This is a genomic window from Achromobacter sp., from assembly GCF_032102605.1.
Lineage (GTDB): Bacteria > Pseudomonadota > Gammaproteobacteria > Burkholderiales > Burkholderiaceae_B > Achromobacter.
Window position 1 is genome coordinate 1 of sequence record NZ_DAMDGT010000022.1, and the last position, 55,362, is coordinate 55,362.

The 55,362-nt window shown below is 64.5% G+C and carries 55 protein-coding genes and 1 pseudogene (1 of these 56 only partly in view); 22 read left to right on the forward strand and 34 right to left on the reverse strand.

Features of this window, described 5'->3' with window-relative positions; genetic code table 11:
• Nucleotides 1-309: 309 nt before the first annotated feature.
• Nucleotides 310-612: a hypothetical protein gene (locus RT614_RS27695; protein WP_313625637.1), complete on the reverse strand. Its 303-nt coding sequence runs from the start codon at nucleotides 610-612 to the stop codon at nucleotides 310-312.
• 124 nt (nucleotides 613-736) lie between these two features.
• On the opposite strand from RT614_RS27695, the gene RT614_RS27700 reads away from it, so the two are divergent.
• Entirely contained in the window at nucleotides 737-1,651 is a 915-nt protein-coding gene (locus RT614_RS27700; RefSeq protein WP_313625639.1) for a LysR substrate-binding domain-containing protein, read from the forward strand.
• A gap of 147 nt (nucleotides 1,652-1,798) precedes the next feature.
• Here RT614_RS27700 and RT614_RS27705 read toward each other — a convergent pair whose 3' ends face one another.
• Nucleotides 1,799-3,316: an acetyl-CoA hydrolase/transferase family protein gene (locus RT614_RS27705; RefSeq protein WP_313625640.1), complete on the reverse strand. Its 1,518-nt coding sequence runs from the start codon at nucleotides 3,314-3,316 to the stop codon at nucleotides 1,799-1,801.
• 241 nt (nucleotides 3,317-3,557) lie between these two features.
• On the opposite strand from RT614_RS27705, the gene RT614_RS27710 reads away from it, so the two are divergent.
• A complete protein-coding gene (locus RT614_RS27710; RefSeq protein ID WP_313625641.1) occupies nucleotides 3,558-4,484 on the forward strand; it encodes a LysR family transcriptional regulator in 927 nt (308 codons plus the stop codon).
• A 187-nt stretch (nucleotides 4,485-4,671) separates the two neighbouring features.
• Entirely contained in the window at nucleotides 4,672-7,122 is a 2,451-nt protein-coding gene (locus RT614_RS27715) for a DUF3772 domain-containing protein (RefSeq protein ID WP_409558529.1), read from the forward strand.
• A gap of 17 nt (nucleotides 7,123-7,139) precedes the next feature.
• Here RT614_RS27715 and RT614_RS27720 read toward each other — a convergent pair whose 3' ends face one another.
• The 3 genes from RT614_RS27720 to RT614_RS27730 form a co-directional block, all read right to left on the reverse strand.
• Nucleotides 7,140-7,829 (reverse strand): hypothetical protein, encoded by a 690-nt coding sequence (locus RT614_RS27720; RefSeq protein WP_313625643.1) that lies wholly within the window; start codon nucleotides 7,827-7,829, stop codon nucleotides 7,140-7,142.
• 44 nt (nucleotides 7,830-7,873) lie between these two features.
• Nucleotides 7,874-8,551: a hypothetical protein gene (locus RT614_RS27725; protein WP_313625644.1), complete on the reverse strand. Its 678-nt coding sequence runs from the start codon at nucleotides 8,549-8,551 to the stop codon at nucleotides 7,874-7,876.
• A gap of 195 nt (nucleotides 8,552-8,746) precedes the next feature.
• Nucleotides 8,747-9,139, reverse strand: coding sequence for a hypothetical protein (locus tag RT614_RS27730; RefSeq protein WP_313625646.1), 393 nt, complete (start codon nucleotides 9,137-9,139; stop codon nucleotides 8,747-8,749).
• Nucleotides 9,140-9,255: 116 nt separating this feature from the next.
• Here RT614_RS27730 and RT614_RS27735 point away from each other — a divergent pair, with 116 nt between their 5' ends.
• Nucleotides 9,256-9,546: an antibiotic biosynthesis monooxygenase family protein gene (locus RT614_RS27735; protein WP_313625647.1), complete on the forward strand. Its 291-nt coding sequence runs from the start codon at nucleotides 9,256-9,258 to the stop codon at nucleotides 9,544-9,546.
• 36 nt (nucleotides 9,547-9,582) lie between these two features.
• Here RT614_RS27735 and RT614_RS27740 read toward each other — a convergent pair whose 3' ends face one another.
• The 9 genes from RT614_RS27740 to RT614_RS27780 form a co-directional block, all read right to left on the reverse strand.
• Nucleotides 9,583-9,939 (reverse strand): nucleotide pyrophosphohydrolase, encoded by a 357-nt coding sequence (locus RT614_RS27740; protein WP_313625648.1) that lies wholly within the window; start codon nucleotides 9,937-9,939, stop codon nucleotides 9,583-9,585.
• Nucleotides 9,940-9,973: 34 nt separating this feature from the next.
• Nucleotides 9,974-10,585 carry a PolC-type DNA polymerase III gene (locus tag RT614_RS27745; RefSeq protein WP_409558530.1) on the reverse strand — a complete coding sequence of 204 codons (612 nt, stop codon included), beginning with the start codon at nucleotides 10,583-10,585 and terminating at the stop codon, nucleotides 9,974-9,976.
• 4 nt (nucleotides 10,586-10,589) lie between these two features.
• The gene (locus RT614_RS27750; RefSeq protein WP_313625650.1) at nucleotides 10,590-10,814 is read right to left on the reverse strand and encodes a DUF1653 domain-containing protein; all 225 of its coding nucleotides are present in this window, start codon (nucleotides 10,812-10,814) and stop codon (nucleotides 10,590-10,592) included.
• A gap of 113 nt (nucleotides 10,815-10,927) precedes the next feature.
• Complete coding sequence (locus RT614_RS27755) at nucleotides 10,928-12,271, reverse strand: methyl-accepting chemotaxis protein (RefSeq protein WP_313625651.1); 1,344 nt, start codon at nucleotides 12,269-12,271, stop codon at nucleotides 10,928-10,930.
• Nucleotides 12,272-12,430: 159 nt separating this feature from the next.
• The gene (locus RT614_RS27760; RefSeq protein ID WP_313625653.1) at nucleotides 12,431-13,141 is read right to left on the reverse strand and encodes a glutathione S-transferase; all 711 of its coding nucleotides are present in this window, start codon (nucleotides 13,139-13,141) and stop codon (nucleotides 12,431-12,433) included.
• Between the two features lie 146 nt (nucleotides 13,142-13,287).
• The gene (locus RT614_RS27765; protein WP_313625655.1) at nucleotides 13,288-14,886 is read right to left on the reverse strand and encodes a GMC family oxidoreductase N-terminal domain-containing protein; all 1,599 of its coding nucleotides are present in this window, start codon (nucleotides 14,884-14,886) and stop codon (nucleotides 13,288-13,290) included.
• A gap of 36 nt (nucleotides 14,887-14,922) precedes the next feature.
• The gene (locus tag RT614_RS27770) at nucleotides 14,923-15,726 is read right to left on the reverse strand and encodes a shikimate dehydrogenase (RefSeq protein WP_313625656.1); all 804 of its coding nucleotides are present in this window, start codon (nucleotides 15,724-15,726) and stop codon (nucleotides 14,923-14,925) included.
• 14 nt (nucleotides 15,727-15,740) lie between these two features.
• Nucleotides 15,741-16,727 (reverse strand): transketolase C-terminal domain-containing protein, encoded by a 987-nt coding sequence (locus RT614_RS27775; protein ID WP_313625658.1) that lies wholly within the window; start codon nucleotides 16,725-16,727, stop codon nucleotides 15,741-15,743.
• The gene (locus RT614_RS27780; protein WP_313625659.1) at nucleotides 16,728-17,585 is read right to left on the reverse strand and encodes a transketolase; all 858 of its coding nucleotides are present in this window, start codon (nucleotides 17,583-17,585) and stop codon (nucleotides 16,728-16,730) included.
• A gap of 125 nt (nucleotides 17,586-17,710) precedes the next feature.
• Between RT614_RS27780 and RT614_RS27785 the strand changes: the two genes are divergently transcribed.
• Both RT614_RS27785 and RT614_RS27790 read left to right on the forward strand, forming a co-directional pair.
• A complete protein-coding gene (locus tag RT614_RS27785) occupies nucleotides 17,711-18,415 on the forward strand; it encodes a GntR family transcriptional regulator (protein WP_313625661.1) in 705 nt (234 codons plus the stop codon).
• A 9-nt stretch (nucleotides 18,416-18,424) separates the two neighbouring features.
• Nucleotides 18,425-19,495 carry a glycerol dehydrogenase gene (locus tag RT614_RS27790; RefSeq protein ID WP_313625663.1) on the forward strand — a complete coding sequence of 357 codons (1,071 nt, stop codon included), beginning with the start codon at nucleotides 18,425-18,427 and terminating at the stop codon, nucleotides 19,493-19,495.
• Between the two features lie 38 nt (nucleotides 19,496-19,533).
• On the opposite strand, the gene RT614_RS27795 is transcribed toward RT614_RS27790, so the two are convergent.
• The 3 genes from RT614_RS27795 to RT614_RS27805 are packed head-to-tail and all read right to left on the reverse strand — an operon-like array spanning nucleotide 19,534 to nucleotide 22,200.
• Nucleotides 19,534-20,469 (reverse strand): 3-keto-5-aminohexanoate cleavage protein, encoded by a 936-nt coding sequence (locus RT614_RS27795; RefSeq protein WP_313625664.1) that lies wholly within the window; start codon nucleotides 20,467-20,469, stop codon nucleotides 19,534-19,536.
• Nucleotides 20,462-21,418, reverse strand: a complete 957-nt coding sequence (locus RT614_RS27800; RefSeq protein ID WP_313625666.1) for a 3-hydroxyacyl-CoA dehydrogenase — start codon at nucleotides 21,416-21,418, stop codon at nucleotides 20,462-20,464. Before RT614_RS27800 ends, RT614_RS27795 begins: the two co-directional genes overlap by 8 nt.
• The gene (locus tag RT614_RS27805) at nucleotides 21,418-22,200 is read right to left on the reverse strand and encodes an SDR family oxidoreductase (protein ID WP_313625667.1); all 783 of its coding nucleotides are present in this window, start codon (nucleotides 22,198-22,200) and stop codon (nucleotides 21,418-21,420) included. The genes RT614_RS27800 and RT614_RS27805 overlap by 1 nt, the downstream gene beginning before the upstream one ends.
• A 331-nt stretch (nucleotides 22,201-22,531) precedes the next feature.
• On the opposite strand from RT614_RS27805, the gene RT614_RS27810 reads away from it, so the two are divergent.
• The 6 genes from RT614_RS27810 to RT614_RS27835 all read left to right on the forward strand — a co-directional run bounded on the left by RT614_RS27810 (nucleotide 22,532) and on the right by RT614_RS27835 (nucleotide 29,010).
• A complete protein-coding gene (locus tag RT614_RS27810) occupies nucleotides 22,532-23,731 on the forward strand; it encodes an ABC transporter substrate-binding protein (protein WP_313625668.1) in 1,200 nt (399 codons plus the stop codon).
• Nucleotides 23,732-23,863: 132 nt separating this feature from the next.
• A complete protein-coding gene (locus RT614_RS27815) occupies nucleotides 23,864-24,730 on the forward strand; it encodes a branched-chain amino acid ABC transporter permease (RefSeq protein ID WP_313625669.1) in 867 nt (288 codons plus the stop codon).
• A 22-nt stretch (nucleotides 24,731-24,752) separates the two neighbouring features.
• Nucleotides 24,753-26,534 carry a branched-chain amino acid ABC transporter ATP-binding protein/permease gene (locus RT614_RS27820; RefSeq protein ID WP_313625670.1) on the forward strand — a complete coding sequence of 594 codons (1,782 nt, stop codon included), beginning with the start codon at nucleotides 24,753-24,755 and terminating at the stop codon, nucleotides 26,532-26,534.
• Nucleotides 26,527-27,231 (forward strand): ABC transporter ATP-binding protein, encoded by a 705-nt coding sequence (locus RT614_RS27825; RefSeq protein WP_313625672.1) that lies wholly within the window; start codon nucleotides 26,527-26,529, stop codon nucleotides 27,229-27,231. The genes RT614_RS27820 and RT614_RS27825 overlap by 8 nt, the downstream gene beginning before the upstream one ends.
• Nucleotides 27,232-27,250: 19 nt before the next feature.
• Nucleotides 27,251-28,246: an NAD(P)H-quinone oxidoreductase gene (locus tag RT614_RS27830; RefSeq protein ID WP_313625673.1), complete on the forward strand. Its 996-nt coding sequence runs from the start codon at nucleotides 27,251-27,253 to the stop codon at nucleotides 28,244-28,246.
• Entirely contained in the window at nucleotides 28,243-29,010 is a 768-nt protein-coding gene (locus RT614_RS27835; RefSeq protein WP_313625674.1) for an SDR family NAD(P)-dependent oxidoreductase, read from the forward strand. The genes RT614_RS27830 and RT614_RS27835 overlap by 4 nt, the downstream gene beginning before the upstream one ends.
• A gap of 52 nt (nucleotides 29,011-29,062) precedes the next feature.
• Here the strand turns inward: RT614_RS27835 and RT614_RS27840 are convergent, their stop codons facing one another.
• Complete coding sequence (locus tag RT614_RS27840) at nucleotides 29,063-29,722, reverse strand: thiopurine S-methyltransferase (RefSeq protein WP_313625675.1); 660 nt, start codon at nucleotides 29,720-29,722, stop codon at nucleotides 29,063-29,065.
• 338 nt (nucleotides 29,723-30,060) lie between these two features.
• Between RT614_RS27840 and RT614_RS27845 the strand changes: the two genes are divergently transcribed.
• On the forward strand, nucleotides 30,061-30,843 hold the full coding sequence (locus tag RT614_RS27845; protein WP_313625676.1) for a hypothetical protein: 783 nt from the start codon (nucleotides 30,061-30,063) through the stop codon (nucleotides 30,841-30,843).
• A 97-nt stretch (nucleotides 30,844-30,940) separates the two neighbouring features.
• On the opposite strand, the pseudogene RT614_RS27850 reads toward RT614_RS27845, so the two are convergent.
• The 3 genes and pseudogenes from RT614_RS27850 to RT614_RS27860 all read right to left on the reverse strand — a co-directional run.
• Nucleotides 30,941-31,693 (reverse strand): annotated as a pseudogene (locus tag RT614_RS27850) (YoaK family protein); the annotation flags it as partial.
• A 73-nt stretch (nucleotides 31,694-31,766) separates the two neighbouring features.
• Entirely contained in the window at nucleotides 31,767-32,450 is a 684-nt protein-coding gene (locus RT614_RS27855) for a hypothetical protein (RefSeq protein ID WP_313625677.1), read from the reverse strand.
• Nucleotides 32,447-33,676, reverse strand: coding sequence for an SMI1/KNR4 family protein (locus RT614_RS27860; protein ID WP_313625679.1), 1,230 nt, complete (start codon nucleotides 33,674-33,676; stop codon nucleotides 32,447-32,449). The genes RT614_RS27855 and RT614_RS27860 overlap by 4 nt, the downstream gene beginning before the upstream one ends.
• A 100-nt stretch (nucleotides 33,677-33,776) precedes the next feature.
• Between RT614_RS27860 and RT614_RS27865 the strand changes: the two genes are divergently transcribed.
• Nucleotides 33,777-34,427, forward strand: a complete 651-nt coding sequence (locus RT614_RS27865) for a hypothetical protein (protein ID WP_313625681.1) — start codon at nucleotides 33,777-33,779, stop codon at nucleotides 34,425-34,427.
• An 18-nt stretch (nucleotides 34,428-34,445) separates the two neighbouring features.
• Here RT614_RS27865 and RT614_RS27870 read toward each other — a convergent pair whose 3' ends face one another.
• A complete protein-coding gene (locus RT614_RS27870; protein ID WP_313625683.1) occupies nucleotides 34,446-35,492 on the reverse strand; it encodes an aldo/keto reductase in 1,047 nt (348 codons plus the stop codon).
• 316 nt (nucleotides 35,493-35,808) lie between these two features.
• Between RT614_RS27870 and RT614_RS27875 the strand changes: the two genes are divergently transcribed.
• The 3 genes from RT614_RS27875 to ycaC all read left to right on the forward strand — a co-directional run bounded on the left by RT614_RS27875 (nucleotide 35,809) and on the right by ycaC (nucleotide 38,677).
• A complete protein-coding gene (locus RT614_RS27875) occupies nucleotides 35,809-36,768 on the forward strand; it encodes an AraC family transcriptional regulator (RefSeq protein WP_313625684.1) in 960 nt (319 codons plus the stop codon).
• Between the two features lie 178 nt (nucleotides 36,769-36,946).
• On the forward strand, nucleotides 36,947-37,918 hold the full coding sequence (locus RT614_RS27880) for a LysR substrate-binding domain-containing protein (protein ID WP_313625686.1): 972 nt from the start codon (nucleotides 36,947-36,949) through the stop codon (nucleotides 37,916-37,918).
• Between the two features lie 132 nt (nucleotides 37,919-38,050).
• Entirely contained in the window at nucleotides 38,051-38,677 is a 627-nt protein-coding gene (gene ycaC / locus RT614_RS27885) for an isochorismate family cysteine hydrolase YcaC (RefSeq protein ID WP_313625687.1), read from the forward strand.
• Nucleotides 38,678-38,757: 80 nt separating this feature from the next.
• Here the strand turns inward: ycaC and RT614_RS27890 are convergent, their stop codons facing one another.
• Entirely contained in the window at nucleotides 38,758-39,906 is a 1,149-nt protein-coding gene (locus RT614_RS27890; protein WP_313625688.1) for a sterol desaturase family protein, read from the reverse strand.
• A 250-nt stretch (nucleotides 39,907-40,156) separates the two neighbouring features.
• Between RT614_RS27890 and RT614_RS27895 the strand changes: the two genes are divergently transcribed.
• On the forward strand, nucleotides 40,157-40,399 hold the full coding sequence (locus RT614_RS27895; protein ID WP_313625690.1) for a YdcH family protein: 243 nt from the start codon (nucleotides 40,157-40,159) through the stop codon (nucleotides 40,397-40,399).
• Between the two features lie 16 nt (nucleotides 40,400-40,415).
• Here the strand turns inward: RT614_RS27895 and RT614_RS27900 are convergent, their stop codons facing one another.
• The 3 genes from RT614_RS27900 to RT614_RS27910 form a co-directional block, all read right to left on the reverse strand.
• Nucleotides 40,416-41,408, reverse strand: coding sequence for a tripartite tricarboxylate transporter substrate binding protein (locus tag RT614_RS27900; protein ID WP_313625692.1), 993 nt, complete (start codon nucleotides 41,406-41,408; stop codon nucleotides 40,416-40,418).
• Between the two features lie 114 nt (nucleotides 41,409-41,522).
• Nucleotides 41,523-42,746 (reverse strand): CaiB/BaiF CoA-transferase family protein, encoded by a 1,224-nt coding sequence (locus RT614_RS27905; protein WP_313625694.1) that lies wholly within the window; start codon nucleotides 42,744-42,746, stop codon nucleotides 41,523-41,525.
• A 33-nt stretch (nucleotides 42,747-42,779) separates the two neighbouring features.
• A complete protein-coding gene (locus RT614_RS27910; protein WP_313625696.1) occupies nucleotides 42,780-43,736 on the reverse strand; it encodes a hydroxymethylglutaryl-CoA lyase in 957 nt (318 codons plus the stop codon).
• Between the two features lie 114 nt (nucleotides 43,737-43,850).
• Here RT614_RS27910 and RT614_RS27915 point away from each other — a divergent pair, with 114 nt between their 5' ends.
• The 3 genes from RT614_RS27915 to RT614_RS27925 all read left to right on the forward strand — a co-directional run bounded on the left by RT614_RS27915 (nucleotide 43,851) and on the right by RT614_RS27925 (nucleotide 45,892).
• A complete protein-coding gene (locus tag RT614_RS27915; RefSeq protein WP_313625698.1) occupies nucleotides 43,851-44,783 on the forward strand; it encodes a LysR family transcriptional regulator in 933 nt (310 codons plus the stop codon).
• Nucleotides 44,784-44,869: 86 nt separating this feature from the next.
• Nucleotides 44,870-45,472, forward strand: coding sequence for a LysE/ArgO family amino acid transporter (locus tag RT614_RS27920; RefSeq protein ID WP_313625700.1), 603 nt, complete (start codon nucleotides 44,870-44,872; stop codon nucleotides 45,470-45,472).
• A gap of 81 nt (nucleotides 45,473-45,553) precedes the next feature.
• Nucleotides 45,554-45,892 (forward strand): hypothetical protein, encoded by a 339-nt coding sequence (locus RT614_RS27925; RefSeq protein ID WP_313625702.1) that lies wholly within the window; start codon nucleotides 45,554-45,556, stop codon nucleotides 45,890-45,892.
• Between the two features lie 31 nt (nucleotides 45,893-45,923).
• On the opposite strand, the gene RT614_RS27930 is transcribed toward RT614_RS27925, so the two are convergent.
• Nucleotides 45,924-46,250, reverse strand: coding sequence for a hypothetical protein (locus RT614_RS27930; protein WP_313625704.1), 327 nt, complete (start codon nucleotides 46,248-46,250; stop codon nucleotides 45,924-45,926).
• Between the two features lie 204 nt (nucleotides 46,251-46,454).
• On the opposite strand from RT614_RS27930, the gene RT614_RS27935 reads away from it, so the two are divergent.
• Nucleotides 46,455-47,366 (forward strand): DNA/RNA non-specific endonuclease, encoded by a 912-nt coding sequence (locus RT614_RS27935; protein ID WP_313625706.1) that lies wholly within the window; start codon nucleotides 46,455-46,457, stop codon nucleotides 47,364-47,366.
• Between the two features lie 25 nt (nucleotides 47,367-47,391).
• Here the strand turns inward: RT614_RS27935 and RT614_RS27940 are convergent, their stop codons facing one another.
• From RT614_RS27940 to RT614_RS27970, 7 genes are all read right to left on the reverse strand, one after another.
• Nucleotides 47,392-48,474 carry a flavodoxin family protein gene (locus RT614_RS27940; RefSeq protein WP_313625708.1) on the reverse strand — a complete coding sequence of 361 codons (1,083 nt, stop codon included), beginning with the start codon at nucleotides 48,472-48,474 and terminating at the stop codon, nucleotides 47,392-47,394.
• 57 nt (nucleotides 48,475-48,531) lie between these two features.
• Entirely contained in the window at nucleotides 48,532-49,752 is a 1,221-nt protein-coding gene (locus RT614_RS27945; protein WP_313625710.1) for a beta-ketoacyl-[acyl-carrier-protein] synthase family protein, read from the reverse strand.
• A gap of 13 nt (nucleotides 49,753-49,765) precedes the next feature.
• Entirely contained in the window at nucleotides 49,766-50,242 is a 477-nt protein-coding gene (locus tag RT614_RS27950; protein WP_313625711.1) for an acyl carrier protein, read from the reverse strand.
• Between the two features lie 282 nt (nucleotides 50,243-50,524).
• Nucleotides 50,525-51,688, reverse strand: a complete 1,164-nt coding sequence (locus RT614_RS27955; protein WP_313625713.1) for a fimbrial protein — start codon at nucleotides 51,686-51,688, stop codon at nucleotides 50,525-50,527.
• Complete coding sequence (locus tag RT614_RS27960; protein WP_313625715.1) at nucleotides 51,679-54,183, reverse strand: fimbria/pilus outer membrane usher protein; 2,505 nt, start codon at nucleotides 54,181-54,183, stop codon at nucleotides 51,679-51,681. Before RT614_RS27960 ends, RT614_RS27955 begins: the two co-directional genes overlap by 10 nt.
• Nucleotides 54,180-55,001 carry a molecular chaperone gene (locus RT614_RS27965; RefSeq protein WP_313625716.1) on the reverse strand — a complete coding sequence of 274 codons (822 nt, stop codon included), beginning with the start codon at nucleotides 54,999-55,001 and terminating at the stop codon, nucleotides 54,180-54,182. The genes RT614_RS27960 and RT614_RS27965 overlap by 4 nt, the downstream gene beginning before the upstream one ends.
• A gap of 18 nt (nucleotides 55,002-55,019) precedes the next feature.
• On the reverse strand, nucleotides 55,020-55,362 hold the 3' portion of the coding sequence (locus RT614_RS27970) for a fimbrial protein (RefSeq protein WP_313625717.1). Its footprint extends 200 nt past the window's final position; 343 of the gene's 543 nt are visible here — the last part of the coding sequence; the start codon falls outside the window, past its right edge — the gene reads right to left on this strand; its stop codon occupies nucleotides 55,020-55,022.

Consider the following 55,362-nt stretch of genomic DNA (forward strand, 5'->3'; position numbering starts at 1 on the left):
ACTGCTTGAGCGGCGAAGGAGCGAGACTATAGCACAGAATTTTGGCTTGTCACGCCAGCGTCGCATATTTGTTGTTCACGGCGGCGCTCCGGGGCGACAAGGCGGGCGCTCCCCTCTCCAATTGGCGCTCTCTGCTCCGCCCCCTCCTATATATAGAACTCCATACAAGAGAGAGAACACCGCGCCCCGCCTCTCAAGGCGCGGATTGCGCTCCGCGGCCAGGTAGCAGGCTCGCCCCCTTCAGCGCACGGCCGAAGCGCCCCCTATCTATATATATAAAGGGCGCTGGCTCCAGGCGGCGCGCATGGCCTACCACCGGATGTAATCGACGTTGCGCAGTCGCTCAAGATCGCGCTGGACAGTGATTTCGTTCACCAGCCATTGTGGAGCCCCCACGTCGTCAAGCATGTGGGGCTCCATTTCCGCAGCCAGATTGCGCATCCGTGCCGCATTGCGATGCCGGCAGTAGGCACGCCAGATCCGCGCGAGCAAACTATCGTCCGGCGCTTGCGCAGCTTCCAGGGCGGCGATGGTCCGACCGGTCCGGGGGCTTAACAGCGAATTGCGAGGGGAGACTACTGGGGAATGCGGTGAGAACGGTTGAGCGGACATGACGGGCTCCTTGGTCTATTCCGTTCCGGTAAGAGTATTCGCCCAATACGCTCAAGAAAATCGATTTGTTTCGGCCGTTTCGGTAAGCTACGATGACCAATCCATCATCGTCGCCCGCCTTGCCATGCGCCTCCCCCTCAATACCCTCCCCGCCTTTCGCGTCGTCGCTGAACTGCAAAACCTGCGCGCGGCGGCTGAGCGACTGCATCTGACGCACAGCGCGGTCAGCCAACAGATCAAGGTGCTTGAAGAACAGTTGGGATTTCCGCTGTTCGAGCGCAGCGGCCGCGGCATCGTCCTCAATTCCGCAGGCGCCGCCCTGCTATGCAGCGTTCAGGGCGCCATGGCGATGCTTGACGAGGGGTTGCTGGCCGCTAGCGCGGCGGCGTCGGGCAGCGAGCAGCGGCTGCGGGTGTCGGTGTTGCCGTCGTTTGCGCAGCGGTGGCTGCTGCCCCGCATGTCACGCTGGCGTGCGCGGCATCCCGATCTGGCGTTGGAGATCGAGACGTCCCAGCAGGTCGTGGATCTGTTGCGCGATGGCTTCCATGCCGCGCTGCGGTTCGGGCGCGGCCCCTGGGCCGGCGTGGAGTCGGAACCTCTTTTTGACATGCCGCTGCCGCTTATCGTTCTTGCATCGCCCGAGACCGTCGCCGCCCTGCCCGACCACTCGCCGGAAACGCTTGCGCGGCAACCCTTGTTGGGCGAACGCGAACTCTGGCAGCACTGGTTCAACGCAGCCGGATTGCGCACGCCAATAACGCCGGTCGCGTCGTTCAACGATGCCGGCATGATGCTGCAGGCCGCCGAACAAGGGCTGGGCATTACCCTGGGGCGCCAACTACTGGCCGCAGATGCGCTTTGCGCCGGCCGACTGGTCCAGGTGTCGCCCGTGACCGTGCACTATGAACAGGCGCAGACCTACCATCTCGTCTATCGCCCCAGCTTGCGCGACTGGGGCCCCCTGGCCGCATTCAAGCAATGGCTGCGAGACGAACTTGAAATGTCCCGCCAGGAATTGGTGACGCCCGAGGACAAATAGGCGAAAAAAAAGGTAAAGCAGCACGTGGCGGCTTTACCTTTACCAAAGCGCGGCACCCGGCAGAAACATGATCTGCGGACCGGGCTTCGCTTCGCTCGATTGGCCCGGCGGGCGCCGCGGCGGCGGCAGTAATCCTTCAGGCCTGCATCATGCGGCCTTGCGCGCGGACGTCGCGGCAGGTTGCATGGAATCCGTCTCGTTGAAACGCTGATGCCAGGCAAAGGCCTCTTCAAGCAGATGAGGCGTCTGGCCGCCACGCTCGCACGCGCGGTCGAAATAGTCTTGCAGGGCATCGCGATACGACGGATGCACGCAGTTCTGGATGATTGCCCGCGCGCGTTCCCGCGGCGCCAGGCCGCGCAGGTCGGCCAGTCCGCATTCGGTAACCAGCACGTCGACGTCGTGTTCCGTGTGATCGACGTGGGACACCATGGGCACGACGCTGGAAATGTCGCCGTTCTTCGCCATGGATTTGGTCACGAAGATCGCAAGGTGCGCATTGCGGGCGAAGTCGCCCGAGCCGCCGATTCCGTTCATCATGTGCGTGCCGCCCACATGCGTGGAGTTCACGTTGCCGTAGATATCGAATTCCAGGGCGGTGTTGATGGCGATGATGCCCAACCGGCGAACGATCTCGGGCGCGTTGCTGATTTCCTGAGGACGCAGCACGATCCGCTGGCGGTAGTGGTCCATGTTGGCCAGGATCTTGTCGTACACGGGCTTGGACACCGTGATGGAAGATGCCGAAGCGAACGCCAGCTTGCCTTGGTCCAGGAGCTCGATGGCGCTGTCCTGCAAGACCTCGGAGTACATCGTCAGGTTCTCAAAATCCGAGGATTCGAAACCGTGCAGCACCGCATTTGCGATGGTTCCTATGCCCGCCTGCAACGGCAAGAGCGAATTGGTCAGCCGGCCTGCATCCACCTCGTGGCGCAGGAAGCTGTTGATATGTCCGGCAATGGCGTTGGTCTCCGCATCCGGCGGGAGCGCATTGGACGGGCTGTCGGGCTCGTGCGTGATCACAATGGCGGCGATCTTGGCGGGATCGACCTCGATGAACGGCTGGCCGATGCGCTGATCCGCCGACATCAGGCCGATCGGCTGGCGTGCCGGGCGCGCGCCCGGCACGTAGATGTCGTGCAGGCCTTCGATAGCCTCGGGCACGCTCATATTGAGTTCGACGATGATCTTGTCGGCCTGTTGGGCAAACGAGGCCGAGTTGCCCACCGACATGGTCGGGACGATGGCGCCCGTTTCGGTGATGGCGGCGGCCTCGATGATGGCCACGTTGATCGGCCCGATATGGCCGGCGCGCAATTGCTCCACCGTTTCGGACAGATGCTGGTCGATGAATGCGATTTCGCCCTGATTGATCTTGCGCCGCAGGGTGGTGTCGACCTGGAAGGGCATGCGCCGCGCCAGGGCGCCGGCTTGTGCCAGAAGTTTGTCGGTATCGTGGCCCAGCGAAGCGCCGGTGATCAGCGTGATGGACAGCGGTTCGCGTTCAGCGCGGGCGGCCAGCGCCTGTGGCACGGACTTACAGTCTCCGGCCCGCGTGAAACCGCTCATTCCGACGGTCATTCCGTCCTGAACCAGCAATGCCGCTTGTTCGGCGGACGTGATCCTGGCGTGCAGTTCAGGGTTGCGGATACGGTCGAGATGCATGGTGTCTCCAAATTCAAAGGCTGCCGCTTGCGGCCGGGCGAGGCGCAGTCGCCATCAATCCGGACACCGTCTGCCGCGGCGTTTCCCGAGGTCCCATTGCCGGCAAATGCCTGCTCCGGGACGATTTTTGGGCAGTATAGGAAGGCGGGTCGAAATCTCGTAATGACTTAAAATCATTCGATCCAGTCGTTTTTTTCATCATTTGGATTTTCGGGCGCAATGCGCCAAGGGTTGGCCACACATGGACGTCCGCGCATTGCGCTATTTCGTGGAAACCGTCAGGCACGCCAGCTTTACCCAGGCGGCCCGGGCGCTGTTCGTCACGCAGTCCACCGTCAGCAAGATGATCCGGCAGCTTGAAGAGGAAGCAGGCACCCCGCTGCTGATCCGCGACGGCCACACCGCCCGTCCGACCGACACCGGCCGCGTCATGTATCAGCGCGGCCTGCAGGTGCTTGAAACCATGCGGCAGCTTTCCGAAGAGTTGCGCGAGACTGCCGAACTGGGCCGCGGCGCCCTGGAAGTCGGTATCCCGCCCATGATCAATCTGCTGTTCACGCCCGTAGTGAAGCGGTTCCGCGAAATGCATCCCGGCATCCACCTGACCCTGCGCGAAGGCACGGGACAGGCGGTGGAGAACCTGGTCGCCAACGGCGAACTGGAAGTAGGCGCCACCATCCTGCCCGTCGCACCCGACGGCGGGCTGGCCACGCAGGCGTTCGGCAGCTATCCCATCTGGGTGATCGGGCCGCCCGACGCGGCCTGGGCGGGAAAGACATCCCTGCCCCTTGCCGCGTTGCGCGACGCGCGCCTCTTGATACCTACGGACGATTTCGCCATCACGCGGCGTCTGCGCCAGGCGTTCGCCGACGCAGGATTCCAGCCCGGCATCGCCGCTCAAAGCGCGCATTGGGACTTCCTGGTGGCCATGGCGTCCGCCGGACTGGGCGTGGCCCTGCTACCGGAACCGCTGATGCAACGCATCAAGACCCGGGGCCTCAGTACCGCAAAGCTGGCCAAATCCGGCATGCAGTGGGAAGTGGGCCATATATGGTTGCGGTCCGGATACCTGTCCTACGCTGCACGGGCCTGGCTGGATGTGTGCGACGCCGTGTTGGGCCGGCCGCGCATCCGTGTGCCACGCGGCTCCGGGCTTGCGCCGAGTTGAATCCAAACGTTGGCCTCGTAAACTTGGATTGCGAAGGCGCCCCACCCTGCGGCCCATCCAGCATCGAACCAGTAATCCGACCCCGTTTAATCGCCTGTGGGGGATGCATCTGCACCGGGAAAACGGCGCCATAAATACAGGGACGCAGCGGCAGTTTTTGTTGCAACGGATCGGGCGGCGGCTTGTTATGCTGCCGCCTCGACGCGAGCCATTCGCCCTGGAACATCACACCTTGATCACCCACTCATTGCCTTCGCGCGCCCGCCGCGTTCGCGCCCCCAACCTGGCGGCGCTGCTGGCGGCAGTGCTACTGGTTTTCTGTTTCCTGCCCGCCTTCGCCGCGCCACCCGCGGCGCCGGTGGACACCGAGGCCGTGCTGGCCGCCGCGCGCAAGCAGATCGACGACATCCGCAAGCGGGTCGCCGACGAAACCGATGACGGCATCCTGCTCAAGCAGCGGGGCGAGGCGCTGGACATCCAGTCCAAGGCCGACGCCGCGGCCGAGGCGCTTGCCCCGCAACTGACCAGCGTGGCGGCCCGGCTGACCGAATTGGGCACGCCGCCCGATGGCGCGAAGGAAGCGCCCGACGTAGCGGCGCAGCGGGCGCAGCTGGACAAGAACAGCCGCGCGCTGGACGCGCAGATCAAATTGGCCAGGTTGCTGTCGGTCGACGCCGGTCAGACGGCGGAACAGATATCGGCGCAGCGGCGCAAGCAATTCCAGGCGCGCCTGGGCGAACGGCGCGATTCGTTCCTCTCCGGCCAGTTCTGGACAGAATTCCGCCAGGAATTTCCGCGCGACCTGGAACGGCTGCAAAACCTGCGCGACGACCTGACCACTGCGGTGGGGCAGACACCCAAATGGGGATGGCTGCTATTGGCCGCGGCGGCAGCCCTGGCCATCGCACTGCGTTTCTGGGTAGGCCGGTACATCCTGCAATTGACGGCGACCCGCGTCCCGCCGGGCCGCTTGCGCCGATCGTTCCTGGCAGTAGCGCTCGTGGTCCTGTCCGTGGCCACGCCCGGCGTGATCGCGCTGCTGATCCAGGCCGGGCTGGACTGGAAGTCCCAGTTGTCGGACAGCACGTCTTCCCTGCTGACCAACCTGGTGGCGACCGTGTGTTTCGGCGGCTACGTGTCCGGCCTGGGCTACGCGCTGCTTTCCACGAACCGGCCTTCCTGGCGCCTGCCGCCGGTCAGCGACATCGTCGCCAATCGGTTGCGCTGGCTGCCCGGCACGTTGGGCGCGCTGGTGGTCATGATCTGGCTGGCCGAACGGCTGCCGGTGCTGCTTGACGCCAGCCTCACGACCACGATCACGCTGACCGGCATCGTAGGGGTGCTGAGCATGGCGATGCTGGGCGCCGTCCTGGCCATCAGCCGCCGGCTGCGGCGGCAGTTCATGCAGGACAGCGAAGCCACGACACCGCTTTGGGTCTCGCTGTTCCTGGCCGCCGTCTGGACCGTGGTGATCGTGAGCCTTGCAAGCCTGCTCGCGGGCTATGTGGCTTTCGGCAGCTTCCTGGTCAAGCAGGTGCTCTGGGTATTGATCGTCCTGGCGTCCGCCTACCTGGCGTCCACCCTGGTCGAGGACGGGTTCAGCACGTTGCTCGGAACCTCGCACCGCGACAACGGCGAGGGAGAAGGCCCCAGCATGCGCGACCAGGCCGCGGTGCTGCTGTCCGGATTGGGACGCGTCGCGATCGCGCTGCTTGCCATCATCCTGGTGCTGGCGCCTTTCGGCGAGGCGCCGATGGACCTGGTGCAGCGCTTCGATCAGTTGCGCAAGGGGCTGGCTATCGGCGAAGCGCAGATCCGCCCCGGCGCGGTGCTGCAGGCGTTGGTGGTGCTGGCCATGTCCCTGCTGGGCGTCAAGATGCTCAAGCGCTGGCTTTCCAACCGCTACCTGCCGACCACGGAGCTGGACCCCGGCATGCAGTTGTCGGCGGCCACTTTGTTCGGCTATGGCGGATTCGTGGTCGCGGTGGCGCTGTCGCTGTCCGCCGCGGGCATCGGCCTGGAACGCGTGGCGTGGATCGCCAGCGCCCTGTCGGTGGGTATCGGTTTCGGCCTTCAGGCCGTCGTGCAGAACTTCGTGTCGGGCTTGATCCTGCTGGCCGAGCGTCCGGTGAAGGTGGGCGATTGGGTGTCGCTGGGCGGCGTCGAAGGCGACATCCTGCGCATCAACGTGCGCGCCACCGAGATCCAGATGGGCGACCGGTCGACGGTGATCGTGCCGAACTCCGAATTCGTGACCAAGACGGTACGCAACGTCACCCGGTCCAACCCGCTTGGACTGGTGCAGATCAAGCTTCCCATGCCCTTGTCGACCGATGCCGAACAGGTGCGGGACCTGATGCTGCAGGCCTTCGCCGACCACGAGGACGTACTGGAGACGCCCGCCCCCAACGTCTTCCTGGACGGCATCGACGCGGGACACCTGGTCTTCAATGCAAAGGGCTACGTGTCCTCGCCCCGAGCCGCGTACGGCGTGCGCAGCGCCTTGCTCTTCACTGTGCTCAAGCGCCTGGACGAGGCCGGGCTCGAGGTGTCGTCTCCACCGACCATGCTGCTCGCGTCGGCGCCGGAAGCCGTGCAGGCAGCGCCTGTCGCGATTCCGCCGCCTGCCCAGCCGTAGCTCCCCGCCCGCGCGTTTCAGCCGGGCGAACGGAAGTCGGCAAACTGCTGGCGCTCGAAGCGCGGGTTTCGCAGAGGTGGCGCGGAAAGCGCGGCGCTGCGGGCCGACAGCACCGGATAACCTTGCGCGGCCGGCGCCTGGGGCCGGAGCTGCGCGGGCGCGGTGCGTGCGGTCTGGACTGGAGCCGGCGGCGCGACCTGGGCCACTGCCCCCGTGTCGAACCGATGATCCGCCGTCGTCAATGCGGGATTGGTGCATAGCCCTTGCGCCACCAGCGCCGCCTTGGTGCGGTCGTCGGTCTGGCACAGAATGTCGATGGCCGCCGTTTCCAGACGGCGCGACCGATCCGCGTCCTTGGTTGACGCCGCCGCCTGCATCGTGCGCTCGAAGTTGCGTCGCAGGCTGCACTTCTGGTCCTCGATCGGGATCGCGACGTTCATGCCGAAGCCCACCACCGAGCCGCCGCCGCCCGCCGACACCATGCAGCTGTCGGAGGAAAACGAGCCGTAGAAACTCTGCCCGCCCACCGGCGGCGCGCTGTGCAACGTGCTGCTCCCGCTGGTGCTGGAATTCAGTGTGATGCCCTGGTTGTTGCCCGCGTTGGTTGCCCCGGACGACGCAGAGGTGGTGGAACTGGAGGTGCTGGTCTGCGCCCCCGCCGAAAACGCCGTCAGCGACAAGGTGATGGCAAGAACTATGGTCTTCATGATGTCCCCTCGCCCGGACGGCCGAAGCCGTCCGGATAATTGGGTCAGCGATTGAACCCGACGACGTGGCCCACCGGGCCAATGCCGTGTATCGACCCGAACGCGCCGACATTCGCCGTATGGAATGTCCCGGTTGCCGACGCGCTGGTTTCCGTCTGGCCGAACGACGCGCCTCCATTGGCGATGCTGTCGCCAACCATGATCGGGGCATTGCCCGAAACATGCCCGTAGGATTCGCTATTGGCATATTGGCGCGTGCTGGTCACGACTTGCGTTCCGTCGCGGCTGAACGTTCCTCCCACTTCCGCGATGCCGCCCGTGCTGCCGAACGACGTCTGGCTGGAAGAGCCGTAGCCGTTGACCTGGGTTGCCACCACCGAACTGCCCGTGGAAATGGATGTCGCCGTCCCGTTGATGGCGCCGGCATGCACCGTGACCGATCCGCCAACCTGGCCTGGACCGGTCGCATATGCCGTAACGGCGAACAAGGACAATGCCGCAACTGCTGCGAGCTTTTTCATTTGAGCTCCTCCTGATCCGTAAGCACGGATGCACAGGTGCCGGACGCCGACCGGCGCGGACCCATACTTCCCATGGACTGCACCCGCCTCGGGCCAGAAGCTTGGGACTTTCGTATTGGTACGGAATGATTGCGCCGTCCTAGGCAGGTCGGTATCGGTTAAACGAACGACCGGGTATTTGTGGCCGATGGACAGGCGCATTACGCGAACCTGAATCGGTAGGCGCGTCGTCTCGCTCGCCATGCTTATGGCCGATGAATGAAGCCGGGCGATGAAATTGCCAAATCGCATTCTCGGCTTTTAGGATGGCCGGCGAACTTGCGGCTCGCACATAATCCGTAGCGCGCAAGCCGGAGCGTCGGGCGGCTCGACTTTACAGATGCCGCACTGCCGGAATCACGCGCTGGACCGCTTCCGTGCGATGCGCAGCAGCAGCCCGGTTTCGCGGCGGGCGATCAACAGGTCCATCGCGACGAGCACCAGCAAGAATCCGAGTTCGGCGAGGTCCAGGTTGGCCACCACCTGATAACTGCCCAGTAGCGCGATGCCGCCCACGCCGGCCAGATACGCGGGCCAGGCCGGCGGCGCACCTCCCTCGCGCCCCGGCCCGCCGCGCCCGAAGGTCAGCCAGGCCAGCAGCGGCAGGCTGAGCAGTGACAACGGTATGTAGATGGCGATCGCCGACAGCAGCACGGCGACGCCGAATTGCGTGTGCAGGAAGAGGGACATCAGCGCGATGGCGCCAACGCCCACGTACCAAAGCAGGCGAACGTAAACAAGGCGAGTCAAGGAAGCGGCTCGGTTAGTCATCAGACACGCTGGAAACGGAAAATTCGGCCATACTACTCCCCGCCTCTCAGCGACACCCCAGCCACACCCGCCCTCGTTCATTTGGAGACACAGCCATGATTCAGGAGATTGCCAGCATCCATGTCCGCGAAGGACAGGAAGCGCTGTTCGAAGCCGGCGTTACTCAGGCAAAGCCGCTTTTTCTGCGCGCCCGCGGATGCCATGGCATGGAACTGTACCGCAGCATCGAACAACCGCAGCGTTACACGCTGGTCGTCGATTGGGAAACCGTGGAGAACCACATGGTGGATTTCCGGGAATCGACCGATTTCCAGGAATGGCGCAAACTCGTTGCGGGTTTCTTCGTCGAACCGCCGCAGGTGCATCACGAACAAAAAGTGATCTGATGTCCGGGGCCGGTTCAGCACACGGCAAGAACCGGCCTAGTCCTCTAGCGGATCGTCGTACTTGCGCGCACTGCCCCGAAAGCGATCGACCGGATACTTCGCGGCATTCTTGACCATCTTCCCGGCGACGGCCTGCGCAATATCGATGCCCAGCTGATCCGCCAACGCCACCAGATACATCTGCACGTCCGCAATCTCATCCGCTGCTTCCGCCAGCCGGGCCGCCGGCAGATTGCGCGACTCTTCCTCCCCCAGCCATTGGAACAGCGACACCAGTTCTCCGGTTTCGCCCGCCAACGCCATCGCCAGATTCTTGGGGGAATGGAACTGCTGCCAGTCGCGTTCCGCCGTGAAACGGCGCAAGGCGGTTCGAATATCTTGCAGGTCGGACATTCCAATTCCTTGTCGGGAAGGCCTTACCAGCCCGTCACGCTGCGGCCAGTCGCGCGCTGGCCGCCAGCGCCACGGCGACCGTGGTGCGCACGTCGGCCAGGGCGCGGTGAGTGGGCTGCGATGCGCCCACGTGCCGCGCCAGAATATCCAGCTTGTGCGACGGCAGTTCGGGCCACGCGCGACGCGCCAGCGCCAGGGTGCAGTGAGTGGGGTTCGGGAAGGGCAGCCCCGTCTGATCCGCCGCCGCGCTTAAAAAGCGACGGTCGAACGACGCGTTGTGGAAAAAGACCGGCAGGTCTTCCACGAACGCCAGAAAGGACGAAAACGCTTGCGTGACCGGCACGCCGTCGCGGTCGACCTCTGCCTGCGTGATGCCGGTGAGCCGGGAAATAAAGGAGGGGACGCGGCTGCAGGTGCGTACCACCTGCGTGTACTCGCTTTCCAGCATGCCGCCCGTCCCCACCCGTACTGCCGCGAATTCCAGGATTTCGCAGCTTGCCGTCGACAGGCCGGTGGTTTCCAGGTCGGCGACCACGAAGGGGCCGCCCAACGCCTGCAGCGCCTCGGACAGGGCGGCCTGCGCACGCGCCGTCGGTCGGGCGGGCGACGCCCCGGTGGCGCGCGGACGGCGATAAAAGAAGCTCACCGTCCTACTCCGCCGGATGCAAGGCTGCGAAGCGGGGCGAGCCGTCGGCAAGCTTTCCAAAAAACAGGTCGGCCGGGCGCACCCACAGTCCACGCGCATGAGGCCACAGGTGTTCATACACCACCATGGACTCTTCGGTTTCGGAATGGCGGGCGGTGTCCACGTATCGGTACAGGCCGCCCTTGTAATGGCGGTGCGTGGCTAGGGCGAGGGCTTCGGGTTCGGTCATCGGCGTTACAGCAAAGCGCCCGCGGCGGGAAATTCCGCCGCGGGCAGGTGTTTATGCAATGCCGTCTTTATAGCGCAATCGCGCTTTCACCCCGCACACGCGCCTTGCGCGCGCTATGCGGCCCGCAGTCTCGCGGTCGCGTCCGCGCTCATCCGGGTGATGTCTTCCGTGACGCCGCCCAGCTTGGCCGATTGCGCCAGGGACACTTCCACGACCTGACTCATGATTTCAGTGACCCTCCGCGACGACGCAACGATGCCTTCCATCGTGTCGCCGGCGGACTGGACTTGGACCGCACCGCTCTCGACCTGATCGACCGACGCGGTAATGAGGACCTTGATCTCTTTTGCGGCCGCCGCGCTGTTCTGCGCGAGGCTGCGGACTTCGGCTGCGACCACGGCAAAGCCCCTGCCATGCGCGCCCGCGCGCGCCGCCTCGACCGCGGCGTTGAGCGCCAGAATGTTGGTCTGGAAGGCAATGCGGTCCATCACGCCGATGATCTCGGAGATGCGGCGAGAACTTTCCGTGATGGCTTGCATTGTGGAAACCACTTCCCGCACCGTCACGCCGCCGGTCTCCGCGATGCTGCTGGCGTCCCTGGCCAGGCTGTTTGCCTGCCGCGCCCTTTCGACGTTCTCGGTCAGGCCTTGCACGGCGGCTCGCAAGGTCTGTGCCGCGGTAAAGCGCTGCATGATGTCCGTGGCGAACTTCACCACCTTGAATGGCCTGCCCTGGGCATCCAGGATCGGGTTGTAGCTGGCTTCGATCCACACCTGGCGGCCGTTCTTGCCCACGCGCAGATATTGGCCCGTATCGTGTTCGCCATTGCGCAGCCTGCGCCAGAAATCCTTGTACGCCGCGCTTCCGGCCTCGTCCGGCGTAACGAACATGCTGTGATGCCGTCCCAGCACTTCGTCGGCGCGGTAACCCACCGCGTTAAGGGACAGGTCATTGGCGCGGATGATGGTGCCGTCGAGTTCAAACTCGATGATGGCCTGGACTTTGGAAATCGCCGCCAATTGGCCTTCCGAATCCGCCTGGCGTTGCTGCTGACAGGTAATGTCCGTCGCATACTTGACCACCTTGACCAGCCGCCCGTGCCTGTCGAAGATCGGGTTGTACGACGCCTGAAGCCAAACGTCCGAGCCGTTCTTGCGAATCCGCCGATAACGTCCGGCATCGTGCGCGCCCGTGCGCAACCGGTCCCAAAAAGCGGCGTAGGCTGCCGCCCCGCGCTCTTCGGGATCGACGAACATCCTGTGGTGCTGGCCCAGGACCTCGTCGAGCGAATAGCCCATGGTGTCCAGGAAATTCTGGTTGGCCATCAGGATTCGGCCGTCCAGATCGAATTCGATGACCGCCTGCGAGCGATGAATGGCCGCTATCTGTCCGTGCAAATCCGCCGGATGCAACGAGCGGTATCCGCGGACGAATCGGCCAAGGGTATGCCAAAGCATGGGGACCTCCAGGGTTTTGTTTGCCGGCGTGCCTGGTCCACGTGTATCAAATAGAAACTATTTAATCCCAAAAATTATCACGAAATCCTCGCATGGCGATATAACGTCCAGGAAAAAATTCCGATCGTCGCGTAATTCCACACCGGGGAAAACCCCAGTTCAGGCGGCATCCAACTCACGGTATCGGCGGAAAATTCCCTCGCCAAACGGCAGCCGCCTGCCGCTCGAAAAATAGGACTGCAGTTCGGGAAGCCCGGTCACGCGCGCGTGCAGCGCAAAGACCTTCGGGTAGTGCGCGGCGACCGTGCTCATGCGCTTGGGAAACGCGTAGAGCAGGCCATCGATCAGGTGAAACATCGACAGGTCGGCGTAGGTCCACTTCTTGCCGCCCGCGAGCCAGGCGTCCGGTCCTTCCAGCAGCCGTTCGAAATAGCCCAGGAACTTCGGAATGCGCTCTTCGCGAAAGACCCGGGCCCGGCGCGCGGCCTCTTCCTTCTGGTCTTCGTAGTAGTCGCTGGCGGAAATGGGGTGATGGGTGTCGTGAGCTTCGGCCACCATGTCCGCAATGGTGAGCTGCAACTGGTTCACCCACAGCCGCCCTTCCAGCGTATCGGGCGCCAGGCCGTGCTTTTCGCCCAGGAAGAGCAGGATGTTGGCGGTTTGTCCCAGCGTCATCTTTCCCGCGACCAGATACGGCGGCGCGAAAGGCGGATGTTTGCGTGGGGCCTGCATGTCTTCAATCAGGGCGCCCTCGTCGGTGCCCGGGTCGCGAGCTCTTTCGCGATACGGTATGCCGCCCGCCTCCAAGGCGAGACGCACGAATTCCCCGCGCCCGGGGATGCCATTCCAATACCAAAGGTCGTAGGTCATACGGTCTCCTTTCAGTGGGACAGCCGAACCTCTAGTCTGCCGTCCGGGACCCGCGCCAGCAAGGCGCATGCCAACGGGTCGTCCTTCAGGAATAAAAAAAGCGCGCGGATTTGAATCCCGCGCGCTGGAGCCGGCAGCCAGGAAACCTACGCCTGCGCGGCGTCTTCCAGGATGATTTCAGCGCCGCGCTCGGCGACCATCATGACCGCGGCCTGCGTGTTGCCTGACACCATTTTCGGCATGACGGACGCGTCCACCACCCGCAGTCCCGACAACCCGTTCACGCGCAGCCGCACGTCCGTGACCGCTGCGGCGTCCGATCCCATGCGGCAGGTGCCTATTGGGTGATAGATGGTCTGTCCGTTGCGCCGCGCGAAATCCAGCCATTCGTCATAGCTGTCGACGGCGGCGCCAGGACTGACCTCGGATTCCACGAAGCGCTGCATGGCGGGCTGGCCCACGATGCGGCGCGCCACCTGCATGCCGCCCACCAGGCTGTCGCGATCCACCTGGGCGGAAAGGAAATTCGGGCGGATGGAGGGACCAGCCGTCGGGTCCGCGGATTTGATGTGGATGGAGCCGACCGATTCCGGGCGCAACTGCGCCACGCCGATAGTCATGCCCGGATGCCGGTCCAGGATGCGCTCCGCCGCGTTGGCATAACTGGCGTGGACGAAGAAAAACTGCACGTCGGGCGCGGGCAGGTCCGGTTCGCTTTTCACGAAGCCGTGCACCAGCCCCGTGCCCAACGTCAAAATCCCCTTGTGGCTCAGGTAATAGCGCGCCACCTGTTGCGCCAGCCGCCATCCACGCGACATCTCATTCAACGTGACCGTGCCCTTGACGCGCCAGTTCATGCGCGTGGCGAAGTGGTCGATGTAGTTCTCGCCCACCTGCGGTTGCGCGAGCACCACGTCGATGCCGTGGGACTTCAGCAAAGCAGGGTTGCCGACGCCCGAGAGCTCCAGCAGTTGCGGCGACTGCACCGCCCCCATGCACAACAGCGTTTCGCGGCGTGCGCGCACGGTGTGTTCCTGTCCGTTCTTGCGGTAGACCACGCCCACGCAGCGCTTGCCTTCGAACACCAGGCGCGTCACATGGGCGCCGCACTCCACGCTGAGGTTGCTGCGGCCGGCGGCCGGCTTCATGTAGCCGTCCACCACGCTCCAGCGCCGGCCGCGATGCTGCAGCACCTGGTAGTAGCCCACCCCTTCCTGGTTGCCGCTGTTGTAGTCCGGATTGAACGGTTGGCCGTCTTCACGCGCGGCCTCCAGGAAGGCATCCGACACCGGGAAGCGCTCGGCGACTTCTTCCAGGAACATCGGACCGCTTTTGCCCCGTCCGTCTCCGCCCGGCGCGTAGTTTTCCAGCTTGCGGAAAACACGTTCGGCCACGGCGCTGCCCCACCCGGCCGCGCCAGCGGCGACCCATCCGTCGTAGTCCTGCGGCTGGCCGCGAACGTAGATCATGCCGTTGATCAGCGTCGATCCGCCCAGGCCCTTGCCGCGAGGCACTGCGATGGTCCGGCCGTAGACGTTGTCTTCCGGCTCGGTCGCGAAACGCCAGTTGTAATTGGGGTCCACCAGCAGCTTCGAGAAGCCTGCGGGGATCGGGATCCACATGCTGCTGGCTTCCTGTCCGGCCTCAAGCAGCAGCACCCGATACTTGCCGTCCGCAGTAAGGCGGTTGGCCAGAATGCAGCCGGCCGTGCCACCGCCCGCAATGATGAAATCGTAGTCGCCCATCTTTATCCACCAAATCCCGAATCTGGCTGCATGGCCTCAGTTGGCGGGCGCCACGCCCAGCATTTCCACCATCAGCTCGATCTGGCAGGCCAGCATGGGTGCGCCATAGTGCACCTTGCACCCGCGCGCCTGCGCAGCGAGCAGCAGCGCGGTGTCCTTCGGCTGCATGATGACTTCGCACACGAGCTGATCCGGTGTCAGGCGGCTGGCGTCCAACGGCAGCGGGTCACCTTCTTTCATGCCGAGCGACGTGCCATTGACGACCAGGTCGTGGCCGGACGGATCCGAGTCGCCCACCGAAATCTGCGCCGCCGGATATAGCGACAGGATGCGGGCCTTGAGGTCCTCGGCCTTGGCCGGAGTACGGTTGGCGATAGTCAGGCGCGCCACGCCCGCCTGCACCAGCGCAAAGCCGATGGCGTTCGCCGCGCCGCCCGCCCCGGCCAGGTACGCGCTTTTGCCCTCGGGCGACACGCCGCAGCTCTGCAAGCCGCGCACGAAGCCTTCGCCGTCCAGCATGTGAGCCACCAGGCGTCCGTCGGCCTCGCGACGCAGCACATTGGCCGCGCCGATCTTGCGCGCGACCGGCGTGGCCTCGTCGGCCAGTTCCAGGATGGCGGTCTTGTGCGGCACGGTCACGATGACGCCGCCCAGGTTTTCCAGGCGGCGCAGGCCTTCGACCACGGTAGCCAGGTTTTCAGGCCGGGCATGGAATGGCACGCACACGCCGTCGAATCCGATCTTGGCGAAGTGCTCGTTCATGCGCTGAGGCGTCTTCACGTGGTGGATAGGGTCGGCCAGGATGCCGAACAGGCGCGTGTTGCCGCTGATTTCCTTCATGGGATTCTCCGGTGTCAGGTCTTGATGAATTCGCGCGCGACGCTGGCGATGCCTGCGGCGTCCAGCTTGTAGTGAGCGTACAGGGTGGTGGGCGGCGCGATCAGGCTGTATTCGTCATAGATGCCATGGCGGCGCAGGCGCGTGCCGGCGCCCGCGTCGGCCAACACTTCGGCCACTGCCGAACCCAGGCCTCCCATGACGTTGTGCTCCTCCACAGTCATGAGCTGGCGCGACTGGCCTGCGGCTTTCAGGACAGCGTCGTTATCCAGGGGTTTGATCGTGGGCATGTCGATCACGCCGACCGACAGTCCTTCCTGGCGCAGTTGTTCGGCGGCAGCCAGCGCGCCATGCAGCGTAATGCCGCAGGCAATGATGGTCAGGTCAGAGCCTTCGCCATGCACGATGGCGCGCCCAAATTCGAAGGGGACGCCGTCTTCGTAGACCTGCGGGTCGCGGCCGCGGCCAATCCGAAAGTAGATGGGTTCGGGCCAATTCACCGATGCCTTGATCGCCGAGGCCAGTTGCGGGCCGTCGGCCGGCGACACGACGGTCAGCCCGGCCAGCGCCCGCATCGTCGAAATGTCTTCGGTGGCATGGTGCGAGGTGCCGTAGAAGCCCAGGCTGATGCCGGTGTGGTGCCCGATCATGCGGACCGGCAGCCGGGTGTAGGCGACGTCCATGCGGATTTGTTCGCAGCACAACAGGCCCAGAAAGGAAGCGAAGGTCGCCACGAACGGCATCATGCCCGTGGTCGCCAGGCCCGCCGCCGCGGACACCATGTTCTGTTCGGAAATGCCGAACTGGACATAACGGTCGGGGTAGGCCTGCGCGAAGCGGTTCAGGCCGTTTGAATACTGCAGATCCGCCGAGCCCGCGACGACCGGATGTCCGGCCTTCGCCAGGTCGATCAGCGCGTCGGAAAGATAGGACAGGCCGGGATTGACCGCATTGAGCGCGCGGTATTGCCAGGAGTCGGGGGAAAGTACTTGTGCCTGTGCCATTCAGATCTCGCGGGAAAGGATTTCGTCGACAGCGCTTTGCGCATCCTGCGGCGCCAGATAACCCAGGTGCCACCCGGGTTCTGTTTCCATGTAGGACACGCCCTTGCCCTTTATCGTCTTGGCGATCACGCACGCCGGCCGGGCCCGCGCGTCGTCGGCGCGCAGGCGGCGCAACAAGGCAGTCAGCTCGGCCAGGTTGTGGCCATCGACCTCGTGCACCTCCCACCCGAAGGCCTGCCACTTATCCTTCAGCGATTCCACGCCCATGACGTCGTCGACCTTGCCATCGAGCTGGTAGCCGTTGCGGTCGATGATGGCGATAAGGCGCGACAGACGGTTATGCGCCGCGAAGAGCGCCGCCTCCCACACTTGCCCTTCCTGCATTTCACCGTCGCCCAGCATGACGAACACGTTGAAATCACGTCCCTTCATGCGGCCACCCACCGCCATGCCTGCGCCGTTCGACAGCGCATGGCCGATGGAGCCGGAACTGAAGTCGACACCCGGGACCTTGCTCATGTCGGGATGGTCGCCCAGCGGGCTGCCCAGCCGCGTATAGCCGTCCAGCAGTTCGCGATCGATGAATCCGTGGTCCGCCAGGACGGGAAACAATCCCACGGCGGCGTGGCCCTTGCCCATGAGAAAGCGGTCGCGGTCGGGCCAATGCGGTTCGCCGGCCTTCAGCCGCATCACGTCGTAGTAGAGCGCGGCGAAGATCTCCGCGCATGAAAACACGGAACTATAGTGCCCGACCTTGGCGATTTCGATCAGGCGGATGGTCTCCAGCCTGATGTGGCGAGCCTTTTCCCGCAGCAAAGCGATTTCCCCCGCGGTAGGGGCCTCCTGATCCTTGCGCATCGCGCCTCCTCCTGTCGTATGGATATATGATATATAATATACCCATCGCGCTCGAATTGGCTACGCCGGGCTAGAATCCAGCCTGGATTCACCCCGCCTCTTCCATACAGCAAGCCAGACACGTCATGCCCAGCCTTAAACCGGTAAAAAAAGAGAACCTTTCCGTCAGGGTCTACAACGAAATCCGCAATGCGCTGATCAACGGTCAGTACGAACCCGGCGAACGCTTGATCATTGGTGAACTGGCCCAGGAAATGGGTGTCAGCATCACGCCCGTGCGCGAGGCCATCTTCCGTCTCATCAGCGAGCAAGGCCTGGAAATGCAGGCGGCCACGGCGGTCTACGTGCCGTACGTCAATTCCGAAAAACTGCGCGAAATCCAGCAGATCCGTTTCCACCTGGAAGGCATGGGCGCGGCCGAGGCCGCCCAGCACATCACGCGCAAGCAACTGGACAACCTGATTGCCCTGCAGCGGGATTTCATCTCGTGCACGTCCACCGACCCCAAGCGCGCCAGCTACCTGAACCGGAAATTCCACTTCGCCATCCTGGAAGCCAGCAACAAGCCGATCCTGCGCAATACCGTTGAGTCGTTCTGGGTGATCACGGGCCCCATCCTCAAGGTGTTCCACGTCAAGACGGCCGGGCTGGACTATTCGCAGGACGAACACCGCCACGAAGCCGTCCTTGAAGCCCTTGAAGCGCGCGATTCCGAAGCCGCGCGCAAGGCCATCCAGGCCGATTTGGTGTGGGGCGGAAAAATCATGATCGACTGGCTGGTCGAACGCGAGAAAGAACTCGACTACCGCCCTCCCGGGGCCCGCAAATAGGAAGACGCCATGCTGCAGATTTTTGGATCCCCCAGCCGCTATATCCAAGGGGCGGGAGCCCTGGATGCCCTGGGCGAATACGCGGCGCTCTTTGGCCGCCGCGCCGCCCTCGTCATCGACAGCTATGTCCATGGCGTGCTGGGACCAAGAATCGAAAGCCTGTGCGCTGCGCGCGGCGTGACGCTTTTCCCGCTGATCGTCGAAGGCGATCTGACGCCGGACGTCATTGAAGATCTGCGCGCGCAAGCCGCGCCCGCGGGCATCGACATGGTCGTCGCGGTCGGCGGCGGCAAATCCCTGGATGCCGGCAAGGCCGTGGCGAAGTCGTCTCACTGCCACCTGATCACGGTGCCCACGGTGGCGTCCAACGACGCTCCCACCAGCAAGAATTACGTCCTTTACGACGCGCATCACAATCTCCTGGCCGTCGAGCACATGCTGTTCAATCCCACGATCGTGCTGGTCGACACCGCCATCATCGCGACGGCGCCGGTGCATTTCTTCCGCGCCGGGTTGGGTGACGCCGTTTCCAAGAAGTTCGAAGCCGAGCAATGCCGGCGCAATGGCGGCAGGAACATGTACGACGCGGCGCCGCTGCTGACCGCGCAGCTCATCGCAGACGGTTGCCTGCGCACGCTGCTGGCCGACGGCGCCGACGCCGTGGCGGTGGCCGGAACCGGCCAGCCCACTCCCGCTTTCGAACGCGTGGTGGAAGCGATGATCCTCATGAGCGGTCTCGGTTTCGAAAGTGGCGGCCTGTCCATTGCCCACGCGCTGACCCGCGGGCTCCCCAAGATCAACGGCGTCGCCACGGCCCTGCACGGCCTGCAGGTTGCCGTGGGCCTCTTGGTGCAACTGGACCTGGAAAATCGAAACGACAGCATGCTGGCCGACCTGACACAGTGGTACGCCCAGGTGGGCTTGCCCACCACCTTGCGGGAGCTTGGCGCGACCGCAGCGCCCACTGACGCCGAACTTTCTTTGGCGGCCGACCTGAGCCTGAAGGCGCGCCATGCCGCCAATTTCGACCGCAATCTGAACGTTACGGAGCTGGCTGACGCCTTGCGGCGCCACGCCTGAATGACGCGGGGCCGGCATTCGCCCGCCCCGCCGCTCATTTAGAACGCCACGTTGTCCCTGCCCTTCAAGCCAAGCTTGGCGCGCGCCTCGTCCGGCGTCGCGATGTCCAGATTCAGGGCTTCGAGGATGCCGCGGATGCGTTCCACCTGGACGCGGTTGGATTCGGCCAATTGGCCCGGCCCGATCCACAACGAGTCCTCCAGTCCCACCCGCACGTTCGACCCCATGGCAGCGCCGATGGTCGCCAGCGGAATCTGGTTGCGACCGGCGCCCAGGATGGACCACTCATAGTCGTTGCCGAACAGGCGATCGGCCGTGCGCTTCATGTGCATCAGGTCTTCCGGATGCGGCCCGATGCCACCCAGGATGCCGAACACGGACTGGATGAACGGCGGTGACTTCACCAGGCCGCGATCCACGAAATGCGCCAGGTTGTACAGGTGGCTGATGTCGTAGCACTCGAATTCGAAGCGCGTGCCGTTGGCGTTGCCCAGCGTCAGGATGGATTCGATGTCCTGATACGTATTGCGGAAGATCAGCGAACGGCTGTTCTCAAGGTGCTCGCGCTCCCAGTCGTGCTTGAACTCCTTGAACCGGTCCAGCATCGGGAACAGCCCGAAGTTCATCGAGCCCATGTTCAGCGAGGCCAGCTCCGGCTGGAAGGTGGTGGCCGGTCGCATGCGCTCTTCGACCGTCATGTGCGGGCTGCCGCCGGTCGTGATGTTGATGATGGCGTCGGTCTCGCGCTTGATGCGTTCCACGAAAGGCTTGAAGAGCGCGGGATCCTGCGAGGGTTTGCCGGTCCGCGGGTCGCGCGCATGCAGATGGAGGACCGCGGCGCCAGCCTTGGCCGCACCGATGGCGGCCTCGGCGATCTCGTCCGCTGTCACCGGCAGGTGCGGCGACATGCTGGGCGTGTGAATGGCGCCCGTCACGGCGCAGGTGATGACGACTTTCGGTTTGGACTTAGCCATTGTTGTCTCCGTTGCATTGTTTGTGACGCATCAGGCGCATCAGCTTTTCGTCGCGCCAGAAGCGGCGCTTGGCAAGATCTTTCGCGGGCAGCAGGCCGCGTCGTTCGTCGGAAAGCGCGTTGACCAGCGCCCCTTCCCAGGCCACGCATTCGCGTTGCGTGGCGCCGATGGACTGGTACAGGCCGCCGTAGCGCTCGCAGTAATCCGCGATACCGCCCGGCGCATTCAGGTCTATGGTTTCGAACGGCCCCATGAAGGACCACCGCAGGCCCAGGCCGTCCTTCACCGTGGTGTCGATGTCCTCGGCGCTGGCGATGCCTTCGGCGGCAAGCCGAAAGGCCTCCTGGAGCAAGGCGCCCTGCAGGCGATTCAGGATGAAGCCTTCGACTTCGCGCCTGACCAGCACGGGTTTCTGGCCGATGCCGGCCATTACGTCGCGCGCCGCGGCCAGCGCTTCCGGGCTGGTCCAGGGCGCCGGGCAGAGTTCGACGACCGGGATCAGATACGGCGGGTTGACCGGATGCGCGACCAGGCAACGCTGCCTGCCCGCCAGGTGCTCGGTGAATTGACTGGCCGGAATGCTGGACGTGGAGCTTCCGATGATGGCGTGCGGCTCGGCCAGCGCATCCAGTTCGGAAAACAGCGCGCGCTTGATCTCGAGCTTTTCGGGGGAGTTTTCCTGAATGTACGTAGCGCCTTTCAGGGCCTCCTGAAGGCTGCCCGCCGCCTGCACGCGATCGACGATGGCGTCCGCGCCGTCAAGCAGGCCCTGCTTTTCCAGTTCACGCAGCTGCTGGAGAATCAGGCTGCGCGCCTCGGCCAGCATGGCGGCGTTGACGTCATACAGCCGAACGTCCCAGCCCATGCGCGCAAACACGATGGCCCAGCCCTGGCCGATCAGCCCGGTTCCAATGATGGCGGCGCGGCGCGCCGCGGTGCCGGCGCCCATCAGTAGAGCTTCTGCGTGAAACCATCCACCACGATGGCCTGGCCCGTGACGCTGCGGGCGGCCTCGCTGGCGTTGAACAGCACCATGTTGGCGATGTCGCGCGCAGTGACCATGCGGCCGAGCACGGCCTGGTTCTCGTACTGGGCCGCGATCTCTTCGACCGGACGGCCCAGCGTGTCGGCCTTGGCAGCGATAACGGCGCGGATGCGCGGCCCTTCGACGGCGCCCGGGAGGATCGCGTTGACGCGGATGCCATGGCCGCCAAGCTCGATCGCCAGGGATTTGGTGAAGCCGATCACCGCCCATTTGGACGCCGAATACACCGACCGGCCAGCAAACCCGAGATGTCCCGCGGCCGACGACAGGTTGATCATGACGCCGGCCTTCGATTCCCTAAGCAGGGGAATGGCCTGCCGGGCGCAAAGGAACTGACCGGTGATGTTCACGGCCAGCGTGCGGTCCCAGTCGGCCTTCGACAGGGTTTCGACGTAGCCGGTGGGGCCGGCCACGCCCGCGTTGTTGATCAGGATGTCCAGGCCGCCGAGCGTCTGCTTGACCGCCGCGAACAGCTTTTCGACGCTGGCTTCGTCGGACACATCGGCGCGCGCCACGTGAATCCCGGGCAATTCCGAAGGCAGCGCCGCCAGCCGGTCTTCGTTCACGTCGCACACGAACACCGTGGCGCCGGCATGTCTGAAAACCTTTGCCATCTCCAGGCCCAAGCCATCCGCACCGGCGGTGACAAGCACTTTCTTGCCGGCGAAATCAACTTCCTCGAACATGCTTTTGTCTCCTAGGATCGTTCTGAAAACCGCAAACGATCATATACGATATATGACGAAAACCGCTATTCTCTGGAGTGCTTTGTGCGAACCGCATCCACCGAAAGGCGTCGTCCGCCTGACGGAATCATGCGCCTGTTTTTCCTATATATCGGCCGCTAAGGCTTTATTCATGCGGTTTCAGGGAATTCCCTGATTCGGTGTTCCGTCACCACCACTAGAATCCAATGCGAGGGTTTTGCGCCCCGCCGGCACATATATCATATATACAAAAAGACGGACGACATCAGGTAGCCAGTCCGCATCCCATACCGACAAAGGAGCGTAGACAGTGTTCAAGTTCAACAAAATTGTTTTGGCGTTGGGTGTGTGCGGCGCGCTGGCTAGCGGCACCGCGGCGGCCGACATGAAGGTGGGCGCCCTTTTCCCGTTCAGCGGCGCGCTTGCGCTTCTTGGACAGGAAAGCTTCCGCGGCCTGGAATTGGCCGTCAACGAGATCAATGCCGCAGGGGGAGTCAACGGCGAAAAGATCGAAATCATCAAGGCCGACGCCGTGGACCCGACGCAGGCCGTGTCGGAAACCAAGCGCCTCATCTCTTCCAATGTGGTCGGCGTGTTCGGCAGCTACGCATCGGGCATCTCGTATGCGGCCTCGCCCGTCACGGAACTGGCCGGCGTGCCCTACTTCGAACTGGGCGCCACCGCGCACAAGATCACCACGCGCGGCTACAAGTATCTGTTCCGCAGCAATCCCAATACCGCGCTGTACGGCGTATCGGTGGTCAATGCGCTGCATGAAAGCATCGCCCCCGGCATGGGCCTGAATCCCAAGGACATCAAGATCGGCATCATCCACGAAGACGGCCCCTATGGCACGGACGTGGCTGCCACCGAGAAGAAGCGCGCACAGGAACTGGGCTACAACGTCGTGGAAGTGCTGCCGTACTCCGCCAAGACGGTCGACCTGTCCTCGCTGATCCTGCGGCTCAAGGGCGCCAAGGCCGACGTCGTGCTGCAAACCGCCTACCAGAACGACGCCATCCTGTTCTTCAGCCAGGCGCGCGCCGCGGGCTTCAAGCCGAAGGTCATCATCGGCGCGGGCGGCGGCTATTCACTGGCGGACACCGCCAAGGCCGTGGGCGCCGACATGAACGGCGTGTTCGACCTGGACTTCCCCCAGGCGTCCATCAATCCCGCCGGCGCGCCGGGACTGGACAAATTCCTGGAAGCCTACAAGGCCACGTACAAGAGCGATCCGCAATCCGGCCACAGCCTGACCAACTACGTCGGCGCCAAGGCGTTCTTCGAAGCCATCGGCAACGCCAAGTCCACGGACAAGGACAAGATCCGCGCGGCAGTCATGGCCTACAAGAAACCCGCCGGCCAGACCGCCAACGGCTGGGCCTTCGACTTCGGCGAAGACGGGCAAAACAACGCCTCCACCTTCTATGTGATGCAGTGGCAGGACGGCAAGCTCGTCACCATCGCACCGAGCAACCTCGCTCTCGGCAAGCCTGTCTTCAAGAAATAAAGCGCGACGCCAGAAACCGGGCGCCTGGGCCAAACGGCCCTCGGGCGCGCCCGGCCTTACCCGGGGCCCGTGCCCCGTTCCTGGACGCTGCGGGCCAGGGGCGGGGCGACTCCCGCACTTAAAGGTTGCACCATGGAATTATTCATTCAACTGGTCATCAACGGCCTGTTGCTGGGCGGCGCATACACCATCATCAGCCTGGGGTTGACGCTGATTTTCGGCGTCGTGCGCGTCGTGAACTTCGCGCACGGCGAATTCCTGATGATAGGCATGTACATGGTCTATCTGATCGCCGCGCAATTCGGCGTCCACCCTTACGCGGGCCTGATCCCGGTCGCCGTCATCCTGTTCGCGCTGGGCGCGCTGACGCAAAAGGGCATCATCCAGCCGCTGCTGCATGCCGATCAGCACATCCAGATCTTCGCCACGGTGGGCGTGTCCACCATCCTGTTGAACCTTGCGTTGGTGATTTTCGGCGCCAACGTGTATCGCGCGCCGGTGGAACTGGGCACGAACGCCATCGACGTCGGCCCGTTTTCGATGGTCACGGGCCAACTCGTCACTTTCGTGATCGGCCTGAGCCTGGCGGTACTGCTGCATCTGTTCATGCACCGCACCTACCTGGGCCGCGCGCTGCGCGCCGTGGCCCAGCATCGCTATGCCGCCACGCTGATGGGCGTGAACGTCAACAACGTCTATGCCATCGCTTTCGGCCTGGGGACGGCGTTCGTCGGCATCGCCGCCGGCCTGCTGGCCCCGCAGTATCCGGTGTTTCCCACGGTGGGAACCTACTTCGTGCTGACGGCTTTCGTCATTGTCGTGCTGGGCGGCCTGGGCAGCCTGTATGGCGCCGTCGCCGGGTCGATGATCATCGGCATCGTGGATACGCTTGCCGGCTTCTACATCGCCCCCGACCTGAAGGAAGTCGTCTATTTCGGGATCTTTCTCTTGATCCTTGTCCTGAAACCGAACGGCCTGTTCGGCGTCGGCACAGAGTGACCAGCACAACAAGGAGCAAGACGTGTTTCCCGACTTTCGACACCCCAAAGCCTACGTCAGCCTGATCCTGCTGATCGCGATGTTCCTCGTGCCCGTGATCATGGGCACGCCCTTCTGGACCAACCTTTTCGTCCTGCTGTTCGTCTTTTCCGCGCTATCGGTCGCCTGGAACATCGTGGGCGGCTATGCCGGCCAGTTGTCCCTGGGGCATGCAGTGTTCTATGGCATTGGCGGCTACACAGCCACGCTGCTGACGCAGAACTTCGGCATCTCGCCGTGGATCGGCATGTTCGCGGGGGCGGCCATTTCCGCGGCCGTCGCCATCCTGATCAGCTATCCCACGCTGCGCCTGCGCGGCCCCTTCTTCGCGCTGGCGACCATCGCCATCCTGGAAGTGGTGCGCCTGCTGGTCATCCACGAGGAAAGCTGGACGGGCGGCTCCAGCGGCATCAGCCTGCCCTTGAACATCGGCTGGGCGTGGATCGTCTTCCGCGAGAAGATCAACTACGTGATCATCGCCTTTGGGCTTTTCGTGCTGGTCACCTGGGTGTCCTGGTACATCCGCAAATCGCGCATCGGGCACTACCTGATCGCGATCCGCGAACGCGAGGACGCGGCGCTTGCCGTGGGCATCCACACCGTGCGCGTCAAGATCATCGCGGCGGTCGTGTCCGCCGTGCTGACCAGCATCATCGGCACGTTCCACATCACCTACCTGACCTTCGTCGATCCCAGCTCGGCGTTTTCGCTGGAACTGTCGATCCAGGTCGCCATGTTCGCGCTCATCGGCGGGCTGGGCACCGTATCCGGCCCTATCGCAGGCACGTTCCTGGTGCTGCCCATTGCCGAACTTGCCCGTGGATGGCTCAGCAGCGTGGGCAACGGCATGCACGGGCTGATCTACGGCCTGATCCTCGTGGCCGTGGTGCTGACCATTCCGCGCGGCCTGGCCGGCGCGTTCGGCCCCTTCGTCGAACGCCTGCTTTCCCGTCTGCCGTATCTGGGCACGCCCCGTCCCAAGCTGAAGCTGGCGGACGAGATCCGCCTGCGCAACGCCACGCGCAGCGATCAGCCGGTGCTGAAGGCGGACGGGCTGTTCAAGAGTTTCGGTGGCTTGCGCGCCACCAACGACGTATCGCTGACGCTAAACCAGCATGAAATCCTTGGCATGATCGGGCCCAACGGCGCGGGCAAGACGACGGTATTCAACCTGCTGTCGGGCTTCCTGTCGCCGGACAAGGGCGAAATCGCGATGCGGGACGCCGACGGCAACTGGGTCACCTGCAAGACGCCCGATGCCTTTGCGCACCAGGGCCTGGGCCGCACGTTCCAGATCGCCAAGCCGTTCACGGGGCTGACGGTTCTTGAAAACATCATGCTCGGCGCGTTCATCCATACCTCCGACCGCGACGAGGCCGAACAGATCGCGCTCAAGGTGGCCGAGCAGACCGATCTGGTGAAGTACCTGAACACCGAGGCGCGCAGCCTGACCGTGGGCGGGATGAAGCGCCTGGAGGTGGCGCGCGCGCTGGCGATCAAGCCGCGCATCCTGCTGCTGGACGAGGTGATGGCGGGCCTGAACCCCACCGACATCGAGAAGTCCATCCAGATGATCCGCCGCATCCGCGACTCGGGGGTGTCGGTGCTGCTGATCGAACACATGATGCAGGCCACGATGGCGCTGTCGGACCGGATCATCGTCTTGAACGAGGGCGGCGTGCTGGTCAGCGGCGCGCCGAAGGACGTCGTCGAGAATCCCGCCGTCATCGAGGCCTATCTGGGCAAGGAGTATCAGGATGCTTAAGGTATCGAATCTGACTTCGGGATATGGCAAGAGCCAGGTGCTCAACGGCCTGAATTTCGAAGTCAATGCGGGCGAGATCGTGACGCTGATCGGCGCCAACGGTGCGGGCAAGACCACCACGCTCAAGACCCTGTGCGGCGTGATCAACGCCACGCAGGGCAAGGTGGAATTCGAGGGCCAGGACCTGACCAACCGGCAGCCCTACGACATCGTGGACGCCGGCATCACCATGATTCCGGAAGGGCGCCAGCTCTTCCCGCACTTCACCGTGCGCGACAACCTGCTGATGGGGTCGTACAAGCGCGCGGCGCGTCCCATCGTCGAACGCAAGCTCGACGAGGTGCTGCGCATCTTCCCGCGCGTCAAGGAACGCCTGAACCAGTACGCCGGTTCGCTGTCGGGCGGCGAACAGCAGATGGTGGCGATTGCGCGCGGCATGATGGCCGACCCGAAACTGCTGGTGTTCGACGAGCCGTCGCTGGGCCTGTCGCCGCTGCTGGTGCAGCAGATGTTCGACATCATCCGTGACGTCACCTCGCACGGCGTCACCGTACTGCTGGTGGAGCAGAACGTATTCCGCACGCTGCGGCTGGCGGACCGCGGCTACGTGCTGGAGAACGGCGCCATCGTACGCACCGGCACCGGCGCGGAGCTGCTCAGCGACCCGCACGTCAAGAAGGCCTACCTGGGCCACTGAACCCAAGGACGAACGACTCATGACTCTACGCTGCACATACATCGACCACGGCAAGGGCGGCGCGCCCGATTGCATGCGCGTCGCCGAACGCGACATGGAAGCGCCCGCCGGCCGGCAGGTGCTGATCGAGGTCGCTTACGCCGGCGTCAACCGCCCCGACGTGCTGCAACGCTCCGGCTCCTACCCTCCCCCGCCCGGCGCGTCGCCGCACTTGGGCCTGGAAGTGTCGGGCACCATCGTCGCCCTTGGGCCGGACGCCCATGACTGGAAGGTGGGCGACCAGGTCTGCGCGCTGACGCCGGGCGGCGGCTACGCGCAGTACTGCCTGGCCGACGAACGGCATTGCCTGCCGGTGCCGCGCGGCATGGACTTGCTGTCCGCCGCCGCCATCCCAGAAAACTATTTCACCGTCTGGACGAACGTGTTCGACCGCGCGCGGCTGTCCGCGGGCGAAAAATTCCTGGTCCACGGCGGCTCCAGCGGCATCGGCCTGACCGCCATACAGCTTGCTCGCGCCTTTGGCGCAGAGGTCTGGACGACAGTGGGCAACCAGCAAAAGGCGGACGCCTGCCTGAAGGCCGGCGCACACCACGCCGTGCAGTACCGCAGCGCCGATTTCGAATCCGCCGTGCGTGATGGCACCGGCGGCTCCGGCGTAGACGTCATCCTGGACATGGTGGGCGGTTCGTACATCAACAAGAACCTCCGGTTGCTGGCTTTGAACGGCCGGCTGGTGCAGATTGCCTTCCTTGAAGGCAGCAAGGCCGAGATCGACGCGCTGCCCATCATGATCAAGCGCCTGCAGTTCACTGGTTCAACGCTGCGCCCCCGGTCCGACGAGGACAAGGGCGCCATCGCGCGATCGCTGGCGGACAAGGTCGTGCCGCTCATGGAACAGGGGCAGTGCCAGCCCCTGTTCCATCAAGTGTTCCCGCTGGCTGAAGCCGCCCGCGCGCACGAACTGATGGAAAGCAGCAGGCACATCGGCAAGATCATGTTGCAGGTGCGGTCATGAGCCGGCGCTTTGACGGCCAGACCGTGATCGTCACAGGCGCGGTCGGCGGCATCGGCTCGGCCATCGTCGAGGCCTTCCTGGCCGAGGGCGGCCGCGTCGGCCTCATCGACTTCAACGCGCAGGCCGGCCAGGCATACGAGAAGGAACTGCAGAAGCGCGGCAATGACGTGTGCTTCGTGCACACCGACGTCGCGCACTTCGACCAGTGCCAGGCTGCGTACGACCGCATCACCCAAGAACTGGGGCCTGCGACCATCCTGGTCAACAATGTCGGCATCTCGCCCAAGACCAACGGCCGCGCGCTGATGGTCTGGGAAATGCCGCCTGCCGAATGGAACAACGTCGTCTCGGTGAACCTGAACAGCGTGTTCTACATGACCCACCTGGCCACGCCGCACATGGTGCGCGAACGCCAGGGACGCGTGATCAACATGTCGTCGGTGGCCGGCAAGGCCTACTGCGATATCGTGGCGGCGCACTATGCGGCCACCAAGGCCGGACTGATCGGACTGACGCGGCACTGGGCAGCCGAGCTGGGCGAACACCAGGTCACCGTGAACGCGCTGGCGCCGGGCCGGATCAGCACGCCGCTGCTCAAGAGCGTGCCGCAAGAGATCAACGACGCCGTGGCCGCCGTGACGGCGCTGCGGCGGCTGGGCACGCCCGAGGAAGTGGCGGACGCCTGCCTGTTCTTTGCGTCGGACCAGGCCCGATTCGTGACCGGCCAGGTGCTGGATGTGGCCGGCGGCTGGTTGATGACATAGCAAAAAGCCCGTTCGGTCGAACGGGCTTTTTACACGGCGGCAAGCCGGATCGTCAGTCCTGCACGCCCAGCCGGTAGACCACGGTATCCAGGCGACTGACTTTCGCTGCCTGGAACTTGGGTTCCTTGTCCAGGATGTCCCGGCGGTCGATGATGACGGCGGGCGACACACCCGCGAATATCGCCTGCACCTCGGTGTCCACGACCGAGAATGGAGGCCCCGCCATCTCTTCCTGCGGGTAGTCCAGCGTGATGAGCAGGCCCCGATAGGACGGCGACAACTGGCCGTAGACATGGCGCACGTAGTCCGCCCGCATGGCTTCGGGCAAGGCGACCAACGCCGCGCGGTCGTAGACACCGACACAATGCGACAGCACCTCGGCGTCCATCTTGAAGATATCGCCGCAGACGATTTCGATATTGCCGGCGACGTAGTGCGTGCCGTAGGGGGATTCGTGCATGACGGGCCGCAGCTCGTTGTCGGCGAAGAATTGTTCGACGGCAAGCTGCGAAAGTTCTGCGCCCAGCACCTGATGCCCCTGCGCCGCCAGCCAGACCATGTCCAGCGATTTGCCACAAAGCGGAACCAGCACCTTGCCGCCCTTCGGCACGGCCAGCGCCGGCCAGTATTTCTGCAATAGCGGCGTCACCCGCGTCTGATGAAAGTGCGTGCGTCCCTCGCGCCACCGTTCCAGCCAGAATTCCGCGTCCATATCTTGCCTGCTCCTCCTATGAATCCGTGTCGCTACGTCTTGGTGAGTTGTCTTTCGTCGGGCGACAGCCCGATGCATCGCATGGCATCGACAGCGTAGCCGCGGCAGGCCGCCGGCCGATTGATCGCGCACAAGGCGGCCGGAGCATTGTAGTGCCGCGCCGGGCGGGGACGACGACGCTCCAAGATGCAGGGTCGATGCGTTACGCCAAGCAGTCACGGGTGGCGGGACCATCGGCGCGCCGGGTTCCGGTATCGTACGGGACTTGACTTGAACCGCCCCCAATTTCACGCCACCGCCATGCATGCCGCGACAAGGCTCTTGCGCCTGGAGAATCGATGAATCGTCGCACCCTGCTCTTGACCATGGGCACCCTCTTCGCCGCACCGCTGGGCGCCGTCGCCTCGCCGCAGCGCGATGCCATTGTGCGCAACGTATTCGCCGCCCCGCTGGACAGCATCCCATACACGGCGCAGCACGCCGCCCTGGTGCGCCTGCTGCGCGTGCAGTGGATGCCAGTCGAATCCGGCGCGCCGGCCATCGATTTCGAACAGCCGTTGCTGGGCGGCGCGCAGACGCTGGCCATCGCCCGCGACGCCCTCAAGACGACCGACGACGCGCTGGCCCTGCGGCGACTGGCCGAAGTTTGCCGGCTGATCCCACGCTACGTGCAATCCATCGGCCGCTTGCGACCGGGCCGCTATGCCGTGCCGGTGGAAATGCGAGAGGCCTTCGACTTCCCCGAGAGCGCCGTGGATGCGCAGGGCGAGTTCAATCTGAACAAGGAACATCTGGTCTTCCTGCGCGACCTCGCCTGGCGCGTCGCGGACGATCGCGATCTGCAAGCCGTTCTGCGCGAGGGTGACCGGTTCTGGCCGATGCCCTACGTCGATGGCAAGCGCCCCTACGGAAACTCCAGCTACTACCAGGTGGACATGGCGAAGTTGCTGGGTGAGCCCTATCCGCTGGACGCCAAGGGCTACGCCATCAGGGATCCGGCCAAGGACGCCCGGCTGGCGCGGCTGCATTATGAAATGCTGGCGGCGCTACAGGTGTTCCTGCGCCACTCCGTGGCCGCCAAATCGACGCGACAGGGAGCATCCGCGGACTCGGCTGGCTAGGGTTGGTCAGGCGCGGCCGGTGAGGCGCGGCCGGTGATTTGCGGCCGACCAGGTGCGACCGGCCCAGGCGCCTGCCTCTGGAGCCGGCTTATCAAGCGCGATGCATGAAGCTGCGGATGTCGTCCAGGATCGGCACCGCGGCCAGCAGCATCAGCAAGAGCGCCAGCGGCCAGGTCGACCCGAAGCCGAAGTTGAAGAACGAGTAGGCGCCGGTCACGCCGCCCACGAAGAACAGGCCGACCATCACGCTCAGCACGATAAGTTTGCCGCGATCGGCCTGCACGGGCGGCATCGCGTGCGCATCGCCTTTCGCCAGGTTCCAGTAGAACAGCTTGCCGAATTCGATCCCGATGTCGGTCACCATGCCCGTGACGTGCGTCGTGCGGATCTCTGAGCGGGACACTTTGGTGATCATCGCGTTCTGCAGACCCATGATGTAGCAAAGCAGCATCACGGTGCCCGGCACATAGAACCACCGCAGCGATTCCAGGTTCGCACCCAACAGTCCAAACGCCAGCAAGAGCACCGCTTCCAGCAGCAGCGGAAGCGCATACTCGCTGGCCAGCCGGGATCGACGGCCGAAGTTGATCAGGAATGCAGAACTGGCCGCCCCGGCGATGAACGACATCAGCGCGGCCAGTCCTTGCAGCACCACGATGACGCCGCCCAAGGCCATGTGATCGGCCATCATCGATACGATGCCCGACATGTGCGAGGTGTACTGCTGCACCGCCAGGAAGCCACCGGCATTGACGGCGCCGGCGGTGAAGGTCAGCAGATAGGCAAGATGGCGGTTGGCTTGCGGACTGCGGCTGACTGCCGTCAGCCGGCGCAGATAAGGAATGGTCACGCCTGTCCTTTCAGAGCAAGAACGTACTTACTGCAATGTGAAAGACATTCTAGACGCGGCGTATGCCGGTAGATCAAGGCCTTGAGACGGGAAAGTACGCGCCGCCCAGGGTGCCGTTAAGCCCGCAGTACGGCCTTTCGCTGGCCGCGGCACCGGCTGGCGGGGTCTCTGACAGCACCAGACGCGATCCCTTGCGGACCAGCGTCAACGTCCAGCCCTCGGCGTCCGTCGTTTCGATCACCAGCGCATTTCCCCTGACGGCGCCGATGCCCTGGACATCGCACACCCAGCGCCCGTTCTCCGGATGCGCCGCCGATCCGTCGAACGACAGGCGGCCATCGGGCTGTTTCTTGATCGACAAGCCGCCCGCCAGGTTTTCCCAGTCGCCTTCGAAGCCCTGGCGCCGCTTGAGCACCAACGATGCCAGGAAGTCGTCGCGGTACTTCAGGCGATCAGCCAGTTCCTTTTGCGGCGAGCCGTCGCCCAGCGGCGCCGCGAAAGCTTCGTCCCGCACCTGCACGAACCAACGCTGATCTTCCGCAAGCGCGTTGGCCGTTGCGGCGTCGAACGTCTTTCTTGCCTTGCCGAAATTCGCGGCGATGCTGGCGTCCTGCTCAGCCAATGTGCTGTCCGCGCAGATCGATTTCTCGACATCCGTCCGAGCCTTTGCGCAATCGAACGACGGCTTGGCGGCCAAAGAGGCCGCCGGACCGCAAAGCGCAAGCAGCAGCGCCGACACGCACACAAGGCGGTTCATAGCGAAAACCCCCGCAGATTGGCGACGCGAGCGGCCAGACCATCCGCGCCAAGATAGTGGCCGAGCTTGCCCGAACGCACGCGTCGCAGGTCTTCCTGGTAACGGGTCGCCATGGAATCGCGGACTTCTGCGTACGCCTGGGCGATGCCTTCGCCGCAGGCCTGCGCGACGAGGCGCGCCGCTTCGGGAGAGCCGCAGGCGACGCAGCGCGCCACGCCCAACGCATCGGCAACGGCTCCTTGCGCCAGCAGTCGAGCCACCAGCCCGGAGGGCGGCTCGCGATCGAAGCGGTGGATGGCGGTTGGGCTGACCGGCGCGCCGGCCTCCAGCAAGGCTTCGGCCGCGGCGTAGGCGTGCTGCATCAGCGCCACGTCCAACGGCTGGGCGCTGCCGCGCAATGGCGCATCGAAGCGCACCCCCAGAGCCGCCAGCCGACGGACCAGCGCCGCATCGTCCTGGGCGACGGCATGCTGCAAGGCCAGGCTGGCCAGGTTCGGCGAACCGGTCAGCGTGCCGGCCTCCAGCGGGCCACGCCAGTCCACCAGCGCGCGCCGGTAGAAGGCGGCCACCCGATCCGCCAGCGCCTGCGGCATGCCGTGGTCGGACACGCGTTCGTCCAGATATTCCAGCACCCGCAAGCCTGTGCTGTCCTGGTCTTCCTCGGGATCGGTTTCCAGGCACAACGCGGCGAATGCGCTGTGCAGATCCGGCGCAATGGTGGCGATGCCGTCCTGCTGCAGGGTATGCGTCCAGCCCGGAAGGCCCTGCTTCCACGCGACGACGCCGCCCGCGCGGGGCCCCGGCTCCACGGCCACGTAAATGCGGTCGCAGTATTCGAATCCGCCGATCGGCAGGTAGCGCAGCTTGCCGTTCCAGGTGGCGCCGTCCTCGGCCGCGGCCTCTTGCGCGCATTCCTGCTCGTGTTCGATCCAGCCTTGCAGGTCGCGGTATTGATCGCTGCCGTCGTAGAACAGTTCGGACCAGCTCAGCGCTTCTTCATTGCCGTCCATCTGCGCGCGCAGGTCATACGCAAGCTCGCCCCCCGCCGTAAGACGCCACAGGTCGAGCAGCTCGGACGGCAATGGCCCCTCGCAGGCGGCTGCGACCTCCGCGATGCGCGCATCGGACATGGGAGGCTGCGCGTCGATCAGCACGCGGTCCGCGAACACGACGATGCCATGCTCGCGCAACGCCTGCGTTTCGCCGGCGGTGAAAAATTCGCTCATGTTGAAACTTCAAGGATGGGACTGGTGCGATTCTACTAGCGCATCCTGCAGGATCGCCGCGCTAAGATGGCCGACCGCAGTTGATGTACGGAGATTGTCCTTGGCCTTTCACACGAGAATGTATGACGTCTATCTGGTTCTGACCGGCGCATCCGCGCCTGTGCCGTGGTCCACCGGATCCTGGCTGCCCGTCGCGCAGGCGCTTGCGCCTTTCGCCGTGTCGGAACGCGGCAAGGCGGCCGTGCGATGCACCCAGATCGACAAGGCCACGCGCAAACGGGCCAGTTTCGGCCGGCTGGGCTGGAATGAGGCGTCGCATCGCAAATGGACGCACGACATGCCGCAGGAAGCGCCCTGGACTTTCCTGGGCGCGGAGGCGTGGGCGCCGTCATGGACCCAGTGCGAGAAAGACGGTCTGGCGCCGGACTGCTTCGTCGCCCTGTCGACGCCCAGCGCACTGATGCGCGAAAGCCCCCTGCAATTCGGCGGCAAATTGCTGGTGGCGCTGACCTGCGACGCGCCGCAAGAGTCGCGGGACCAGCTGCGCGACGCCATTGCCGGCGTCGCGCAATCGCTGGACAGCCCGCTGACGGTTCACCAGTCGCGGGCCTGGGGCAAGGCGTCGTATGGCGGCTTCACCGCGGCCATGAACGATTTGAGCGTCGCTAGCCTCTTCCACAACGGCAGCCCCCATGAACGCCCGCTGGACCTGTCGACCTTCGAGGAAAGCTGGTCGCCCGTCTACCCCTGACCGGCAAGTCGCCTGGGCCTAGACCGAGCCCGACTCGCGAAGCTGCTGGCGCCGGTATTCGCCCTGTCGCACGTGCATCCAGCCCGGGTACTCCGGCGGCAGCGCGCTCACCTTGTCCAGGGCCGCCAGCTCGTCCTGCGTCAGCCGGATGTCCGTCGCAGCCAGGTTGTCCTCGAGCTGGTCCACGCGCTTGGCGCCGATGATCACGCTGGTCACCACCTGCTGGTGCAGCAGCCACGCCAGCGCAATCTGCGCCACCGAAACGCTGCGCGCGTCGGCAATCTGCCGCAACGCATCGATGCTGTCGTAGGCGCGTTCCCGGTCGACGGGCGGGAAGTCGAAGGCGACGCGGCGGCTGCCCTCCTCGGCCTGACCTTCGCGGCTGTACTTGCCGCTGAGCAGGCCGCCGGCGAGCGGGCTCCACACCATCAGGCCGACGCCCTCGCTCTGCAGCATGGGCACAAGTTCGCGCTCAAGATCCCGTCCGGCGATCGTGTAGTACGCCTGCAGCGACTCGAATCGCGCCAGCCCCAGGCGTTCCGCGATGCCCAGCGCTTTCATGATCTGCCAGGCCGCCCAGTTCGAGACGCCCACGTAGCGCACGTGGCCATGCTGCACCAGGTTGTCCAGCGCGCGCAGGGTTTCCTCGACGGGCGTGGCGGGATCGAAGCCATGGATCTGGTACAGGTCGATATGGTCAAGTTGCAGGCGGGACAGGCTTTTCTTGACGCTGTCCAGGATATGGAAGCGCGAGTTGCCCCGGGCGTTGACGCCGGCGCCCGTCTGGCCGAAGACCTTGGTGGCGACGACCACGTCGTCGCGCGCAATCTTCAGGTCGCGCAGGGCCTGTCCTGTTATGACCTCGGAACGGCCCTCGGAATAAACGTCGGCGGTGTCGATGAAATTGATGCCGGCGTCGAGCGCACGCCCGACCAGCCGGTTGGCGTCTTCCTGTTGCAGGTTGCCGATCTTGCTCCAGAGCTCGCCCTCGCCGCCGAAGGTCATGGTGCCCAGGCACAATTCCGAGACGAACAGGCCGGTGTTTCCGAATTTCTTGTATCGCATGTCTGCACTCCTTGAGCGCCAGGGCGGGCGCGCCGGGCCCGAGTGGGACACCGCTGCGGCAACCTGCCGGGGTGCGGACAGTATGCGTCCGGGCTTGGCGTCGCGCGCTGCTCGATCCTGCCCTTTTTTTGCCTGATTCTCCGGCCTCGCCGCCCATCGAGGGCCGTGCGTCGATTTCTCCGGATTTCCTGCCTAATCCTCCATACGCAGCGATTTGCGCGCGAGCACCCTGCTTTCGGCAATACACTGGCGGACACCCAATTCTCTGCCGCCGTGGACGCTGCCGTCCGCGATCGGCATGCCCAGGGAGTCCCCCATGTCCTTGCAATCTGCCCGATCGACCGACCCTGCCATCGATGTCCAGGACGCCGCCTGCGAACTGGCGCGGGCCGAACTGCTCTGCACGCTGGAGCGGATGACCGGTGCGCTGGAAGGATCGCTCGACACTCCCATCGAAGGCTTCTACCTCCACCGCCTGTCCGAACCCACCGGCGCCAAACCTGCTTTGCAGAAAGCCGCGCTTGCGGTCATCGCCCAAGGCTCCAAGCGCCTTTTCATCGGCGACGAGACCTACGAATATGACCCGTTCCACTACCTGATTTCATCCGTGGACCTGCCGGTGGTGGCCAAGGTGTCTGTCGCCAGCCCGACGCTGCCTTATCTGGGCCTCAGGCTGGACCTGAACGCCGAAGAGATCACCGCCCTGATCAGCGACGAGAATCTGCCGCCGATGTTGCCGGCCGAAGCCTCGCGCGCGCTGTGCGTCAACCCGCTCGGCGGCACGCTGCTGGACGTCGTCCTGCGCCTTCTGCGTCTGCTGGATACGCCGCGGGACATCCCCATCCTGGCGCCGATGATCAAACGCGAGCTTTTGTACCGCCTGCTGATGAACGGCCAGGGCGTCGTGCTGCGTCAGACGGTGTTGCAGGACAGCCAGCTCAACCGGGTGGCCAAGGCGATCCGCATCCTGCGGGACAACTTTGCGCAGCCCCTGCGCGTGGAAGAGATCGCCCGCGACGTCCACATGAGCGTGTCATCGCTGCACCATCATTTCAAGCAGGCCACGGCCATGAGTCCGCTGCAGTACCAAAAGCACCTGCGCCTGCAGGAAGCGCGCCGGCTGATGCTGACCGACGATGCGGGCGTGGCGCTGGCCGCGCATGCCGTGGGCTACGAAAGCTCGTCGCAATTCAGCCGCGAGTACAGCCGGCTGTTCGGCTCGCCCCCGTTGCGCGACAAGCAACGCTGGAAGGACGAGAGCGCGCTGGCCGCCTGATCGTGCCGCCCGTCTGGCGCGGCGGCCGCCAGGAAACACGTGTTCGCCGGGTAGTCCCGGTCGCTTTGCCGCGGTCCTGCCGTGCGCTCCCCGCTTCCCGCTGATTCCGGTGTTCACCGGGCGCCAGGCCGTAATATGCTCGCCCTGACGCCCGAACCCGGATTGACGAGGAGCCCGCATGCACGACCTGAATGACCTTTATTACTTCGTCGAGGTCGTCAAGCACGGCGGATTCGCCCCGGCGGGACGGGCGCTGGACATTCCGAAGTCGCGCCTGAGCCGTCGCATCGCCCTGCTCGAAGAGCGCCTGGGCGTGCGCCTGATCCAACGGTCCACGCGCACCTTCGCCGTGACCGAGTTGGGCCAGGACTACTACGACCAGTGCCTGGCGATGCTGGCAGGCGCAGAAGCCGCGCAAGACGTCATCGACCGGACGCACGCAGAGCCGCAAGGCACCATCCGCATCGCGGCCCCGCCCGCGCTGATCTACTACTTCCTGGGCGACGTCGTGGCGCGCTACATGGAAAAGTGCCCCAAGGTGAACGTCTACCTGAAGAGCTTCAGCCGTCCGGTCGACGTCCTGCGCGAAGGCTTCGACCTGGCCGTCCGGGTGCGTTTTGGCGCCATCGAAAGCAGCGACCTGGTCATGAAGCACCTGGGCATGAGCTGCCAGAGCCTCGTGGCCAGCCCGGGCTTGGCTCGCACCCTGTCCGATCCGGCCGACCTCCAGCAGATCGGCCGGCTACCCACGCTGGCGCTTGGGACGGAGCAGCGCGAATGCCAATGGCGCCTGATGGGCCCCGACAACGCGCGCCTGACCGTGCCATTCATGCCGCGACTGGTTACCGACGACATGCTGGCGCTGAAGCAGGCTGCGTTGCGCGGTGTTGGCGTCGTCGCCCTGCCCCTCTTGATGATCCGGCAGGAGCTGGACGCAGGCACCCTGGTCGCGGTCGGCGCGCCCTGGCAACCCGAACCCGGCAGCGTCCATGCCGTCTTCCCATCCCGCCGAGGCCTGTTGCCCGCCGTGCGGGAACTATTGGATTTCATGGGCGCGGAGTATCGTGAAAACGCCCGGCGCGAAGCCGAAACCCAGGCGCGTCACGGCATTCCCACCATCAAGTCCCCTGGCCTATCGTCCGATTTATAGAACTCTGAGATGCACTTTGGCAGTCTAGCGAACCAGTCGTCTTAAATTTAGGATTCTGTCTACGCAATCAGCGTTGCAAAAAATCCCCGCGTGAACCCTCGCGCAACCGACACCCCAGCCAAGGAATCAACCATGACCAAGCCCTACGTCAAGCTCGACAAGTCCCAAGCCGCCGTTCTGCTGGTGGATCACCAGGCAGGCCTGCTGTCGCTGGTGCGCGACTTCCAGCCGGACCAATTCAAGAACAACGTGCTGGCCCTGGCCGACCTGGCCGAATATTTCAAGCTGCCCACCATTTTGACGACCAGCTTTGAAGACGGCCCGAACGGTCCGCTGGTCAAGGAACTGAAAGACAAATTTCCCGAGGCTCCCTACATCGCCCGCCCCGGCAACATCAACGCCTGGGACAACGAAGATTTCGTCAAGGCGGTCAAGGCCACCGGCAAGAAGCAACTCATCATCGCCGGCGTCGTCACCGAGGTCTGCGTCGCCTTCCCCGCGCTGTCGGCCCTGGAAGAAGGCTTCGACGTGTTCGTGGTCACGGACGCTTCGGGCACCTTCAATGAAGTCACCCGCAACGCAGCATGGAGCCGCATGGAACAGGCTGGGGCGCAATTGATGTCCTGGTTCGGCGTGGCTTGCGAACTGCACCGCGACTGGCGCAACGACGTCGAAGGCCTGGGCAACCTGTTCTCCAACCACATCCCCGACTACCGCAACCTGATGGCGTCGTACTCGGCCTTCAAGGGCGCAAAGTAAGTCTCCGGCCCAGCCTTTCCGGGTGAAGACTCCTCGGAAGGCAAAAAAAAGCCCAGGCGGTTGCCTGGGCTTTTCTACGTCTATTTCCTGCTGGCGAAGGGGTAGGCCTGCTGCGCCAGGAATGTCCCCGGCATGTCGTTGTCCAGGATTCCGTAGTTTTGCGGCAGGCGGTTGCCCACCCCGCGCACGGCGGTGCCGAACAGGTAATCAATGAACGAGAAATGCGCCGCGTAGTTCTTGTCGATCGCCTCGGTGTCCGACGAGTGGTGCCAATGGTGGAAGTCGGGCGTCACGATGATGTAGCGCAGCCAGCCCCAGGGCAGCTTCACGTTGGAATGGATCAGCACGGCCTGGAATCCCACGATGATGATGTAGGCGTCCAGCACCGGCTTGGAAAAGCCCAGCACGAACAGTACGCCCAGCACCGCCACGCGGGTGATCAGCAGTTCGACGATGTGCAGGCGCGACCCCGCCAGCCAATCCAGGGTGCGCGTACTGTGATGCACGGCGTGGAAGCGCCACATGAACGGCACCTCGTGGTAGATGCGGTGTGCGGCATATTGCGCCAGGTCAGCCACCAGCACCGCCACGAACAGCTCCAGCAGATAGGGCATGGATTGGATGGCCTGCTGCAACGGCTCGTAGGCCGCCCACGAAAACAGGCGGTGGATGAAGAAGTTGATGCACAGCAGCACCGCGCCCACCGACAGGTGGTTGAACAGGAAGTGCTTCAGATCCACCTGCCATTCGCCCCGGAACACGGGCTGCCCGGGATACAGCGGCGTCAGTTTTTCAAAGATGATGAAGACGGTGCTGGACGCCAACAGGTCCAGGATGAACCAGTCCAGCCCCAGGTAGGGATGGTTGCCCGTGGCCGAGGGCGTCACCACAATCTGACTGCCGCCCGCGGCGACCGCGCAGCAAACCAGCACAAAGGCCGAAATATTCAGCCAGCGCTGGCGACCCAGCACGGTGTTGGCCAGCGCGATCGAGCCCGACACCAGCAGCGCGCTGAATAGCAGCGTACGCATGGCGTCCACTGAGTAGAACGCGCGCAATTCGGGCGTCGTCAGGTAGGCCGGGAAGTGGAATGCCAGCACGCCAAGAACGGCCAGGATCGCCAGAAACAGCGCGATTACGCCGCTCATCATTCCGGTGCCTGGATGAATCCGTCCATTCTGCTTGAATAGATCTAAGACGCGGCGATAGCTGGGCGTGCGCTGGTTCATTGCAGTTTCATGGCTGTTCACGGGAGCCGAGTGTATCGCCGGGGACGGAACCCCCTGTAATCAAACGTGAACGGCCGCGACAGAATGCCTCGTTCGCTGCCCGGCTTGCGCGTCATCAACGCCCGCGTTGTCTGCTTCCTGGCCCCCGGTTGACAAGGCCCTGGCGTTGGCGTGTCATGGGCCTGACGCTGATGAGGCGTCGTGCCAGGCGCATCGTCGGTCCCGTCAACCGGTTCCTCAAGAGGCCCTTATGTTCCCTGAATACCGTCAACTCATTACCCAGCTCAAGTCCGAGAATGCCCATTTTTCGGCCCTGTTCCAGCGGCATAACGACCTGGACCAGGAAATCAAGAACATGGAGGACGGCATCGTGCCGTCCTCGGGCACCAACATCGAAGTGCTGAAAAAAGAAAAACTGCACCTGAAGGACAAGCTATACGGCCTGCTGCGGGCGGCCGACCCGAACGGCAAGGGCAACGGCCACGCCAGCTAGCCTGACCAGGCGCGGGCTACATCAATTCCAGTCCCGCGCCTTTGACGACGGCCGCGTACTTCTTCATCTCTGAACGGAAATACGCCACCGTTTCCTCCGGCGGCATCAGGACTATGCGGTTGTTCTGAGCCGCCATCGCCTGCTTTACATCCGGCGAATTGAACGCGCGGCCCAGCGCGTCGTAGATTCGCTTCACATCGGCTGCGGGCAGCTTCGCCGGGCCGGCCGTGGCAAACCAGCCTCCGATCTCGTAGTCCGCCAATCCTTGTTCGCGCAAAGTGGGCAGGTCGGGCAGCGCCGCCATGCGCTCGGCGCCACAGGCGCCCAGGGCCTTGAGCGCGCCGCTCTTGACCTGCGGCAACACCGATGGCAGCGAGAGCACCCCGAAATCCACCTGTCCGCCAATCAGGTCGGCCATCATCGGCCCCACCCCTTTGTACGGGATGTGTCGCGCCTTCACGCCCGCCTGCTGGACGTACATCTCGGCGGCCAGATGCAGGATCGTTCCGTTGCCCGACGAGGCGTAGTTGAAGCGGCCTGGCTGGCCCTGCAAAAGCGCGGTCAATTCCTTGATGTTGTTCGCGGCAATCTTCTGCGGGTTGGCCACCAACAGGAACGGCGTCATGCCCACCATGCTGATCGGCGTGATGTCCGCCAGCGGGTCGAAGGGCAGGCTCTTGTAGACACTGGGAAAAATGACATGGTTGTTCGACAGCATGCTCAGCGTGTAGCCGTCGGGCGCCGACCGCACCAGGGCTGACGTGCCAACGATGCCGCCCGCCCCCGGCTGGTTTTCAACCACCACCGTATGTCCCAGCGCCGCCGACAACGCCGGCCCCGCAGCGCGTGTGATCGTGTCCACGCCCGATCCCACGCCCACCGGCAGGATGAACTTCACCGGACGGTCCGCCTGCGCCCACGTCAAGCCCGGCGCGCCTACCATCGCGGCGCCCAGCGCGCCAAGGACCTGGCGGCGGGTCCAGCGCCCGCCTCCTCGTTCATTGCTCATGTCTGTCTCCAAATGGTCTTTGTATCGGCCGACTTGCGCGGCCTTTTGTTATTGCATCTTCAGCACTTCCATCAACGCTCGCGGACGTGCGCGCCTTGCGCCAGTCCCCTCCGATCAGGCAGCGGCGCCCTGCTTGCGCATCGCGTCAATCTGTTCCGCGCCGTAACCCAACCCTTGCAGCAGTTCATCGGTGTCCGCCCCCAACACGGGGGGATGGCGACGCACGCCAAGCCGTTGCCCGTCCATCATCAGCGGAAACAGCGCCGCGCCCGCCGTCTGACCGGCGCGCTCGCCGTCCGGCAGCCGGATGTCGGCCAGGCCGCCGGTGGCGCGCAAGTGGGGATCGTCATACAGTTCCTCGGGCTTGACGATAGGCGCAAAGGGCAAGCCGATCCGTTCGAAGATGGCGGCAAGCTCGTGCGCACCGCGGTCGGCCAGGCGGCGGCGCAGATCCGGCAGCAAGTTGGGCCGAAGGCGAACGCGGTCGTTGTTCGTCGCCATCGCCGGATCGTTCCTCAGATCGTCAAAGCCGAAGGCGTCGCAAAAGGCAATCCATTGCGCATCGCTTACCGCGGCCAGGAAGATCTGTTCACCGTCCTTGACCGTGAACACGTCATAGAGCGCCCAGGCCGACACGCGTTCCGGCATCGGCGCCGACGGCTGGCCCGTGATCGCGTACTGCAGCATGTGCTGCCCGACCAGGAACACATTGTTCTCGAACAGCGCCGACTGCACCTCCTGCCCGCGTCCGGTGATGCCGCGCTGGATCAGCGCCGCCATCGCCCCGATGGCCCCGAACATTCCGCCCATGATGTCATTGACGCTGGTGCCCGCGCGCACCGGATCGCCGGGCCGCCCGGTCATGTACGCCAGCCCGCCCATCATCTGCACCACCTCGTCCAGCGCCGTGCGTAGCGCATAAGGCCCCGGCAGGAAGCCCTTGTGGCTGACGTAGATCAGGCGGGGATTCTCTTTGGACAGGGACGCGTAGTCCAGCCCGTACTTCGCCATCGTCCCGGGCCGGAAATTCTCTGCCACCACGTCGGCGCTGGCGGCCAGTTTGCGCGCGGCTTCGGCCCCCGCGGCGCTCTGGATGTCCAGCGCAATGCTCTTCTTGTTGCGGTTGAACATGGGGAAAAAGCCCGCTCCCACGCCCAGCAGATGACGCGTGCGATCGCCGAGCACCGGCTCGACCTTGATCACCTCGGCTCCCAGGTCGGCCAGCACCATCCCGCAGGTGGGGCCCATGACCATGTGCGTGAATTCCACCACGCGCAGCCCGGCCAGCGGCAAGGGATTCGTGGTCGGCGTAACGTCAGGTTCTGTTGTGTTCTGCATGGCGAAGCTCATGGAAGATGTAAAGGCACGCGCTCAGGCCGGCGTGGCGGCACGCGCACGAAATGTCTTGGGCAAGCCGGCGCGCCATAGCGCACCGTGCAAAGGCTGGTCCGGCAGCCAGCGGCCGGCGGCCTCGCGCAGGGCCAGCAGTTGCCGGATGTCGACGCCGGTGTCGATGCCCATGCTCTCCAGCATGAACACCAGGTCTTCCGTGCTGACGTTGCCGCTGGCGCCGGGCGCATGCGGGCACCCGCCAATGCCGGCCAGGCAGGCATCGAATCGCGCCACGCCGGTTTCCAGCGCCGCCAGCACATTGGCCAGGCCCAGCCCGCGCGTGTCGTGAAAATGCGCGCAGCACAGACGGTCGCCGGCGATGCGCCGCGCGGCCTCGAGCAAGCGGCGAACCGACGCCGGATCCGCGTAGCCCACGGTGTCAGCCAGGCTCACGCGATCAGCACCGGCGTCCAGCAGCGCCTGCATCAGGCCCAGCACGTCGTCCTGCCGGACCTCTCCCTGCAGCGTGCATCCAAATGCCGTCCCCACCCCGCCTTCGATCAGCATGGGCGACCCGGCGGCGTCGCGGGCCGCCCGCATCTGGGCGACCATCGCCACCACTTCCTGCGGCGTCTTGCGCAGATTGGCCAGACTGTGCGCGTGACTGGCCGACAATGGCACCAGCATCAAGTGCGCCCCGCTGGCAAGGGCCAGCTCGGCGCCTTTCAGGTTGGGCACCAGCACGGACACGGCCAGGTCAGGCAGTTGCACGGCGTGGGCGACCAGCTCGCCCGTGTCCGCCAACTGGGGCAGCAGCCGGGCGGGTACGAAGGAACCAACTTCGATCTCGCGCTGGCCCGCCGCATATGCCGCGTCTATCCAGTCGAGCTTGGTCTGGGTCGGCAGCACTACGGGGAGGCTTTGCAGCCCGTCGCGCAGCCCCACCTCGCGCACCGTGACGGCATTCGGGCGACAGGACGATTCATAAGTGGACATGTGACGTGACGGTAGAGACGGGACAGCGCCAGTTTTAGATATTCTCAAACCACCCACAAGCGCTATTTAGGAACGTCTAAAATTCCTGTTCGGAATATCTAAAGGCGACGTTCCATGCGCGACCTCGACATCACCACCTTGCGGCTATTCGTCTCCGTGTGCGATACCGGCAACATCGCCCGGGCCGGCCAACGTGCCAACATCGTCGGCTCGGCGATCAGCAAACGGCTCGCCCAGCTGGAAGACAACGTGGGCGCAAAACTGCTGACGCGCAAGCGTCGCGGCGTCGAACCCACCGCCGCCGGTGAAACGCTTCTGGAACACGCGCGCGCCATCCTTGCCAGCTCAGAACGCATCGAGCGTGACATGTCCGCTTATGCCAGCGGCGTGAAGGGGCAGGTGCGAATACTGGCCACGGCCTCGGTGTTGGCCGAGTCCCTGGCCGAGGACATTGCCGCGTTCCTGCAAGCCGCCCCCCATGCAAACATCCGGGTGGACATGGAGGAACGCGTCAGCGTTGAAGTGGTTCGCGGGGTGAAAGAGGGGATCGCCAGCCTGGGCATCTGCTGGGATGCGGCCGACTTCCAGGGACTCGCGCACCGCCCCTACCGAGGCGACCGCTTGGCCGTCGTCACCGCCCCCGGGCATCCGCTGGCCCGCCGCGACGCGGTCTGGTTCGAGGAAGCGCTCGAATACGAGCACGTCAACATGCCGGCTGCAGGCGCTGTGCTGAGGATGCTGCAGACGGCGGCGAGCCAGAGCGGGAAGCCCTTGCGGCACCGCGTGACAGTCAGCAATTTCGATTCTGCCTTTCGCGTGGTGCTGGCGGGGCTGGCGATCAGCGTCGCCCCCATCGAAGTGGCCACGCCTTACGCCATGGCGCACGGCCTGCGAGTGCTGCCGCTGGAGGACGCCTGGAGCCGCCGGCGATTTGCCATCTGCATGCGCAGCGAAACGGCGCTGCCCACCGCGGCGGCCTTGCTGTTGGAACATCTGGTGGGCGCGGGCGCCGCCAACGAAGGCGATGCGAGCCCGGGCCGCAATTAGCCAGGCTGAACTCGGATTAGGATATTTAGTTTCTCTAATCTGTTCCCTTTGGCTAGTCTGTGCGCCCGCCATCTTGAGTTTCAGGCATGACCACCGCCTTCATCCCCGGATTCCTTCTCAGCCTAGGCCTGATCGTGGCGATCGGCGCACAAAACGCCTTTGTGCTGCGCCAGGGTTTGCGCAAGGAGCATGTCTTCATGATTTGCCTGGCCTGCGCCTTTTCCGATGCCGTGCTTATTGCCGCCGGCGTGGCGGGCTTCGGCGTCGCCGTGGGCGCCCTGCCCTGGCTCGAGCCCGCCATGCGTTATGGCGGCGCGCTGTTTCTCTTCGTTTATGCCGCCCGCAGCCTGCACTCGGCGTTGCGCGCGCAGCATGAACACCTGGAGCCCTCATCCGGCCAGGCGCAGGACTGGCGCGCCGCGCTCGCCACCTGCCTGGCCCTCACCTGGCTGAATCCCCACGTGTATCTCGACACCGTGGTGCTGCTTGGGTCCATCTCCAGCCAGTACGAAGGACACAAGCTTGCCTTCGCGCTGGGCGCGAGCTTTGCCTCGTTCTCTTTTTTCTTCGCGCTGGGATATGGCGCCCGATTGCTGCGGCCAATATTTGCCAGCCCCGGCGCCTGGCGCGCCCTGGACGGCGGGGTGGGCATCGTGATGTTGGCCATCGGCGTAGGGCTTGTGACCTAGCCCTTCTTGTCCCTATGGCGGAGGCCTTTGCGGACCGCCCGCTGCTACGCTGACCTGCCACTCAGCTTCGGGATACCGGCCATGCGTACCCTCTTCGGCACAGCCGCGCTTGCCGCCTTGCTATGGAGCGGCGCGACGTGCGCCCAGTATGTCGTGCAGACCCAGGACATGAGCGGCAAATGGAGCGTGCCGAATCCCCAGTACGCAGGCGTGCCCGAACTGTTCCGGGCAAGCTCCGGCGCCAAGCGCGCCTGCCTGGACCGCGGGCCTCCCAGCAACCTCTACCGCGCCACCAAGGTCATCGACCTGCGCACCGGCGAAGAAGTGCTGCTCGTCGATTGCATCCCCATACGCAAAGCGCAGCGCGAAAGGTCCGAACAGATCCGGGCCAATGCGGCGAAGCCGGCGGCAGCGCCATGAAACGAACGAAACGGCCCCTGGCGTACCGCGCCTATCGGGCGGGTTTGCCGTCCCTTTCGCCGGCGGACGAATTCACGTAATCCTTGACCGTGCCGTCCTTGTTGTAGGTCACGGTCAGCGTGCGCTGGTCCTGCATGGCGCCGAACTCGCTGTTGTTGAAGTAGAACCAGCTGGCGGTCCGAAGACCTTGTGCATTGACGTGCTGCGTCCGCGGTGGACCGAAATCACGGACCATGTCGTCGAACGTGGTGGCGTTGATCTTAATGGCTTCCACCTTCGACTGGGTGACCATGTCGCCTGGCGTGGGGGCGGCGCAGCCGGCCACGATGGCGGCCATGAAAAGCAAAGACGATCTCATTCGGCTTCCCCGATCCTGTAGCCGCCGAGAGCGGCCGTTGTGGTTATGACTTTCGGAAGCCCATAAGAATACCCTGACCGCAAGCGACCAAGGGCACGGGGCCGGCAGGCACGGCGGCGGCGTCGCGGGCGTCATATTGCGGTCATCTACAATGCGCCCAGTTGCCGTGCGCGAAGAGGCGCCGGCCTGCAACACATAGGCAGCATGACGCGCGCGAAGAAATCAGCACCCCGAAAGAAAGCCCCGGCGGGCAGGAGCAAGGCCGCGGCCCCCGGCCGAATCTACCGCTTCCTGCGTACGTTCGCCCTCACCTCGCTGGCCAGTTTTGGCGCGGCCACGTATGCGCTGAATCCGCAATGGCGCGCCCAGTTCTCGCTTGACGACATCCTGGCGCGCCTGTCGTGGCCGACCGAAGAGAAATTCGCGCCGGCGGCCGTGCCCGCCGGAGGCCTGGCCCACACCCGGTTCGCCGAGTGTCCGCAGTTCTTCCCGCAAGCCCGCCCGCCGGTCGTCCCGGCCAGCCTGGCGCTGCGCGAGCTGTGTTTTTCCAACTTCGCCATCCTGCACAACGGCCAGACCAAGACACCGGTCTTCGTCGCGGAGCGCCTGAACCGGAAAGTGCTGACCGAGGCGCAGGGCATGCCGCGGTCCGACAAGTTCTACCCCGAGGCCCGCGTGCCGCGCGCCGAACGCGCCGAGCTGGTGGATTACCGCGGATCGGGCTATTCCCGCGGACACATGGCGCCAGCGGGCGACATGTCCACGCGTGAGGCCATGGCGCAGAGCTTTTCCCTGGCGAACATGGTTCCCCAGGACCAGACGCACAATGGCGGCCCGTGGAGCCAGATCGAGCAGGACACCCGCAAATACGTGATGCGCGCTTCGGGAGACGTGTACGTCTTCACGGGGCCCTACTACGGCGACAAACCCAAAGAGATCGGCTCGGGCGTCGCGGTGCCCAGCCACCTTTTCAAAGTGGTCTACGACGCGACGACCGGGCGGTCCTGGGTGCATTGGCAGGCCAACAGCGCCCAGACCCGCGCGGGCGCGCCCATCGGCTATGACGAGTTCGTACGGCGCACCGGCATGCGGCTGCTGCCCGACGCCGCGAACTGAAATCCGGGCAGCAGGAGCCGGTTCGCTACTTGGGGCGAGGTGATCGCAGGCCCTGGTCCACCGCGGGCCATTCGCCCGCACGCAGGCGCGGCAGGCATTGGACCATGGCCCGCGCGACATTGCGCACTTCTTCCTGGACCGCTTTGTCAGCGTCCAGGTCGGCATGACTGGTGGCGTAGGGCTCGTAATAGCCTATGTAGCGGTCCAGCCGGGACGACGCGCCGGCATCGACCATCCCCATCCATTCCAGCCAGTCGCTCAATGCGCGCCGTTGGCCCTCGATGCCGGCCACGTCGCCATGCACGACTACCCCATACGCGCGCCCTGCCAGGTGCTTCGGGTACGGCCATCCGTCCATTTCGAGTTGCTTGGCCTTCAACGGATCCTTGCCCGAGGTGGTGGTGGGATCCGGGTTGCCGCCGTCGGCGCATACCAGCCGGTCGATCATCAGCTTCAACGGGCTGGGGGACTGGTACCAGTAGGTAGGCGCAACCAGAATCACACCATGCGCCGCCACCCACTGCTCGTAGATGTCGTTCATCGCATCGTTGTCCTGGCCGAGCGAATGATTGGGATAGCAGCTACAGGGCCAATGGCAAAGCGGCATCGCCGTGGACACGCAGCCTTTGCAGGGATGGATCAGATATTGGTATTCGGAGCACAGCCGGCTCAGATCCAGCATGTCGGCCTGCACGCCGGCCCCTTCGATTTCGTCCCGCACGATCTGCGCAAGCCGCCAGCTCTTGGAAACCTCGCCCGGACAGGTGCCATCGTTGCGCGCCGCGCCGATAACCACCAGCACGCGTGAACGGGTATCAGCCTGGCGCTGGACGTGGGCCGCGCGCAACAAGCGGTCGTGCGTTTCCTTCCATTCCACCGACAGTTCGTAGCCGGGATCGGCATAGCCCGGCCCCGCTCTTTCGGTCAGGGGCGCCTTGCGTCCGTGCTCATACGCGTCCCAGGCGATGGCTTCGAGCCGCTCAAGCGCCTGGCTTTCGGCCTGGAATGCCGGATCGTAGAAGCGGCGCATGAAGCGCAAGCGGAAAGTATCGCGCGGCAGTGTGCCGGCGTATTGTCCTTTGCGGACATCTAGCGTGGGCTTGGTCATGGAATCCGCCTGGAGTATCGAACCACCGGATCAAGCAGCAATTGCCATGCCCGGCGGTCAGGCCAGCCGGCGAATTGCCAGCGTCGTGTTGTTGCCCCCCATCCCAAACGAGTTGCTCAATGCCAGGTTCAGCGATGGCAGCGAACGCGCCGTCGCCGGCACATAGTCCAGATCGCATTGGTCGTCGCCCGGTTCGAAAAACAGGGTTGGCGGAACGATGCCTCGGGAGACAGCCATCGCCGTGACGGCGGCCTCGATGGCGCCGGCCGCGCCGATCGCATGGCCGATCGCCCCCTTGATGCTGCTGACGGGTAGGTCGCGCGCGTGTGGCCCGAACACGCGTTTGATCGCAGCGGTCTCGATCCTGTCGCCTACCAGGGTGCCAGTCGCGTGCGCGTTGATATACCCCACGTCGCCCGGCGACAGACCGCCGTCCGCCAGGCAGCGCGACATCGCCAGGGCCTGGCCGTCCGAGTCCGGGCGCAATGGATGGGTGCCATCATTGCTGACGCCATACCCGCAGATCTCCGCGATGGGCACGGCATTGCGCGCCGCGGCATGTTCGGCGGACTCCAGCACCAGCATCGCCGCCCCTTCCGCCAGCGCAAACCCCGTGCGCCGCAGGCTGAAAGGCCGGCAGCTTCCCTCGTCACCGTCGGGCGGATCCGCGCACAACACGTGCAATTGATTCCAAGCCGCCATGATGATCGGAGTCAGCATGGCTTCCGTCCCGCCGGCAATCGCTACGTCCAGGTAGCCGTCCCGGATACGCCGGAATGCCTCGCCAATGGCCACGGCGCCGGCGGAACATGCGGTGGTGTAGGTCTGCGCCTCGGCCTGCGTCTTGAGCTGCTGCGCGATGTGCGCCGCGGGCGCATTTGGCATGGTCGCAGGCACGACCAGCACGGAACGTTTTGGCGTCACTCCGTGATAGGCCTCGACGGCCTCGCACAGCGTCAGGACGCCGCCAATGCCCGTTCCCACGAAAACGCCGCAGGCCGCCTTTTGCGTGTCGTCCAGCCCGGCATGCGCCAGCGCCTCGCCGGCCGCGTGGTGCGCCATCAGGGTGACGCGGTCCATCATGCGCACCTGTGCGGGATGCAGGCCTGCAGCCACATCGGCTCGCACATAGCCGACCTTCCGACCAATGCCACCGTCGGGATGCCAGTTCACACCGCATCGACCCGCGGACAGGGCGTCGAAGGTCTGCGCGGCCGTATCGCCCACCGCCGTCACCATGCCGATGGCGGTGATCACGACTTGCTTGCGTTGCGTCATGGCGCCGCTCCGGTCAGTCAGCGGGCGACGCAGGCGGCGTTGTCGCCGTCGATTTGGAGGGGGCCGCCATCGAAGGAACCGCGGCCGGCTGCGGGCCATTGCCGGCCGACCCCGCCCGCCGCTCGGCCGCCTGCGCCACGCGCGCGGCCACACTGCCCTCCGCGGGGCCTTCAGCCATGCGCGCGACAACCTTGTGCATGTAGACGATCAATGCGGACAGATCCGAAGGAAAAACGCTCGTGATCTCCTGCGCGCCGGTGGCGTGATCGGCGGGAAGCATTTCGTCGGTCGGGACATTGAACTGGGTCTCAACCTCGAGAAGGATTTCCAGGATGGCCAACGAGTCGAACTGCGTGATGACCGCCGAAAAGGGCTGGTCCTCGAGCAGTGGCGCGGGCTCGCATCGGCAGACGTCCGCAATGATGGCAGCGAGCTTTTCTCGCAAGATCGAATCGTCCGGCAGGACTGGTGTCGTCGGCTGGGTTTGCATGGTCGAGGCCCTCATAGACATTGATCCGTCAACGTCGCGCGGCGGTTTCACGCACAGAAATCCGCCGCAAGAAACAGCGTCCTGCGCCGTTGTGCAGGCGCAGGGGCTGACAGGTCGTTCCGCCGTTTCGCGCATGGGGCGAAATCATCAGGCGGCTCGGGAGCTGGCATTTCCAAATACCGGACACTCCCACTATATGACATAGGCGCCGATCCGGCGGACTGGTTTCGCGTCTGGTCGTCGCAACGGCGGGCAGCGCCTGATCGCAGCGGCCCGGCATCTTCAGCTGTAAGTGAGCGTCAAAGTCGCCTTGGCGCTGACCGCGCCAGCCGTTGGCGTGGCGGTTACCTGCTGGTAGCTGGCTCCCACCTGGTATGACCACGTGGCGGTCGGAACGGCCCCGACGGCGGTCCCCAGGTTTTTTTCGGCCAAGCCTAGCGTCGGCTGCCGAAAGCCACCGGTCTGCGTGTCGTAGACCCACAGCTTCACGCCGACCCCCTTGGCACCGGTGGTCGTGGTGTCCTGGTTGGCCAGCGTCGCGTCATAGCCGCTGACTGCGGTTCCCGAAATGGACATGGTGGGCGCCAGATAGCTGCCGCTGGAGCAACTGACCTGAAGCGTGGTCGACGTCATCGCCCCGGCTGCCCCGCTCTTCAGCGCGGAAAGCGTGGCGTCGGGCAATGTCAAGTTGAGCGCGGCCGGATTGGTCACGCTGCACGTCGGCACCGACAGGGTGACGATCCCGTACAGGCCGACGTGATAAAGCGCGGTGGGAAGCGTTACCCCCGCGCCCGTTACGGTCGTCGTGGCGAAGATCTCGTTCGTATTCAACCTGCCGGCAGATATCGGCTCGCCCGTTGCAACGACCTCGACGCGTGCTTTCGCGCCCGGCACGTAGCTGGAGTCAAACGGAAAAATCAACACACCGCTGGCGTAACTGTTGACGTGGCTGACTGGCGCCGTCACCGACCCGGAGGTGCTGGTGTAATAAAAGACGCGAAAGCCGATGCCTTTGTAGCTCGTCTTGTATATGTCCGTGCCGGGAATCAGTGCTTTTGAGCTGGCGAAGGTTTCGACGACGCCCGGGGGGCAGCCGTAAAGCGGCGCCGCCGTACCCTGCGCCCCCCCCGAAAGCGCCGGCAGCGCCGTTTCCACGGCGAACAACAGTTGCCCTTGCGTGGGCTGCGATGGCACGGCCAGCGAGCTTCTTCCCGCGCTCAGCACGTATTGATTTCCGCCGTAGGCTTGATAAAGCGTCCCGCTAGGGCCGCGGCCTCCGTTGTTGACGGAGCATCGGGTCGCCCGTGCGTCCAGCGGCCCCGCCACTGCGTCCTGCGCGCTGCCAATGGCGCCGATGGCCCAGAGCAAAGCCAGGCAAAGCCCCGCGCCAGCAGGCCCGACGCGCCCGAAAGCGCGGCGGGGTATATCTACATTATCTAGGCGCATGTGAGCTCCATGCTTGTCCCTTCGGCGTCGGAGCCCACCGTGGATGCATCTATTTCGAATGCGCAATGCTGCTCCAGCGCTCCGCCCCATTTAACTGTGAAGTGGTTCATTCCCTGCAGGCCGGTCAGCCAGGCGCGACCCACCGGCCCGACAATACCGCGCTGCTTGCCGTCCGGCTCGTAGATGGCCGCGCCGAATGGCAGCTCCGTGCCCGCGGCGTTCTTGAGGACCACAAGTACCGTGCGTCCCAGTTCGGTTTCGAACTTTGCGACGACGATCGCGCCGCGGGTGGGAACGACGGTTGCAACGTTCTGGCCCAACGTCGCGTTGGTATCGTCAAAATCGGGCTTCAATGAGATGCGATTTTCTCGATAAGGCGTGGCGGACGGGACCAATGCCCTGCCCGAACTGTTGGTTCGGACTCCCGGATAGGACTCCACCTCGACGCCCGCCGCGCCGGGCGCTTCGACGATGACCGCGGTCTCGCCGATGTTCTGCCCGAGCAGCACGCCCTTGCCGTCCATGACGACGGCACCGCTGAAGTCGATATTCGTATTGGACGCGCCGGCGTTGTAGCCGTGGCTAAGGTTCGCAAGGCCTACAGGCGAGGCGTAGCTCATCGACGCATAGCCTCGGCCACCGTTTCCTCCTGCAGGCGAGCCATGCGTCACCCCTCCCTGCACCGCGTAGGTCAGAGAGTAATCGTCGGTCAGCGCGCCGCTGAGGTTGACATCCTGGCTCACCCCCTGGCCTTGCGTGCGGGACATCGTGTAGCTCGCGTTGTGCGTACCGCCCAGCGGTATGCTCAGCGTCAGCATGGCGGTCGATTGCCGCTTCTGCCAGGGGCTGGTGTTGACGCCGTAATTGAGCGCATAGCCGACCGGCCCGATCGCGCTGGAAAATGAGAACTGCGCAAAGGTCGCATTGCGCGGCGCGTTCCGGTAAGCAATACCGTAATAGTTGAACGACAACGAGCTTGTCTTTCCGACCCGTTGGGACAGCCACAGCTGATATTCGTGCATCCGTTCGTAGCCCCGGTAGGTATCGTTCCGGCTGCGTTCGCGCACTGCGTCGTCCAGGCTTCGGTAGCCGTCGGAGTTGTATCGATATCCGGCCAGCGTCAGATCGGTGCCCAAGGACGGAAATGCCTTCGCGTACTGGATGCGCGCAGCGGCGCCCACCTGCTTCTTTCCCTGCGCGTCGCGCGAATGCGAAGTGGTCACGTCCGTTGATATGGCGCCCAGCTCCCGAAGGTTCAGGGCCAGCCCGGCTGCTCCCGCGTAGTAACCGCCTTGCGCGCCGGTCAGCCCGCCATACGCGGTCATGCCTAACGGCAGTCCATGCGCAAGCGTGAGCTGCGCCATCATGGGGCGCTCGTCCACATAAGACTGCCGATGCTGCCCCAGGGCGAAGCTGTAGTTCCAGGTTCCTTCACGCAGCATTGTCGGCAGGGCCGAGAATGGCTGATAGAACCGCGTCGTGCGGCCACCGAGTTCTTCGATGATCACTTCAAGGTCGCCGCCCCCAGGCGTCGAATAAAGATCGTCGATGACGAAGGGCCCCGCCGGCACGAACGTCGTGTAGATCGCGTAGCCATTCTGGCGCACCGTCACTTTGGCGTTCGAGGGGGCCACGCCTCGCACGACAGGCGCAAAGCCGCGTTGGCTGTCCGGCAGCATCCCTTCGTCGGATTGAAGGATGACGCCGCGAAAGCGCGTCGCATTGAATATGTTTCCGGGCGTCGAGCTATCGCCTGCGCGCAGCCACCCGCGCCAGGCCGCGATGTCACGCTCAGCGTAAAGATCGCTCCAGTCCCAGTTGGAACGTCCCGAACTTTCGTAGTAGCTGCCGTTTGCACGCAGGCGCCACGCCCCCAGGTTGAATCCATTCCGAAAGCTTGCAAATGTGTTGCTGGAATTGCTGCCGTGGCCGCTGGAGAATCGTGAGGCGTTATGCGACAGCCGGTAGGACGACCAGAATGCGGTCGTGCCGTGGTCCCAAAGATCGGGAGAAACGCTGCCGCGCGCCTTCCGGTCCAGCGCCGCCTGGGCGATGGACACTTCCAGGATGTTCTTGTCCTGGTCGTAGCGCGCCTCGGCTGAAGGCAGCGCTTTCAACGCCCCCGTGCAGCCGGCCGCGCCCGCCCCCTGCAACGCAGGGAAGGCATCGGTCTTCACGCCCATTTCTTTCAGCAGCGCAACAGGAAGACACGGCTGTGCATCCTCCATGCCTTCAACAGCGGCAAACTCTACGTCGCGCATGCCGAAAGCCTGCCGATTGAGCTGGATCATGACGGACTTGCGACCAGGCAAGGTCCGGTTTGAAAAGGCGAACACCGACAGATCGACGCCCCCCGCGCCGGACTTCTGATGCAAGAAGCTGCTGTCAAACATCGCGGCGTCCTGATCGGCCTCGGCCGCCTGGCCCACCGGGCAGGCAGCAAGAATCGCGACCGCCGACAAGCCGGCCGTCATCCGATTCAAAGCGGAGATCACTGCTGGCGCCCAGGTTGAGCGTCAGCCTTGTGCTGCACCGTGATATCTGCCCAGGTATCGACAACACCGTAGTCATTGACCACTTTTGCCGTTGCTTTCGTCGAGCCATTCGGGCACTTTGCCAGCGGCAGCAGCGTAGTGGCCAGGGGCTTGGCGACGACCGTGCGCCCGAACCCGTCAGCTTCCCCGGGGAAATCTATCCCCGAAAAGTTGACGGTGAAGACCGACGTGTTCTTGATGGCGAGCTGGCACGTGCTGCCGTCCTTGTGCCACGACCACTGCACCAGAGAGGCATCGCGCGGCATCTTCTGGATGGCTTCCGGCCGGTAGAACAGCTTGATGCGCGTACGCGTAGCCAGCGTCAGACTGTTCTCAGCGGCGCCTGCCTTCTTTTGCGGAATTTCCAGCACGTTCAGCCAGTAATAGCTTTCGCGGTCGGCAGGCATGCCGCCCCCTACGCGCGTAATGGTGAGGCTGCGCTCCGCATTGCCGTCGAACCGACTCAAGGGAGGGGTCACAAAAAAGGGAGTTTCCATTTCCTCGGACTCCCCATCGATCCAGGTCTGGACGACGAAGGGGTCGGTGCCGTGATTCTTGGCAAAGATGGACGCACTTTTGTCTTTCTCGTTGAAAACGACACGCGTGCTGGACAACTGCACAGCCGCATTCGCCGAACCGAAAGCCAGTGCACAAAGCGTGGCAACAGCGGGAAGAACGCACTTGACGAAAATATTCATGATGCTGACGCGCGGCTCGCTGCGGACGATCCGGCTTAAATCCAGTAGAGATTGAAAATTCGGCCGCCGCATCGGTGTCATGGCCGGACCATTCCGGGCTCAGGAGTAAGTCAGCGTGATCGTTGCCGTGGCATTGGCCGTGCCCGATCGAATTCCGGTCGCGCTTGGAGGTTTGATGTAGTAGCTGGTGAACAGGAACGTGTTCTTGATCGAATTCACGTTGAATGGGTAGGACTGACTTCCGTCCATGCGCACATTGACTCCCGATCCGTGTGTGGGGTCGTTCGTGCGCACCTGCACGCCAAAGCCGGTAGCGGCCCCCTCGCCAGCCGTCAATGCAAGAACGGTCGAGTCGCCGTATGCGGTCGTGCCGGTAAAGCGCAGACTGGCGGCCTGCAGAGTGGATATCTCGCAGTTTCCCAGGGTTACGGTGAAGTCCTGC

Bases quoted from the DNA above. Each gene is read 5' to 3' on its own strand.
- RT614_RS27695 (WP_313625637.1), bottom strand. From the start codon at position 612: ATGTCCGCTCAACCGTTCTCACCGCATTCCCCAGTAGTCTCCCCTCGC.
- RT614_RS27700 (WP_313625639.1), top strand. From the start codon at position 737: ATGCGCCTCCCCCTCAATACCCTCCCCGCCTTTCGCGTCGTCGCTGAA.
- RT614_RS27705 (WP_313625640.1), bottom strand. From the start codon at position 3,316: ATGCATCTCGACCGTATCCGCAACCCTGAACTGCACGCCAGGATCACG.
- RT614_RS27710 (WP_313625641.1), top strand. From the start codon at position 3,558: ATGGACGTCCGCGCATTGCGCTATTTCGTGGAAACCGTCAGGCACGCC.
- RT614_RS27715 (WP_409558529.1), top strand. From the start codon at position 4,672: ATGCTGCCGCCTCGACGCGAGCCATTCGCCCTGGAACATCACACCTTG.
- RT614_RS27720 (WP_313625643.1), bottom strand. From the start codon at position 7,829: ATGAAGACCATAGTTCTTGCCATCACCTTGTCGCTGACGGCGTTTTCG.
- RT614_RS27725 (WP_313625644.1), bottom strand. From the start codon at position 8,551: ATGCGCCTGTCCATCGGCCACAAATACCCGGTCGTTCGTTTAACCGAT.
- RT614_RS27735 (WP_313625647.1), top strand. From the start codon at position 9,256: ATGATTCAGGAGATTGCCAGCATCCATGTCCGCGAAGGACAGGAAGCG.
- RT614_RS27740 (WP_313625648.1), bottom strand. From the start codon at position 9,939: ATGTCCGACCTGCAAGATATTCGAACCGCCTTGCGCCGTTTCACGGCG.
- RT614_RS27750 (WP_313625650.1), bottom strand. From the start codon at position 10,814: ATGACCGAACCCGAAGCCCTCGCCCTAGCCACGCACCGCCATTACAAG.
- RT614_RS27755 (WP_313625651.1), bottom strand. From the start codon at position 12,271: ATGCTTTGGCATACCCTTGGCCGATTCGTCCGCGGATACCGCTCGTTG.
- RT614_RS27760 (WP_313625653.1), bottom strand. From the start codon at position 13,141: ATGACCTACGACCTTTGGTATTGGAATGGCATCCCCGGGCGCGGGGAA.
- RT614_RS27765 (WP_313625655.1), bottom strand. From the start codon at position 14,886: ATGGGCGACTACGATTTCATCATTGCGGGCGGTGGCACGGCCGGCTGC.
- RT614_RS27770 (WP_313625656.1), bottom strand. From the start codon at position 15,726: ATGAAGGAAATCAGCGGCAACACGCGCCTGTTCGGCATCCTGGCCGAC.
- RT614_RS27775 (WP_313625658.1), bottom strand. From the start codon at position 16,727: ATGGCACAGGCACAAGTACTTTCCCCCGACTCCTGGCAATACCGCGCG.
- RT614_RS27780 (WP_313625659.1), bottom strand. From the start codon at position 17,585: ATGCGCAAGGATCAGGAGGCCCCTACCGCGGGGGAAATCGCTTTGCTG.
- RT614_RS27785 (WP_313625661.1), top strand. From the start codon at position 17,711: ATGCCCAGCCTTAAACCGGTAAAAAAAGAGAACCTTTCCGTCAGGGTC.
- RT614_RS27790 (WP_313625663.1), top strand. From the start codon at position 18,425: ATGCTGCAGATTTTTGGATCCCCCAGCCGCTATATCCAAGGGGCGGGA.
- RT614_RS27795 (WP_313625664.1), bottom strand. From the start codon at position 20,469: ATGGCTAAGTCCAAACCGAAAGTCGTCATCACCTGCGCCGTGACGGGC.
- RT614_RS27800 (WP_313625666.1), bottom strand. From the start codon at position 21,418: ATGGGCGCCGGCACCGCGGCGCGCCGCGCCGCCATCATTGGAACCGGG.
- RT614_RS27805 (WP_313625667.1), bottom strand. From the start codon at position 22,200: ATGTTCGAGGAAGTTGATTTCGCCGGCAAGAAAGTGCTTGTCACCGCC.
- RT614_RS27815 (WP_313625669.1), top strand. From the start codon at position 23,864: ATGGAATTATTCATTCAACTGGTCATCAACGGCCTGTTGCTGGGCGGC.
- RT614_RS27825 (WP_313625672.1), top strand. From the start codon at position 26,527: ATGCTTAAGGTATCGAATCTGACTTCGGGATATGGCAAGAGCCAGGTG.
- RT614_RS27830 (WP_313625673.1), top strand. From the start codon at position 27,251: ATGACTCTACGCTGCACATACATCGACCACGGCAAGGGCGGCGCGCCC.
- RT614_RS27835 (WP_313625674.1), top strand. From the start codon at position 28,243: ATGAGCCGGCGCTTTGACGGCCAGACCGTGATCGTCACAGGCGCGGTC.
- RT614_RS27840 (WP_313625675.1), bottom strand. From the start codon at position 29,722: ATGGACGCGGAATTCTGGCTGGAACGGTGGCGCGAGGGACGCACGCAC.
- RT614_RS27845 (WP_313625676.1), top strand. From the start codon at position 30,061: ATGAATCGTCGCACCCTGCTCTTGACCATGGGCACCCTCTTCGCCGCA.
- RT614_RS27855 (WP_313625677.1), bottom strand. From the start codon at position 32,450: ATGAACCGCCTTGTGTGCGTGTCGGCGCTGCTGCTTGCGCTTTGCGGT.
- RT614_RS27860 (WP_313625679.1), bottom strand. From the start codon at position 33,676: ATGAGCGAATTTTTCACCGCCGGCGAAACGCAGGCGTTGCGCGAGCAT.
- RT614_RS27870 (WP_313625683.1), bottom strand. From the start codon at position 35,492: ATGCGATACAAGAAATTCGGAAACACCGGCCTGTTCGTCTCGGAATTG.
- RT614_RS27875 (WP_313625684.1), top strand. From the start codon at position 35,809: ATGTCCTTGCAATCTGCCCGATCGACCGACCCTGCCATCGATGTCCAG.
- RT614_RS27880 (WP_313625686.1), top strand. From the start codon at position 36,947: ATGCACGACCTGAATGACCTTTATTACTTCGTCGAGGTCGTCAAGCAC.
- ycaC (WP_313625687.1), top strand. From the start codon at position 38,051: ATGACCAAGCCCTACGTCAAGCTCGACAAGTCCCAAGCCGCCGTTCTG.
- RT614_RS27890 (WP_313625688.1), bottom strand. From the start codon at position 39,906: ATGAACCAGCGCACGCCCAGCTATCGCCGCGTCTTAGATCTATTCAAG.
- RT614_RS27895 (WP_313625690.1), top strand. From the start codon at position 40,157: ATGTTCCCTGAATACCGTCAACTCATTACCCAGCTCAAGTCCGAGAAT.
- RT614_RS27900 (WP_313625692.1), bottom strand. From the start codon at position 41,408: ATGAGCAATGAACGAGGAGGCGGGCGCTGGACCCGCCGCCAGGTCCTT.
- RT614_RS27905 (WP_313625694.1), bottom strand. From the start codon at position 42,746: ATGCAGAACACAACAGAACCTGACGTTACGCCGACCACGAATCCCTTG.
- RT614_RS27910 (WP_313625696.1), bottom strand. From the start codon at position 43,736: ATGTCCACTTATGAATCGTCCTGTCGCCCGAATGCCGTCACGGTGCGC.
- RT614_RS27915 (WP_313625698.1), top strand. From the start codon at position 43,851: ATGCGCGACCTCGACATCACCACCTTGCGGCTATTCGTCTCCGTGTGC.
- RT614_RS27920 (WP_313625700.1), top strand. From the start codon at position 44,870: ATGACCACCGCCTTCATCCCCGGATTCCTTCTCAGCCTAGGCCTGATC.
- RT614_RS27925 (WP_313625702.1), top strand. From the start codon at position 45,554: ATGCGTACCCTCTTCGGCACAGCCGCGCTTGCCGCCTTGCTATGGAGC.
- RT614_RS27930 (WP_313625704.1), bottom strand. From the start codon at position 46,250: ATGAGATCGTCTTTGCTTTTCATGGCCGCCATCGTGGCCGGCTGCGCC.
- RT614_RS27935 (WP_313625706.1), top strand. From the start codon at position 46,455: ATGACGCGCGCGAAGAAATCAGCACCCCGAAAGAAAGCCCCGGCGGGC.
- RT614_RS27940 (WP_313625708.1), bottom strand. From the start codon at position 48,474: ATGACCAAGCCCACGCTAGATGTCCGCAAAGGACAATACGCCGGCACA.
- RT614_RS27945 (WP_313625710.1), bottom strand. From the start codon at position 49,752: ATGACGCAACGCAAGCAAGTCGTGATCACCGCCATCGGCATGGTGACG.
- RT614_RS27950 (WP_313625711.1), bottom strand. From the start codon at position 50,242: ATGCAAACCCAGCCGACGACACCAGTCCTGCCGGACGATTCGATCTTG.
- RT614_RS27955 (WP_313625713.1), bottom strand. From the start codon at position 51,688: ATGCGCCTAGATAATGTAGATATACCCCGCCGCGCTTTCGGGCGCGTC.
- RT614_RS27965 (WP_313625716.1), bottom strand. From the start codon at position 55,001: ATGACACCGATGCGGCGGCCGAATTTTCAATCTCTACTGGATTTAAGC.